Origin of the sequence: Acinetobacter sp. R933-2, from assembly GCF_030325485.1 — a bacterium.
Classification (GTDB): domain Bacteria; phylum Pseudomonadota; class Gammaproteobacteria; order Pseudomonadales; family Moraxellaceae; genus Acinetobacter; species Acinetobacter sichuanensis.
This window is the reverse complement of record NZ_JACAIJ010000003.1, coordinates 230,686-288,051: the sequence shown is the minus strand read 5'-3', so window position 1 is coordinate 288,051 and position 57,366 is coordinate 230,686. Positions and strand designations below refer to the sequence as shown.

Sequence of the window (57,366 nt, the reverse complement as noted above, 5' to 3'; positions counted from 1 at the left end):
GCGCTTATTGGTGCAATTTATACAGAGAGTCAGGATTTACCTTTATTACGTTCGATTGTTTTAAAATGGTATGAACCTTATCTGGAAAATATTGAACCAACGGATCAGCTAAAAGATCCAAAATCGCGTTTACAAGAATATCTACAAGCTCGTAAAAAGCATTTACCTGTTTATGAGGTTGTAGATATTCAGGGTGATGCACCGAATCAACATTTTAAAGTAGAATGTACTGTAGATGGCTTGCCTAAAATGATGGGTGAGGGATCAAGTCGCCGCTTTGCAGAACAGGCAGTTGCGGCGGAATTTTTAAAGTTATTGGAGCAGTAAACTGCATGAGTACACATTCCGATCACAATGATGCTGATCACGAGCCAACTGAAAACGGCAATGATTTAATTAATCAATTTTTTAGTTCGCAAGGGACAGAAATTCCTTCGGATTATCGTAGTGGCTTTGTTGCAATTGTTGGTCGCCCAAATGTAGGTAAATCAACATTGATGAACCATTTATTGGGTCAAAAACTTTCAATTACTTCACGTAAGCCACAAACAACTCGACATAAAATTGTTGGGATTGATAGTCGTGAAAAATCTCAGGCAGTATTTGTTGATACACCAGGGATGCACAAGAAAGAAGTACGTGCCATCAATAAAATGATGAATAAAGCTGCAAATTCAGCCTTACGTGATGTCAATCTTGTATTGTTTGTTTTGGATGCACAAAAGTGGACACAAAATGACGATTTAGTCTTGGAAAAACTGCAAAATGCAGAGATGCCTGTGATCTTGATCATCAATAAAATTGATACCTTAGAAAATAAGCGTATGGTTTTACCCTTGATTCAAGAACGCGCTAAGCTTATGAATTTTGCTGAAATTGTCCCTGTATCGGCATTGCGTGGTGCAAACTTAGATCATTTGCGTGATGCGATTGAAAAATATTTGCCATTCCAACCGCCGCTATATTCATTAGAACAAGTGACAGATCGTTCTGAACGTTTCCTTGCGAGTGAAATTATTCGTGAGAAAATCATGCGTCAGTTGGGTGAGGAACTTCCTTATGATTTAACGGTTCAAATTGAATCATTTAAAACTGAGGAAGCGACCATTAATGAAAAAACAGGTCGTCCTAAAGCAGCGTGTACTTATATTGATGCAACGATTTTTGTGGATCGCCCTGGTCAAAAAGCCATTGTGATTGGTGAAAAAGGTGCCAAACTGAAAAAAATCGGGATGGACGCACGTGTTGATATGGAAAAAATGTTCGAACAAAAAATCATGCTGACACTTTGGGTGAAAGTCAAAGGTGGCTGGTCTGATGATGAACGTGCATTGAAGAGTTTAGGCTATAGCGATATTTAATTGTTATTAAAGCGTTTTAATTGTTAAATAAGGAACTGTCATGATTCGAGTTTTCACTATATTGACATGTATTTTCATGTTGCAGGGGTGTATTACCAAAATTGTCACAGTTCCTGTTAAAGCTGCTTATGGCGTAACCAAAGGTGTTGTTAAAGGCACTGCGGCTGTTGTTGGTGCAGTCATTCCCGATGGGGATGATGAAGATAAGAAAAAAGATTGATCATGCTTAGGAACTTCCTCAGTGTGAGTGAAATACTGAATAATGCGTAATGAAGTTTTACATGGATATTTAATTCATCATCGTAAATATCGTGAGCGAAGTCATATTGTGCATTTGTTTACGCAAGAGCATGGGCGTGTCGATGGTATTTTAAGACAGACGCCTCCACCACAATATCAACCGATTATATTACAAGCTTCGGGTAAGTCGGAGTTAAAAAACTTTTCCAAATTAGAAATTTTGAACCAACCCATTTTTTTTTATGGTGATGCTTTTTTCTCAGGCTTTTATCTCAATGAAGTTATTCTTCGTTTATGCCCACTTGAAGAAGCAATGCCTGAAACTTTTGCACAATATCATATTACATTGCAGCATCTACAAAATTTGGCTGAGCATTCACAAGCAGATTTATTTTTAAGACAAATTTTACGTCAGTTTGAACACGCATTATTAGAAGAGCTTGGTTATCCTTTAGATTATCAGCATGATGCTCATCAGCATGAAATTAGTGCAAATCAAAGTTATCAGTTTCAGTTATCAGATGGTTTTATTCCTGTGGCACATTACTCGCCTGCAACTTTGTTGGGAAAGCAAATTTTGAGTATGGCTCATTATGAAAAGGGTATGGATTTTAGTTCAGAACAGTTACAATTATTAGCGAAGCTTTATCGGCAAATGATTAGCTCATTACTCGGTGATCGACCTTTGAAAAGTCGTCAGCTTTGGATTCAAAATTCTCAATCGAAAATGGCGAAACATTAATTTTTAAAATTTATTCTTATTAGGAAAATGGTATGGCTGCATTGCTTGGTGTAAACATTGATCATGTTGCGACTTTAAGACAAGCACGTGGAACGATTTATCCTGATCCTGTAAAAGCAGCATTAATTTGTGAACAAGCAGGGGCAGAAGGGATTACTCTACATTTACGTGAAGATCGTCGTCATATTCAAGACGATGATGTACGTCGTATGCGTCCTGTTTTAAAAACAAGAATGAACTTAGAAATCGCAGTTACAGATGAAATGGTGGCATTTGCCAAAGAAATTCAGCCACATCATGTATGTTTTGTACCTGAAAAGCGTCAAGAAATCACGACAGAAGGTGGTTTAGATGTCGTTGGACATTTTGAAGATGTTAAGGCTGCTACTCAGGCGCTCACTGCCATTGGTTGTGATGTTTCCTTGTTTATTGATCCTGATTTTGCTCAGATTGATGCAGCAATCGCTTGTGGTGCCCCAACGATTGAGCTTCATACAGGAGCGTATGCAGATGCAGAAACAGCAGAAGCTCAACAGGTAGAATTACAACGTATTATCAAAGGTGCGGAGTATGCCGCATCTAAAGGTTTGGTTGTTAATGCTGGACATGGTTTGAACCTTGAAAATGTTGCTCCAATAGCAGCAATTCCTCAAATTCATGAATTGAATATTGGACATTCAATTATTGCAGAAAGCGTATTTGTCGGTTTAACGCAAGCTGTGAAGGATATGAAAGCAGCGATTCAAGCCGCAGGCTAATTTTCTTTTACTCTCTTAATTGTTGTTGAATATTTCATGTCTAATATTAATTATGATGAACTCATGCAACCTGTCATTGCTTTTTTAGGTTGCGAAACGCCTAAAGCATGGTTAGATGAGGCATTAAATAATTTACCCTTGCTGATGCAAGATCATGCCAATTGTGAAAAAAAAGCAGCAGGAACAGCCATGAATTTGATGTTCCGTTATAGCTTTTTTACCGATTTACAAGTGAAATTAGCACAGCTTGTACGTGAAGAAATGTTGCATTATGAGCAAGTGCTTGAGTTTATGACCAAACGAGGTTATGAGTGGAAAGGTTTAAGTGCAGGACGTTATGCGGGGGGGTTACGCAAAGAAATCCGTACCTATGAGCCTGAAGCTTTGATTGATGTTTTAGTCATAGGCGCATTTGTTGAAGCACGCTCTTGCGAGCGATTTCATGCACTTGCACCAATTGTAGATGATGAATTAGGGCGCTATTATCGCTATCTGTTAAAGTCTGAATCACGCCATTATGAAGACTATTTGGCTTTAGCTTTAGATGTTGCAAAGACGTCAAAGCTGAAAGATCCAGAAGAAACGATTCAGCAACGAATTGAGTTTATTCGAGAAGTTGAAAAAAACTTAATTTTAAGCCCCGATGAGAGCTTCCGTTTTCATAGTGGTGTACCCGTTAAGGTTGCTGCATAAGTCATTAAGAAAAAGAAGCGATAAGTTCGCTTCTTTTTTATTTCGCCTAGAACATATTTTATCTATCAAATTATTAAATGATCAAAGTCTTTGCTTGAGTATTTTATTTATATGACAGGTTTAGATTTTGAGAAAAAGTAAATTTATTTTATATAAAAAAAGCCCACTTCGTAATGAGTGGGCTTTTAGAATTTGGCTCTCCAACCTGGGCTCGAACCAGGGACCTGCGGATTAACAGTCCGTCGCTCTACCGACTGAGCTATTGGAGAATCTGCATGCGATTATAAGGACATTTCCCACAGGGTCAAGCTTTAAATGTCATGTTTTCTTCATTTTTATCTTGTATGTTCTATATTTGAACAAAAAAGACAATTCTAAGAAAAAAACTTGCATGTCTAGGCGGAGCTTGTTAGTTTAATTGCATAGATCGTTTAAATGAAAATTTAAACAGTGTGGATTTAACTCACTTGCCAGCACAAAAATGGCTAAACAGGAGAAAGCGAATGAATACGCTCACTATCTCAAATATATTTTCAAATTTTTCTTTTTATAAGGAAAATTATCTTTCATTGATTCATGATCCAACCCATTATTTTACACCTGTTGAGGATGCCTATATCGAGGCTTGGCCTGCTGCAAAAAAAAGTCTAGTTTTAGGAGATTTATTGCAATTATGGTTCAGTGAAAAGTGGTTGTTGAATGATTCCATTCAAAATTTATTTGATGTACAGAGCAAAAAACGTATTTCAGTTTTGTCTCAGGATGTCTATGTTTATCAAATTACAGGTAATCTTTTGACTGGATCTAATCAATCTAAAGCTTGGTCATTAAAAAAACAGCAAGGCTCAGACGTTTTTTTAGATCGTGTTGTTAAATTTTATGCTGAATGTTGGGCTTTAAATCGACCACATTTTAATTTTTTAGTTCAAAATAAAACAGCATAGGGTTATGCGTTAAGGTTAAATGCTATTTCATTGTAAAATGAGCAATCATTTATATCAGTCTTTAAGCTTTTAAAAAGTATATTTCTGATTTGGATGATGTTATATCACAAAGAGATAAGAATTTTTGATATAAAAAAAGGCAAAGTAAAACTTTGCCTTTTTAGATCTCAATAGACCTTAGTGGTGATGACCACCTACACCATGAACATGACCATGTTCTAATTCTTCAGCTGAAGCTTCACGAATTTCAACGATTTCTACTTCAAAAGTAAGATCTTGACCTGCTAATGGGAAGTTAGCATCAACGACAACATTGTCACCTTCAACCGCTTTAACAGTAACGATTTGAACGCCATCATCAGTTTGAGCTTGGAACTGCATACCAGCTTCGATGTTCTCAACACCTTGGAACATTTGAGCAGGAACTTCTTGAACTAGATCAGGATTATATTCGCCATAACCTTCAGCAGCAGGAACGTTTACTGTAAATTTTTCACCTACAGTTTTACCTTCTAAAGCTTTTTCTAAACCAGGAATGATGTTACCTGCGCCATGCAAATATGCTAGTGGCTCACCTTGTGATTTATCGAGAGTTTCACCCTCAGCGTTAGTCAACGTATAGTGGAAAGAAACCACTTGGTTATTTGCAATAGCAGTCATGTTATTGATCCATTCGATAACGATAGTTTTAAGTGTACATCATAAAGTGAAATGCAATTTTTGTAGACTAAATTTACGAAAAAAAAGCATTTTTACCACTTTTTTGATGGTTTTTTCATTAATATGGGCGAATTTTTAAATTTCAATGCAATTTTATTCTTGGCGTAATTTTCCGTGTAACAAAATCTTTTGCTGTGAGTAAGCCTGCATGTGTATAACCATAAATTGTGGCTTGATGCATTCGATATAGAGAAACATACATAGATTTCGCAACAAAGCCTTGTACATTGACTTGACCCAATAATTCACCTACAGCTTTGTTTTTACTCAGCGAAACTAAAGAGCCTTTATCTGAAAATTGGAACATTGGCTGTTGGCTGCCATGAATTCTTGCTTTGAGTGCATCAAGCATAAAACTTGCTTGTTGACTTGCAACTTGTGCGCGAGGTCCTAAAGCGCCTTCACGTGCATCTAAAATACAGTTGGCACAATCACCAATTGCAAAAATATTTGGATCGGTTTTGGTTTGTAATGTTGCGTAGACTTCTAAACGACCCATACGATCTTTTTTAAAGTCTGGTAATTCTGCAATCACTTTTGGTGTTTTAATGCCCGCAGCCCATACTTTAAGCTCAGCTTGAATACTGCTACCGTCGTTAAAATAAACACGTTCAGCATCAACTTTTTCTACACGTTTTGCGGTTAATACATCAATTTTCATTCGTTGCAGTTGTTTGTCAGCATGCTCTGCAATTTTTTCTGAAAGGGCAGGTAAAATACGATCTGCTCCTTCAATCAGCGAAATTTTAACTTGATTTGGATTAATTTTGTTTAAGCCATATTTATAAAAATTTTGTTTTGCTTCAACAAGCTCTGCTGATAGTTCAACACCCGTTGCACCTGCACCAATCACAGCGATATTTAGATGACGTTCAGTATTTTTATTTTGTGCATCGAGATATAAATGCAGAAGATCTTGCTGGAAAATTTCAGCCTGTTGTAAGCTATCAAGATAATGACAATATTCCTTTACACCTGGGGTATTAAAGTCATTTGAAACAGAACCAACCGCGAGTACTAAAGTGTCATAAGCAAGCGTTTGTTTTTCACTGGCTGCTTCGTATTTTGTGGTTTGAGGTTTACTGAGGGTAATTTCCTGTTTTTCACGGTCTAAACTTTCAAAACGTCCTTGTACAAACTCATAATGATGCTTTGCTGCATGTGCATAATAATTGGTGCCTTCATCATTTGGGTTCATGGTACCTGCTGCAATTTCATGCAATAAAGGTTTCCAGATATGAGTGAGTTTCTGGTCTACAAGTGTAATTTTGGCTTTATTTGCTTTACCAAGTGTATCACCAAGTTGTGTAACCAACTCAAGACCGCCAGCACCGCCGCCAACGATCACAATATGATGAAGTTTAGACATAATTTACCTAATAGTTGTTATAAAAGATGACATTAATATGCCACCAGATACACAATTATTCGGCTTTTTTGTTTTACAATTTACATATTTACAATAAAACAAAGTAAAAGCGTTGGATTTTTTTCTTGTTTAAAATCCAAACAGGTTTTTTAGCCAATCAAGAAGGCGTTCAAACCAAGATGCTTGTTCAATGTATACGTCATCTTCTATATCAAAAGATTGTAATAAAGCATCATTTTGGTAAACATTGACTTTCGCTAAGTGCATCATTTTTGCTAATGGTGCGGTTAGTGACGCTTCATTGAGTTCTACATTTAAATGCGTTTCTGTATGTTGTAGCGGTTCAATGGCTGTTAACAAACCTGTTGCATCATTTTGCATGATCTTAGAGTTGAGATTATCAAAAAGCATTAAATCAATAGGTTGCGGATTGTTATATAAACTTGTGGTCACGATTTGCGGTTTTTTGGCTTCAACTTTAAAAATTTTTAAGGTTGATTTGACCACTGGAAGTTCCGCAATCAGTTGTTTATCTTCAATGACGACTTCATCACGCGTATAAGCATAAGCAAGGTTGAGTAATTTATGGGCAACTTCTGCACGTTTTGCGGCATTTTTTGTTCCCATAACCACAACAATTAGGCGTCGCTCTGGTGCAATACTGAGTCCTGAAGGACGGTGTGCGCTTAAAGCTAAATTATAACCTGCTGCTTTAGTAAAGCCTGTTTTTAAGCCATCAACACTTGGATCTGTTTTTAAAATCAAATTTGTTGCATGGTGAAAACGCTGATTATAACTAAAACTTGGCAGCACTGAGTAATGCAAGTAGTCTGGAGTTTGCACTGCGACAGCTTCACCAAGCAAAGCCATATCATGTGCAGTTGATAAATGGTCAGGCATTGTCACACCAGGCGCATTTGAAAAATGAGTATTTTTCATGCCCAAAGCCTGAGCTTCCTGATTCATTCGTGCGACAAAAGTTGGCACATCACCTGAAATACGTTCAGCTAAAGTCACAGCCGCATCATTTGCAGACATGACGATCAAACCTGCGATCAATTGATCAACCGTAATCTGTTCACCTTCTTTAAGGTACATTTGGGACTCATCCCATTGCACCATTTTAACGACTGGTGTTGCAGTAAGAATTTCATTTTTCTTTAAATGACCTGCTTTTATTTCTTTTAAAGCAATATAAGCCACCATCATTTTTGTCATTGAGGCTGGGGCACGTTGTAGATGACTATTATGCTCAGCAATCGTTTGACCTGTTTGTGTGTCTAAGATTGTCCAAGCTTCAGCTTCAACAGAAAGGGGATTAATATTTAGTAAAGCAGCATTCACTAGCGTGGAGCAAACGAGACTCATTAACGCAATGAAGAAAGTGAAAATTCTCAACGGGGTTACCTTTAAAGCCGATGAATACATGAGAAAGCAGAGCAGCATGCTATGCCTTTTTTTCTGTGCTGGCTAGTGAATATGATCAAGAAATCGCGCGAATAAAGCACGACTTTGTAAAAAATGTTAATCTTGGAAGTAATTACCTTAATATTTTTTTTGAATACGGCTTATGTTGCATTATCAAATTGAATTTGACGAATATCGTCAGCATCTTATTCATGTTACTTTGCGCTTTCTTGCTCAGCCAACGCAAATTTTGTCTTTACCTACGTGGATTCCTGGTAGTTACCTAATCCGTGAATTTGCGAAGCATATCGAATCTGTAAAAGCCTACGATGAAGCAGGTCGCCAGCTTAAAATTACCAAATTTGAAAAAAATCAGTGGCGTTTATATAACACTGATTATGAGCTTATTACCGTTGAATATGACGTCTATGCTTATGATTTGTCTGTACGAGGTGCCTATGTTGACCAAACTCGACTCTATGTAAATCCTGCTTGTGTCTGCTTAGGGTTGCAAGATCAAGAGCATTCACCTATCGAACTGGAAATATTTTTACCTGAAGAATTAAAACATTTCCAAATCGCGACAGGTTTGTCTGCAAAAAGTTTGGTCAAAGGGCGTTATACGCTCAAAGCAGACAATTATGCTCAATTGATTGATGCACCGTTTGAGTTGGCTGATCAAACACGTTTTAGCTTTGAGGCGCATGGGATTGCTCATGAATTTGTGGTTTCTGGTCAGCATGCAATGAATGCTGAACGTATGAAACAAGACATTGAAAAAATTTGTAGTACTGAAATCGCAATGTTTGGTTCAGCACCATTTGAAAACTACACATTTATGACAATGGCAACAGGCAATAGTTATGGTGGACTAGAGCATCCAAATAGTACAAGTTTAATCACACCACGTGATGATTTACCCAAAGCTGATGAACCTGTTGAACCTTCAGCAGATTATCAACGCTTTTTAGGTTTATGTAGTCATGAATATTTTCATTCATGGTTGGTTAAATTTATTCGCCCTGAAAATTTAGCGACTTATGATTTAAATAAAGAAAGTTTAACATCTTTATTATGGATTTTTGAAGGATTTACATCTTATTATGATGACTTAATTTTGTATCGTAGTGGTGTGATTTCTCAAGCATCTTATTTAAAATTGCTGAAAACACAGATTGATCGTTATTTGCAAAATCCAGGACGTTTTATTCAGACTGTTTCTGAGTCAAGTTTTGATGCGTGGATTAAATTCTATCGTCAAGATGAAAACTCAAATAATGCAGGCACAAGCTACTATAATAAAGGATGTTTGGTGGCATTATGCCTAGATTTAGGTTTAAGAATCAAAGGTTCAAGTCTAGATTTAGTCATGCGTAAATTGTATGAAAATACACAAAAAGGCATTCAGGTGAATGAGCGTACAATTTTTGACATTTGTCAGGAATTAACAGGAGATCATTGGGGCGAGCAGATTAACCATTTGATTAATACAACTGAAGAATTGCCATTAGATCAGCTATTCCCAGAGTTTGGCATTCAGTTTGAACTGAAAAATGAAAAGACTTTGGCTTTTGGTTTGAAAGTCGCTGAAAAACCTGAAGGTGTATTGATTCAGCAGGTACGTCGTGATGGTACTGGTGCAAATGCAGGTCTATCAGCCAATGATGTCATTATTGCCATTGATGGGCTGAAGGCATCAGAAAAACTGTTAAATAAATATGCAAAACAGCAAGGTACATTTACTGTTTATGCTTTCCGTCGTGACGAATTACTACAATTTGAGTTGCAAGGCGGTGAAGTTTATCTCAGCACTGTTGAATTGGTGGTTGCAGATCAAAGTAAAGCCGAAAAATGGTTAAAATCTTAATCTAAATGATTGAAATTAAGCACTTTTCGGAGTGCTTTTTTATGCATAAACTTTGTGCTTTTTCGCTTCGAGTTCATTCTTTTTAAAATGCCCATGATGATAAAATGGAGCCAGTTGTTGAATCAATGTTTGAGTTAGTTCTGTTCTGTTAAATGAACTGTAATGTTCAGAAATTTGTCCTAAATGTTGAATAGATTTTCGCTGAATATATTTTTTATCCAAATATTTTTCAATTAAATCAGTTGTTTCTAATTCATTTAAGTAAATAGATGTGACAATCGCACCTGTATGGATTGCTTCCGATAACATGGTAATACTATCTTCTGTCACGAAAATAAATTTACTCTGTATCATTTGTTCATAAATTTCGATATTTTGCTGAGCATCAATAATTTTGATGTTTTGAGCCAAAACTAGAGATCGTACTTTTTCACTCAACTCAGGTGTTCGTCGTGAACAAATAATCGTGCCTTCAAGCTGTTTTGTTTGAGTAAAATGAACAAAATGTGTGATTATTTCTGTGAATTGTTGTTTTGAGAATGGATATTCTTTAGTACTTCCACCTAAGAGTAAGACTGCCTGATGGTTTGGTTGTATGGTTGCTGAACTAAATTTTGCTGAAACAGGAGGAGTATTTAAAATAATTTGTTTACAATTCACATTTTGTGGAAGTGCAGTAATACTAAAATCAATCAATTGATCATTAAAACCTCTTAAGTTTCCAACGTATAAAAGTAAAATATTATATCGATGTGCTAAATAAGCTGCATAAATTAAATTAGGCATTCCAGAACAAATGATGACTTCAATATCTTTTATATTTTGCGGTTCAACTTTAAAAATAAGTTTTCCTAACAATTTGAATAAATAAGGAAAATGAGAAACTTTTTTAAATAAGCTAATTAATTTTTTATTTAAATGCTGCGAGAATAAATATTTTTGAAACTGACAGGAATATTTTTCTTGAATAATTTCAGCCACAGCTAACGACGGATTAAGATGACCTTTTCGATCATCATGAATCACTAATACAGATTGATGAAGAGAAGATGCAACCATGAGTAGACCTATGTTTTAGCTTTGTGCTAAATAGCCTAAAGAGCTTTTATTAAACTTTGCTGAAGTCTAGATTAAAAATTGTTTACATCATTTTAATCAATCTAGGAAATCACTTATTTATAAGAAGAAGATTTATGTGAATATTACTTTCACAATAAATAACAACAAGATTAAGATTTTGTCATATTGATCAAAAGAAAAAATTGAATAATAAATAGACAAATTAAGAAGTGTGAATCATGGAGTGAAATATGAATAAAATCGTGACACTATTATCAGTGACCACTTTATGGATATTTTCAAATACTGGTTTTGCTGCGGAGTGTACAAAAACACTCAACAATACAGCCGTCAATGATTTGAATGTACCTGTTGGCGCAGTTTGTAAGTTAAATGCCACGGCTGTTGAAGGGAATATTCATGTACAAAAAGGAGCGAGTTTAATTTTAAATAATGCCTCAGTCAGTGGAAATGTTCAGGCAAGTAGTGCTAAAGCAGTTCAATTGATAAACTCAAGCATTGAGGGTGATTTAAATGCTGCCCAAGTTTCTACTGCTTTAAGTCTTGATAAATCTATGATTTCAGGAAAACTATATTGCTCATCTGTGGTCAAACTAAAATCTAATATGAGTAGTGTGGAAGGGCAAACGATAGGAAAATGTAAGTAACTTTTATAGAACAGGTTGCAAATCACGTTAAACATCTTGGTGATATTTAATTACGTTGAAAGCAACCTGATCATTTTAACTCTAAATTATTGGATTACTCAGTTTTTGCTTTTAAACTTTGAGTTAAACCATTGATGTCACCACCTTGTATGCCTAATTCGTTCATTAAGCTATCAATCAAAGGTGCTTGAGTACGATAACGTAAAGCACTATTTACGACTTGATCTGACAAAGCAACTTGTCCTTGTTCAGTGCCACCTTCAGTCGTGTTAGATGATGAACCAATTCCACCTAAGCCATTGACTTGTAATATTTTAATATCATCAATATTTTCCATTGGTTTAACACTTTCACGAATAATTTCAGGCAAATACTTAAGTAAAGCTAAGCGAATTTGCATTTCAACTTGTTCAGTCGATAAAATATTATTGGCTTCGTTTACTGCGCGCGTACCTTCAGCATCAACTTGATACTGTTTCTCTTGTGCTTGAGCCAAAAGAACTTTTGCATCAGCTTCACCTTTTGCTTTGAGGCGAATTTTTTCAGCCTCAGCTTGTGCGGCTATACGTACTGCTTCAGCATCATCTGCTGCCGCTTTTTTTGCAGCTTCTGCTGCAACTGTAATGGCAATTGCATCTGTTTCAGCAATTTGTTTTGCAGCAACAAGTTCAACAGCCTTAACACGTTCAGCACGTTGCGTCTCACGTACAGTTAAAACTTCTTCTTCCGCTTTTACTGCTTGAGCACGTGCTTGGTCAGCGAGTGCTTTTGCTTCAGATTCAGCACGAGATTTTTCAGCAATCGCAATTGCACGGTCTTGTTCTGCTAATTCAATGGTTTTCTTTTGTTCAACTTGTGCTTTTTGAATCAATTGCGCTTTGACAATATTTTCATTTTCAACATCGCGAGCAGATGCAATACGTTTTAATTCAACCTCACGATCTGCTGCAATACGAGCTTCTTCCGCTTCACGTTTTTTTGATGCTTCTTGAGAGGCTATTTCAGCCAATTGTTCAGCTTTACGAATTGAAATTTCACGTTCTTGTTGCATTTTTGCATATTCTTCTTCACGTAAAATTTGCAATTGTGCTTGTTGGGTTTCTAAATTTTTAGCTTTAATTGCAAGGTCAGCATCTTGTTCAATGTCATTACGTTTTTTACGACGATCTTCAATCGTTTCAGTGAGTTTAGTTAAGCCTTCTGCATCAAAAGCATTTTGAGGATTAAAAAATTTAAAGCTTGTTTGGTCTAAGCCAGTTAAAGATACTGTTTCAAGTTCTAGACCATTTTTAAATAAATCTTCAGAAACAACTTGTTGAACTTTTTGAACAAAATCGACACGCTTTTCATGTAATTCTTCCATTGCCATTTCTGCGGCAACAGCACGTAAAGAGTCAACGAATTTACCTTCAACCAAATCTTTTAATTCTGGCGGTGACATGGTTTTTTTACCCAGTGTCTGTGCTGCTGTTGCAATGGACTCCGCTGTTGGTTTTACACGTACATAAAATTCAGCCATGACATCAACACGCATGCGATCACGTGTAATCAGTGCTTGATCTGCTGCACGTTTTACCTCTAAACGTAAAGTATTCATATTCACAGGAATAACTTCATGTAAAACAGGAAGAACAATTGCGCCACCATTTAAGATGACTTTTTCACCACCAAAACCTGTTCGTACAAAAGAAACTTCTTTACTTGAACGTTTATAAAGGCGGGCAATTACAACGCCTATTACAATCAGTGCGGCTAAAATAATGCCTGCAAGAATTAAAATTTGGTATAAAGATGAACTCATCATATAATTTTCTCGTCATTTGTTATAAAAATTTAAAGTTGAATCGCTTGAAAACCATTCACTGTTTTGTGCGTTAATATGACCTCTTGTCCTTGTGAAAAAGTAATGTCAAGTTCAGGTTCGACCAATATATAATGCGTTTGACCAAATTGATCGAGCACTTTGGCTTGAGCGGGATAATTCTGTTTTGCTTGTCCTAAAATAATCAGGGCTGTTCGACCAATCAATTCTTCACTATGTATTGCAGTGGTTTCATCTTGAGGTAAAATTTTTGCAATGATTGCGGTACAAAGGCGTACAAAGGGCATACATAAAAATAAACTGACAGGCGCTGCAATCCAAATTGCTAAATAACTGTGAGTGAACTTAAAGAATACAGCCTGCATTGTAAAACCAAACAAGCTATAAACGGTTAAAAAAATAATGAGCCAAACCAGAACAGGCACACGACCTAAGTAAAGCCAGTCTAAAAATTGTACAAATAAGCTTTGATCTGTATCAAAATCAAGACTATGGCTACCTCCAACTTGTTCAGGAATAAACTGGTCTAAAAAACCCTGAGTAGATGAGCCTAAAATGAGTAATAAGCATTCAAAAATACCTAAAAGCAACATCAAGCATAAGCTGACGCTAAAAAATAAATTTGAAGCATGTGTAAATAATTCCCACATAATGTTTACTCTTGTTGAGTTCACGGTTTATTTGTTTTGATATGTTTTTTATAACCAGTAAAGTACTGATTATGAGTTAATTCTATTAAGAATCTCAGTTTATATGGTTATTTCAATATTGACAAGATTTTTTTAATATTAGTAATTGTAAATCAATAAGTTATTGATTTTTAGTAAAACAATAAATTTAAAGCAAGACAGTTGTAATAAATGATAAAGTAGATTATAAATTAGACATATCTAAAACAAGCAATAAAACGAATGATAAGGAGAAAAGGGATTTTAGGAAAAAAGGGATTAAACTTCAAAATCAATGTTTTCTAAACAATCAGCCTATTGGAAATGAAGTAAAAGGGTTTTATTGATTATTTTAAGCTCAAAAAAATACGCAATGATTGGGGTGATCACTGCGTATAACAACGAATCTGCATACACAAATTCGGTTAAGGAGAAATGTTATGAACTTTGGGGATTGCTCATAACGTGAAATAACTATAATACTGCCTGATAAATACGTCATTAGTTTTCACGTTAATTCATGTTAAATTACGTTAATAAGAGACGATTTATGTTGCTTTTCTTTCCAGAATAAAAAAGCCTTTCAAATGAAAGGCTTTTTTATTGAATGACTTATTTATAACTTAAAAATGGAAAACACCTAAGCCATCTTTAATTTCATCAAGCGTATTTTGAGTGATAATACGACATTTATCCGTACCCGTTTTCAAAATATCCATAATGTAATCAGGGTCTTTTGCAAGTTCCATACGACGCTCACGAATTGGCGTGATCAATTCTTTGAGTACACCTTCAAGACGTTTTTTCACAGTACCGTCACCTAAACCACCACGACGATAATGTGCTTTTAATTCTTCAACTTCTTCTTTATTTGGATCAAAAGCATCTAAATAAGTAAATACGATATTTCCTTCGACTTGACCTGGATCTTCGATACGTAGATGGTTTGGATCGGTATACATCGCATTTACTGCTTTCTTGATATCTTTATCAGAAGCATCAAGTACGATTGTATTGCCTAAAGATTTAGACATTTTTGCCTTACCATCAAAACCAGGAAGACGACTCATGTTCGAAAGAAGTGCTTTACACTCAGGTAAAATATCTTGACCAATTTGACGATTTAAACGACGAACAATTTCATTGGTTTGTTCAATCATCGGAATTTGGTCTTCACCTACAGGTACAACTGTTGCTTTAAATGCTGTGATATCAGCAGCTTGTGCTACTGGATAGCATAAGAAACCTGCGGGAATATCACGCTCAAAGCCACGTAATTGAATTTCAGCTTTAATCGTTGGATTACGCTCTAAACGAGAAACTGTAACAAAATTAAGATATAACATTGTCAGTTCATTGAGCGCAGGCAAACATGATTGAACACAAATCGTTGTTTTACTTGGATCAATACCAACGGCTAAATAATCTGTTGCAACTTCAAGAATATTACGGCGAACTTTTTCAAAATTGTCGGCATTATCTGTTAATGCTTGCGCATCTGCTAAAAGTAAATGTTGGTGATGTGAGTCTTGTAAACCTACACGTGAACGTAGTGAACCAACAAAATGACCTAAGTGAAGTTGTCCCGTTGGACGGTCGCCTGTTAGGATGACAGGGCGATTGTCTTGATTACTCATTATTTATTCCACAGCCGTAAGCGACGACATCTGTTGTTGCTAAGAATGTTGCACATTGTACGGCATAATTTTTTTTTATGTCAGCGAAATAATGTACTTGATTGCAAAAATTCAAAATTTCAAAAATGATATATAAAAATACAAGACAATCTATAAAGCATTTAAAAACTTAATTAAACTATTTAAATCAACACAGCTTAGGATAAGAAAAAAATGGCAAGTAGCTTGTTATTACTATTAGATGATATTGCCACTGTATTAGATGATGTTGCTGTAATGAGTAAAATGGCAGCAAAAAAAACAGCAGGTGTTTTGGGGGATGATTTAGCCTTAAATGCACAACAAGTCGCAGGTGTTCGTTCTGAACGAGAAATTCCTGTGGTATGGAGTGTTGCAAAAGGGTCATTTATTAATAAGCTTATTTTAGTTCCACTCGCTTTGCTGATTAGTGTCATTGCACCATGGTTAATTACGCCTTTGTTGATGCTTGGTGGGCTTTTTCTGTGTTTTGAAGGGGTTGAAAAGGTTTTACATAGTCTTCTACATCGCAAAGCAAAAACTCAAAGTGAAGCAGAAGTAGAATTGAATGCTGTAGAAACAGATTTAGTTAAATTTGAAAAAGATAAAATTAAAGGTGCTATACGCACTGACTTTATTTTATCTGCTGAAATTGTTGTGATTTCATTAGGTACTGTTGCACTTGCACCTTTTATGAGTAAGGTCATGGTACTTTCGATTATTGCAATCGTGATGACGGTCGGGGTTTATGGATTTGTTGCAATGATTGTGAAAATTGATGATTTAGGATTATATTTAACTCAACAAGCATCTAATTTTAAGAAAACAATAGGGCGTGGTTTACTGGCATTTGCACCTTTACTGATGAAAACTTTATCAATAGTGGGCACCATTGCGATGTTTTTAGTGGGTGGAGGGATTATTTCACATGGGATTTCATCATTACATCATTTTACAGAGCAAACTGTCGACCAAGTTGAACATATTCCAACTGTAGGGGCAATTATTGGTGCGCTTACACCGACTTTGATTAATTTGGTCATTGGTATAGTCGCGGGTTTATTGGTGCTTATTTTGGTAAAAACAGTACAAAAAATACGAGGTGCTTGAAGCTCTACCCAATTGTAAAAATATCATTAAACTAAACATCACTGAATTAAAAAATAAGGATCAGGCTATGCGTTGGAAAGGACGCCGAGTAAGTAGTAATGTTGAAGACCGTCGAGGTGGGGGCGGGGCAAAAGCAGGTGGCATTAGTATTCTCGGGCTAATAGTTGCTTTTGTTGCATGGAAGTTTTTTGGCGTAGATCCGCAACAAGCTTATCAAACCACGAAACAAGTGACTTCAGGCGTACAAACTCAGGCAGTTTCTCCTGAAAATTTAACACCTGAGCAGAAAGAAGTTTCTGATTTTGTAGGAACTGTTCTTGCAGATACAGAAGATGTTTGGACCCCTATTTTTCAGGCACAAGGTGCTCAATATATACCACCTAAATTGAGGTTATTTACAGGAAGAACAGATTCGGCTTGTGGTACAGCACAATCTGCTATGGGACCATTTTATTGTCCTGCTGACCAAAAAGTGTATATCGATACTTCTTTCTTTAAAGACATGCGTCAGCAAATGGACATTTCAGGTGAACAAAATCAATCTGAGCTCAGTGCTCAGGATGAGGCAGGGGATTTTGCACAAGCTTATGTGATTGCGCATGAAGTTGGTCATCATGTACAAAATCTTTTGGGGATCTCAGGGCAAGTACAACGAGCACGTCAGCGCGCAAGTGAAGCACAAGGCAATCAACTCTCTGTTCGTTTAGAATTACAAGCAGACTGTTTGGCAGGTGTTTGGGCAAATAAGACCCATCAAAAAACCCAATTTCTTGAGCAAGGCGATGTAGAAGAAGCTATGGATGCGGCTCAGAAAATTGGGGATGACTATTTACAGAAAAAAGCGAGAGGCTATGCAGTGCCTGACAGTTTTACACATGGAACAAGTCAACAGCGCATGCAATGGTTTCAAACAGGTTTAAAAACAGGTGATATTAATCAGTGTGATACGTTTAAATAAAGTCATTAGATGACATCACATGAAGCATAAGGAGAGACATATCTCTCCTTTATTTATTTAAAAATGTTTTAAAATTACGCAAAATTCGTACACTGACATAAATTGCAAAGAGGCTGAAAAAGAATAAAGGAATCAGCTGAAATTTTAATTTTTCAGTATCTGCTGTATAAAAATCAGAAATTTGTTGCTCAGTAAAATCAAATGATTTTTTTTGCAAAGTTTGTGTATTGGTAAAATCAATATGTTGAATATATTGATTTGATTTGTAATTTATGATTTTTATAGAGTTTATTTTTCTAAATTGATGCTGATTGTCTTGGTCAGTACATAAAGAATCCATATAGTGAATACATGAAATCGTTGCGACATAGCCTTGATTGGGAATGGTAATAAATAATTTTTGATCAGGTTTTTGGTTGTTGCCAATTAAGCGAAATTCTTGAGCAGATGTACTGCTAAGCTGCGTAGATGTTGCTTTAACATGAGGCGCATTGAAAACTTCAACAGTTTTAACTGAAGTTGTCCAAATCAAAATCAGACTGACTAAGAAAATAACAAAAGCAAAAAAATATCGAAAAACAATTTTTAAAGGCATAACCTAGAAAAGCAAAAACTAAATAATAATCATACCTTTTTATGGCTAAATTTTATATCCTTAAATCAGCTCTTAATCACATTTAAGAAGTTTTATGTTAAGAAATTATATTTTTACGGGTGATTTTAATCATTTTTTTGTAAGATTATATAAATTTAAAAATCAGCTTTCATTTTTAATTTACTTAAAAAATGATGGGTGATGGTTGTCCACCGATATTAAAAACTGAAAAAGGATACGCATGGGTAATTATTTTTTTCTACAGGTCTTTACAGTTGTTTTTGCTTTATCCATTGCTACAACCATATTCAATAAGCGTATTTTAGGTTTTCCGCAAGCCATAGGAGTGCCTTTAGTTTCAGCCGTTTTTGTCTTTATTTTACAATGGGGGGCAAGTTTACTAAATGGTAATCAATTTATCTCCATTAATATTCATAATATTGAAGAAGCGGTAAGACATATTGATTTTTATGACTTTTTAGTCAATGGCGTGATTTGTTTTATTTTAACTTCCTCTGCACTTAAATTTAAAGTCTCAGATTTAAAAGTATATTGGAAACCCATCAGTATTCTTGCAACGATTGCTTTATTGTTATGTGCAGTATTTTTTGCAGGTCTTGTATTTGGATTCCAATATGTAATTGGTAATCCTGTACCGATTTTAGTGTTGTTGTTACTTGGTTCAGCATTAGGTGCAACAGACCCTATTGGTATTAAAGGCGTTTTAAGCTCTGTTCGCGCACCTCATCATTTAATGGTCAAACTTGAAGGTGAATCCTTATTTAATGATGCAATGTGTATTGCCGTATTTATGACTTTACTCAATGTGTTAGAAGGTGAGCATTTTAGTTTAGTTGCAACACTACAAACATTATTATATGAAATTGTTGTTGCTGTGATTATTGGTTGGGCATTTGGTTTAGCTATTTTGCGTTTACTGCGTGGTAAACATGAAATGGAATCTTTGATTTTAACCACAGCATTGTTGGCTTGTGGTTCTTATCTGGTTGCTTTATTTGCCCATGCCTCGGCACCGATTGCCTGCGTGATTGGCGGTTTGATTGTCGGCAATAAATGGAAAGAAATTTTACAAGATCGTGAAATTCGTGAGGTAAATCATTTTTGGCATACAGTAGAAGGGATTATTAATTCATTCCTTTTCACTTTAATTGGTCTAGAAATTTTTATTTTAGATTTAAGTACAAGTTTGATTTTAGGCGGTATTTTTGCTTTCTTTGCTTTGCATTTATCACGCTTTGCAGCGAACTATTTGGCATTCGCATTTTTCCCATCATTTCGACATAAGAGTTATAACGGCAGTTTAGCGATTTTATCTTGGGGTGGGGTACGAGGTGGTATTTCCCTAGCACTTATTTTGGCTGTGGCTAACATTCCTGAATTACGTGATTATAGTAGTATTTTGATTGGGTATACTTTTATCAGTGTATTACTTTCAGGAATTGTATGTGGCTTAGGACTGCCTGCTGTTATGAATGCATTTTATTACAACCCTTTAGAAGAAACGACAGGTTTTAAAGGTTGGTATCAACGTATGTGTCATAAAATGAATCGTAAAGGGGTGAAATATATTGTTGGTGAGGATGCAGAAGGGCATGAAACCATTACCATTTATAATCCTGAAGCAATTATCAATAAGCAAAGTGAAGATGGTGTGACTGCTGTATATCATCCTGATAAAGCACAAGAAGTAAAACGTTTGGAAAATCCAAATAACTTCTAGCACTATTTATTCTTCATAAAAAACCGAATGCATCGTCATTCGGTTTTTTGATTTTTCAGTTTAATTTACTCAGTTTGCTTAAACCATTTCTGGAAAATAGATTTGATTCGCTGCTTTAAAGGTATTGATATGCAAAGGAACTAAATCATCTAATTTTTGATAACCACCTGCTAAAACGAACATGATGGGTAGGTTGTATTTTTTAGCAAGTTTGAAAACCATTAAATCACGTTGATATAACATCTCTGTATCAAACCATTTAGAACCACAACGATCATTTTGGTGGCAGTCCATTCCCGCTTGATAAACGATCAGATCCGCTTGCCAATCTAAAGCATGTTCAAAGCCTTCGATGACAGCAGCGGCGTATTGTTCAAATGAACCTTTTTTATTGTGAATATGACGTGTGATGCTACGTTCGTACGTTGCACAACCAAAGGCTAAAGCATAAATACTAAAATTGAATAAATTTTCAAATCTACGTGTATATTCTGCTGTTCCATTACCACCATGTTGATCACAATCTAAAACAAAAACTTTCTTATGCGGATATTGTTGTGCAATTAAGGCAAGTCCATTAAATGTACAATAAGCATTACCATGTTCATAAACTGCATGATGAAATCCTTGCGCAATATTGGCTGCAATTCCTTCTTTAAATGCAATTTCTGTTGCTAAAAGCTGACCTGCTTGTATGGCAAAAATAGCCTCACGAAATTGTAAGCTCCACTGTTTAAAGCCTTGCATAACAGCAAGAGGCTTTTTACCTTTGACAAAAGCTTGTACATATTCAGGGTCATGAATGCCATACAAAATTTTAGGATCAATACTTTCTGGATCTACGAGTTCTGCAAGTTCGTAGACCTCAAGTTCTTGTGCTACCGCAGTCAGTTTTTCCATGCTATTCGTATGCGTTTTAGCAAAATACTGTGGTGAGTAGCAAGCTTTTAACATGATAACTCTCGATTAAATTTGATCTTGGGCAACTGAAATTAATTGCTTCAATTCTGTTGTTTCTGGGCTAAATAGTCCATTATCAACTTGTTGTTTGAAATGTGAGCTAAATGCTCTCGCTCTGTTTTGTGGTGAAATCGCCAGTGTTGTTAAGCGTAAAAACCAAAAACCTATTACATCATGTATTGAAATAATATGACCTTTGAACACTTTATTTGGACGCTTGGCAATATTCTCTTCATCATAATATACAGAAAATAAACTCCCAAGTGGAATACGAATTCCATTAATAATCAATGGGACAAGATTAATGCAAGAATGATCATCTCCCATTTTAATTTTTTCCATTAAAATAGGGCGCTCATTTTTGTCGACAAAGATATTAATATTGCCTTGACGCAGCATACGACCATGCGCAATTTTTAAGAAAAAATTCTCTGCCATTGGGCAAGAACCGACTTTAGGCTTTTCATTCAGATTTTTTAATTCAAGACAGGCAAGCTCTGCAGGGTCTTTTCTTAAAATAATATCTTCTAAAAATTGGCACAAAACTTTACTTTCTTCTTTTTCGACATGCTCATGGATATTGCGTAGTTTAGATTGAAATTCGACTTCTGTGCGTAAAGTATTGACAAAAGCATCGTCACTGTCTTGTTTGAGCTTTAAGAACTGTTGCACATCAGGATTAATATCTAAATTACGCCAAGTTTTAAGTTCTAAGCCAAATCCAAGTGCATTAGCCAGTAATGTTTTTAAACCTTTTGTGTCGTATTGATCAAAAATTTTGAAATCTTTAAAGTCAGTTTCATCCAATTCAGCATTAATAAACTCAGCAACAACACGCGTAGCTTGTGTATAACCACAACCACGACGTTCAGTTTGATGGCTAAAATGTTCATTTAACATTTCAGTTAAGTTTTTAGCCAGAGGATACAAACGCTCAGTAAAGCATTGTAAAACTTCATGATCTAAAGTGACATCATTCATATTATTCCCCAATAAAAATTTTTATCGTTTTTTAAATTATTTAGTCTTCCAACAATAATAAATTTAGATAATTTTCACAATATTTTCAGATCAGTTATTATTATTTTTGTTTGAATAAGCAACACATTAAAGATTTAATTTTTCTGATTTATTCTCAAATCATGACTATTTTTTTTTAAAGTAATAGGTTTTCATGGCGTGAAGTTGTAGATAAAGCAGTAGAAATCTCTACTGCTTTAAAGCATATTTTTTATTTTACGCTATTCAAGAAATTAAGATAAGGCTGAACCAATAATTGCTCTTGCTCCATGATCGGCATATGACCTACACCTTTTAAAATGAGAGGTTCTTTGGCATTTTTTAATAAAGATTTCAGTTCAGCCGCCGCCTCAACATTAATTACTTTATCTTGATCACCCCATGCAATAAGTACAGGTTGATCTATTGAGCGAGCAGCGAGTGCAAAAGTTTCAGGAGTATAAACTTTTGACATTAAAATTAATTGTTCTACTAATTTTGCGTTGTTGGCAGCTTGTGAAATCATCAGCTTTTCTTGAGCTTCTTTGAGTTCATTTGGAATAAAAGGTGGGAGTGTTGTTGCAATACCGAGAACTTTATCCAAATCTCCTTTTTTCGCGACAATCATGCTGCGTAATGTCGTCGGATCTTTGAGATAAGGCGTATTTGCGGATTTAAAGACCCCAGCACTATCAACTAAAAAGAGTGATTTAGTATCTACAGGATATTGTGCTGCATAAAGTAGTGCGATTGAGCCACCCATACTATGACCAGCAACATGTAAACCTTGTTCAATTTTTGCTGCTTCAGCAAAACGACGTAGTTTTTCAGTCATGTTTGGAATGGTGTAGTCAAAGTCAGCAGGTACTTTGCTATCACCTTGACCAGGTAAATCAGGAATAATCACATGATAATAAGGCGTTAAATAACGTGCTAAACGATTCCAGTTATCTCGGCTACCTGCAAGACTATGTACTAAAAGTAAAGTCGGTTTTCCAACTTGACCACCTTCACTATAAGCCCAGTCAATATCAGCGACTTTCAGTCGTTTAGATTGTAAACCTGCCCAAGCACGTTCTTGTTGTAATACACTTTGGATATCAATTGCAGCAAATGTTTGGGTAGGGATACTGACTGTTGCAGCAATACCCATACTTAATGCTGTAGAAAGCATGAGTTTACTTAAGATTCCTTTCATTTGTAGTGCTCTATGTTTTTGTTGTTAAAAGTGATTTAAGATTAGAACAGTATTTATAAAAATACATTTGCCTAAATATCCAATTAGAGTGTATTTCAGTCAATGAATGCAAAAAATCTACACAATCCAGCTCAAGAATTAGCTCAAATGATAATTGCTGTTGTGGTCTTGATTCCTTATGGTCAAGTGGCAAGCTATGGTCAGGTCGCAAAATTAGCAGGCTTACCACGACATGCTCGTTTAGTGGGGCGAGTCTTGGCACAACTAGAAACAGATCAAGATGTACCATGGCATCGTGTTATTAATTCACAAGGCAAAATGAGCCTAAACAAACTTGATGAACATGGCATGAATATTCAAGAAGCAATGCTTTTAGCAGAAGGGGTCGCAGTGATTCAGGCTAAAGTTGATCTAAAAAAATTTGGTTGGCAGCCTTAAATGAAGATTTTGAAATGAATATTTTAATTTAGTGTGTATTTTAAATAGAGTACTCAACGTCTATTTGGAGTTTTATTTATCAATGTTAAAACGAAAATAAACAATGATTAAAATGTGATTTAAAAAGCTGCTTATCTCCATCATGATGAATAAATTTCTACATAGTGCATTAATAACAATACAAAACTTCTTATTTTCTCTAATATTAGCACTAAAATTTGGTTTATGATAAATCATCTAACAAATTGCGATTGAGCAAATATATAAAAGGTGAACATATGAATATGCTTCGTAAAACCATGGGTGCAGTAACGATCAGTGCGGCGCTGTTTGCACCTGCAATGAGCACAACAGTTTTTGCTGCAACTGCTGCAACGGAGCAACAAGCAACGAGTAATTTAGTCAAACAGCTCAGTGGTATTCAAAGTTTATCTGCTAATTTTGAACAAACGACTAAGGTTACAAGTAATGGTAAAGTTGCTCAACAAAAAGGTTTGACTGCGCAACATATGAATCAAACTTTTAAAGGTGTGATGAAAGTTGCACGTCCAGGTAAGTTTTATTGGGAAACGACATCTCCAGCAAAACAAACGATTGCAACCACAGGGAAAATGGTTTGGATCTATGACCCAGATTTGCAGCAAGCTGTACGCCAAAGCTTAGATGAACAAGTTGCAAATACGCCTGCATTATTATTGTCTGGTAATACGCAGCAAATTCAGCAGGCATATCGTATTACGCAGCCTGACCAAGCAAAAACATATTACACTTTATATCCAAAAGACAAAGAAGGTGCATTCCAAAGTTTAACCATTAGCTTTGGTGCAAATAAAGCCCCTAGTCTGATGATTTTGCAGGATTCTTTAGGTCAAACAACCTATGTAAAATTTAATAATGTGAAGCTCAACCCATCATTACCTGCATCTACATTTAATTTTGCACCACCAAAAGGTACAGATATTATTGACCAGTAAAATAGAACTGATGAATAAATCTTTGCAACAAGAAAGCAGCTTTCGAGCTGCTTTTTTATGGTTATGATAGAGCGCTTTTATGATAAAAAAATTAAATAATGAAAAATTTTAAACATGAATTACATGAACAAAAGTTAGCACATCATTTTGATTTAAGTGCAGATTTGTTTTTTTGTTTCGCACGTATTGTTCAGGATTTGAGAAAGCATTATCCCTTTGGGGATGTCTTACGCTATTACCATGCCTCGTTTCAAATCAGTCAAAATCAGAGAATATGTAGCATTGTTTTGCATGTACAGGCACAGCGAGAGGGGATTTTGCAGTCTGAGATCCATTTGCATTATGATATTAACGAGCAAAAAATAGTTCATGAACAACAGCTCGAACCATTGCGGCATGAGCCAAAAATACAAGTAAATATTGTGCAAGTTGATGATTTACTTCAACTGAGTGTAGAAGCGAAAGTATTTAAATATATCGCACAGGCAAAGCATTTATTTGTGCAATGGAATGAATCCTATTATCCATTACAGTTTAATCAATTCCGTTTAACGATGTTTGAGCCAGCATCTTTTGAGTATGCATCAACGTTGATAGTACTGACGCAACCTGAGCCAATGCTATTGGAACCACATTTTAAGCAAGATCAGGAAGAGCCCCCTTTAAAGGCGTATGTCATGTTTGATATCAGTCAGCCTCCCTTTATTTTTCAACATTTTATTCAAAATAAAACGGAAGACATTATTCAACGCTTAAGTTTGCAACCCAAAGGACGCGTAAAAAGACAAAATGAAAAGCTACGTCAACAGCGGAAATAAAAAATAGGAAAACCCTCATGACTAGACATATGCATAATCCCTTTAGATGTGAAGATGGGGCAGAGGTTTATGACCTTTCAGCAGAGCTATTTTTTTGTTTGCTTCAGCTCTATCGTGATTTTTCTAATAAATGTGCAGGTTTTGAGTTAGTGGCTTACTATGAGTTGTATTTGCAAGTTTCTGAAAATAAACGTGTGTTAAATGCTTTATTTACCCCAAAATCCAATCTGAGTGCTTATTTAGAATCCTATCGTTTTGATTATGATATTGTCCATCAAAAACAGATTGATCATTTTCAACCGTCCTTTCAAGCCTTACCTGAGCCTTTGCATTTTTATCGTTTTACGGATCACTTTTCTGATTTAATCATCCCTGCAAGCATGTTAAAAAATTTATATTTAAGCTATCAAACATTTTTGCATCAAAATAAAACAGGTTTACCTTTGCGTTGGCATAGTTATAGTATGGCATTTTTAGGCAATGAGCCTTTAATGGCTGTGGCAATTTATCCTGCAAGTGATCCTGATCATTGGATGAATGGTACTTTAGGTGGTTTGGAAGGAAATGTAATTTATGATTTAAAACGAGACACGATTGTTAAATCTAATGTACGTATTTGGGGCGTGTTAAAAACCCGAAATGAAGATGAAGCAGCCGCACGAAAACGTGAAAATAAACGCTTAAACAAGAAATTAAGAAAGCAAAGTAGGCAATAATTACAATAATCAATTTCAATTTGGATGTTGTGGTTTTATGATACTTGTATCGCAATACATGTTTGAAAGACCGTATCATGCAAGTACATTTAAAGAAAACTTTGGTCGCTTCTGCACTTCTGTCCATTTTATTGGTGGTTTCAGGCTGTCAAGAAAAACCTGCTTCACAGGTAGAAGCAGCATCTACAGATCAAGCAAAAAAAATTGAAATTCCTTTGATTCAAGCAAAAATGGAGCGTGTAGCACTGCCTGAAAAACAATTTTGCGATGAAGATGGTTGTACTCAATATGATTTTCAAACGGTTAAAACGCAAGTTGCTTGGATTGATGATTATTTTTTAAATCGTATCAAAAAAGATGTCCCAAGTGCTTTTGAAAAAACTCAGAAAGAGGCAACAGCAACAAGTAATGAGGCAGCAAACAAAAAAGGACTAAGCCAAAGTTCAATTTATGTTCGTTTTATTTCTCAGCAATATAATTTAGCGACTTTTATGATCCAGTCTTATACCTACGCAGCAGGTGCAGCGCATGGCATGTATCATAATGAATATGTCACTTTTGATTTATCTAACCAAAAACGTTTGGCATTAACAGATATTTTAAAACCGAATGTTGAGGCTAAGGTGGCTGAACAATTGTATGATGCCAATGCCAATTGGTTGACGCAACACGACATTACTCGTGAAAAATTACAGCTCAGTGATAACTATTATTACGGACCCAAAGGGATTGTTTTTGTTTATCCTTTATATGAATTAGCATCTTATGCAGAAGGGATGACAGAGCTTACTTTACCTTATTTAAGTGCAAGAGATTTGGTCAAAGCTGAGTATTTACCAAGTTTACCTGTGATTGAAGCTGTCGCTGAAAAGCCTGTTGAAGCAGAATAAGCTCATTTTTCAACACAATATTTAAAATCTCTCCTGTGAATTTGCTCTGTCACTGTATTTTTTATGGTGAAGAGCTTACACTATAATCAGTTTTTTTCTCTTATTTAGATTGACTATGATCGACCCGAAATTAATCAGAAATAATATTGAGGCTGTAAATTTAGCCTTGGCAAAACGTGGTGTGCAACTCAATGTAGAGGAGTGGGCATCACTTGAAACTCGCCGTAAAGAAATTCAGTCCAAAACTGAAAATCTGCAAGCTGAGCGTAATTCGGGTGCAAAACAAGTTGGTCAAATCAAAAAAGCGGGCGGCGATGCTTCTGAAATTATGGCACGTATGTCTGCAATTGGTGATGAAATCAAAGCTGCGGAAGTTGAGTTGAATGAGCTTCAAGCTGAACTTGATGCAAAACTCATGTCTATTCCAAATATGCCACATGAATCTGTGCCTGAAGGTAAAGATGAAAGTGACAATGTGGAAATTTTAAAATGGGGCACACCACGTCAGTTTGATTTCGAAGTGAAAGACCATACCGACCTAGGCGAAATGATGGGTGGTTTGGAATTTGAAACTGCAACCAAACTTACAGGTACACGTTTTAGCGTATTAAAAGGTCCTTTAGCGCGTTTACAACGTGCATTGACGCAATTTATGCTCGATACTCATACGCTGAAAAATGGTTATACCGAAGCTTATGTGCCTTATTTGGTGAATGCTGATTCTTTACGTGGTACAGGTCAATTGCCTAAATTTGAAGAAGATTTATTCAAATTACAAGGTGAAAAGGAATATTACCTGATTCCGACAGCAGAAGTGCCTGTGACCAACTTCGTGCGTGACGAAATCATTGATCCTGAACGTTTACCTTTAAAATATTCAGCACATACGCCATGTTTCCGCAGTGAAGCAGGCTCTTATGGTCGTGATACCCGTGGTTTGATTCGTCAGCACCAATTCGACAAAGTTGAAATGGTTCAGATCGTTAAACCTGAAGATTCTATGCAAGCTTTGGAAGATTTGACAGGGCATGCAGAAGGCATTTTGCAAGCTTTAGGTTTACCGTATCGTAAAATCGTATTGTGTGGCGGTGACATGGGCTTTGGTGCATGTAAAACCTATGACTTGGAAGTTTGGGTTCCAAGTCAAAATACCTATCGTGAAATTTCTTCATGTTCAAATATGTGGGATTTCCAAGCACGTCGTATGAAAGCCCGTTACCGTGCAGACCAAAAGAAAACTGAATTTGTGCATACTTTAAATGGCTCTGGCTTGGCTGTAGGGCGTACTTTACTTGCAGTGATGGAAAATTATCAACGTGCAGATGGTTCAATTGAAATTCCTGAAGTTTTACGTCCATATATGGGCGGAGTCAGCTTTATTGATTAATCATCAGTTCAGCATTTAGATTTAAAATAGAATAAGCCAAATTTGATATTTGGCTTATTTTTTATCCTTAACATAAATCGTGTAATCAGTTGAGTTTGGATTTGAGATGGATGTCTTAATTTATAATGAATTAGCAAATCAAAAAATTGTGGGTTTAGATAAGCTCATCGCCTACCTGCAAGCGGATAATTTTAAATCCGCAGAAGTCAAAAAAATTCAGTCAAATTTATATCGTGCCAAACTGAACCGCAGTGATCGTATTTTATTTTCAATTTATCAATATCAACAAAAAAATTATATTTTAATCTTAGAATATTTAAAAAATCATGATTATCAAGGCTCGCGTTTTTTAAATGAAGACATCCACATCAATGAAGCTGAAATTCCTGATGTTGAGTCTATCGATGAAATGGAAGCGCAGGAACAATTGGTGTATATCAATGCCAATAACCCCAATTTTGTCTATTTAAATAAATTTATTTCATTTGATGATGTGCAGCAGCATATTTATAAACAATATCCGCCTTTGGTGATTATTGGTTCAGCAGGCAGCGGTAAGACTGCGATTTTATTGGAAAAAATGAAGCAATTGGAAGGGCAGATTTTATATGTCACTTTATCTTCATTTTTAGTGAAAAACTCACGTGAGTTGTATTATTCTGATCAATATTATAATGATCGACAATTGGTTGATTTTTATTCTTATCAGGACTTTATTGAAAGTATTGCAATTCCTGAACATGCTTTTGCAGATATTGAATTTTTTAGAACATGGTATAAGGCACATTATAAAAATAGCTTCAATGCACACAGTATTTATGAAGAATTTAAAGGTGTATTGACGGGTGCAATGACAGATCAGGCTTATTTGTCTGAACAGGATTATTTAAATCTTGGGATTAAACAATCGATATTCAGTGTTGAGGAGAGGACTGAAGTTTATCGAATTTTTCAGCATTATTTGACTGAACTTGAGAAAAATAATTTATCGGATATTAATATTTTAAGCTTCGAATATCTGCAAAAAGTCAAAGCTGCTTATGATTATGTGGTGATTGATGAAGTGCAGGATATTACGGCAATTCAACTCTATTTGATTTTAAATAGCCTAAGTGATAAGGGGCTATTTTTAATGTGTGGAGATGCCAATCAAATTGTGCATCCAAATTTTTTCTCTTGGGCAAAGGTAAAAAGTCTGTTTCATCGTCATGAAGAGCTGCATCATGGCATGGAAATTACCCATATATTGCAACACAATTATCGTAATGCGCAGCGAATTACCGAAATTTCCAATCGGGTTTTATTGTTAAAAAATGCTCGATTTGGCTCGATTGATAAAGAAAGTCATTATTTAGTACAAAGTAATGCAGATATACAGGGCGGTGTTTATTTTCTAAAAAACCGACCTGACATTTTGCATGAGCTGGATCAAAAAACTGCGGTATCCACACAGTTTGCGGTCATCGTGATGCATGAAGAACAAAAGAAAACCGCACAGCGTGTTTTTAAAACGCCATTGGTCTTTGCAATTCAGGAAGCCAAAGGCTTAGAGTACCAAAACATTATTTTATATAATTTTGTCAGTCAGTCTGCAGTACATTTTACTGAAATATGCAGTGAGATTTCATTGCAGGATCTGCAAAGTGATTTTGTCTATGCACGTAATAAAGACAAAGCGGATAAATCACTTGAAATTTATAAATTTTATATCAATGCCCTATATGTTGGATTAACACGGGCAATGTCTAATATTTATTGGGTGGAACAGCAAGATCAGCATCAGATTTTTCATTTGCTGGGTATGGATCAGGCTGCGGAAGTGCTTGACCTACAAGACCAACAATCAAGTTTAAAAGAGTGGCAAAAAGAAGCGCAGAAGCTCGAACTGCAAGGTAAAAAAGAACAGGCAGAGCGGATTCGTCGTGAGATTTTAAAAGAAGAATCACCGAATTGGGTGGTATTAAAAGACAGTGAACTGCGACATTTAGAACATCGGGCATTGCAAGACAAAGATAAAAAATCTCAATTGGCTTTATTTGAATATGCCGTGGTTTATCAGCATCAGGCGTATTTAATTCAATTGGCAAAAATCGGATTTAAGCCTGCAATCAGTGTTTTTAATATGCGTCATGAAGTGGTAGCACATAAAGCTGAGCAGGGTATTTTGTCTAAATACTATATGAATTATCAGGTGAAACATCCGACCGCATTGCTGAAAAAGATTGAAAAATTTGGGATTAATCATCGCAATGAGTTTAACCAAACACCATTAATGGCAGCCGTTTGGGTGGGAAATACCGCATTTTATCAGCAACTTATACAGGATGGTGCAGATGTAGATTTGCTTGATGGGCAAGGTTTAAATGTTTTACAAATTGCACTGCAACGTGTCACCACACAGCCTAAGTATGCAGCCAACTTGACTGACATTGCAGCACATTTACCGCAAGACAGCATTGTTTTACAAATCAGCCAACGCTTATTTAAACTGGAAGCACATCATGCTGAATATATGATTTTTCAGTTTATGTACGTGATGAGTATGATTCAGGGTTATCAGCGCTATGCGCGTTATGAAAAGGGTTTTGACAGTGCTTTATTGCTGGAAATGCTGGAAAAAATATCTGGTACGTTATTTGCTAAAAAGAAATTAAAGCGAAGTTATATCAGTTCACTTTTGTCTAAAAACGAAACAACAGGCAGTGACAAATATAACAAGCACTTATTTATACGAACAGGGCATGGGCAATATTTGCTGAATCCCGAATTGGTCATCAAAGTCAATGGGGAATGGCAGCCGATTTATCAAAGTATGAATGTGCAACGGGTTGATTTTTATATGGATGAACCTGAAGTGCCTGAACTGGCAAATAATCAGCATTGGCAAGATAGATTAAAACAGATCAATCAGTTTAATCGAAATCGTACATTGGCTTTTTTTGATGTTATTGGTCGTAAAGATGGTGCTAAAATTGAAACCGAATTGTAAAGGTGCGTAGTGTGGATATTTTCCCAATTTCATTAAAATTACAGCAACAGCCCTGTTTGTTGGTGGGTGGTGGTCATATTGCCTATCGAAAAGCAGTGCTTTTGGCAAAATCTGGGGCAATCATTCATGTGCTTGCACCTGAAATTGAGCAGGATTTATTGCAAATCGTGCATTCAACTCAGGGGCAATATCATGCTGAAAAGTTTAATGCACAAATTAGCCTAAGCAATTTTAGGTTGGTGATTGCAGCAACCAATGACAAAGCAGTCAATCAAGCCGTGTTTGAAGCGTGTGAAGTGTTAAATGTATTGGTGAATAGTGTGGATGATCCACCGCATTGCCGTTTTATGGTGCCTGCGATGATTGATCGTTCACCCTTGGTGGTGTCGATTGCGACCAATGGCGCTTCACCTGTATTATCTCGTCAGATTCGTACACAATTGGAAGCATCCATTCCACATGGCATGGGAAAACTCGCTGATTTTTCAGGAAAATGGCGCAAGATTGTAAAGGAAAAAATCAGTAATCCTGATGAGCGCCGTATTTTTTGGGAAGATTTATACGCAAGTCCTCTGAAAGAACAAGTATTCAATGACAATCTGAATGAGGCGGATCGCTTAATTGAGCAAGCATTAAACGAATGGCAAAAGCCAAAAGGTGAAGTTTATTTAGTAGGGGCAGGACCGGGTGATCCTGAATTACTGACTTTAAAAGCACTGCGTTTAATGCAACAAGCGGATGTAGTGATTTATGATCGCTTGGTTTCACCTGCCATTATGGAACTGTGTCGCCGTGATGCAGAAAAAATCTATGTGGGTAAAGCACGTTCAAATCATTCCGTTCCTCAAGATGGGATTAATGCTTTATTGGTGAAGTATGCAGCCGAAGGCAAACGTGTTTGTCGTTTAAAGGGTGGTGATCCTTTCATCTTTGGGCGTGGTGGTGAAGAAATTCAGGAATTGTTCGAAGCGGGCATTACCTTTCAGGTTGTGCCGGGAATCACCGCAGCATCAGGCTGTTCGGCTTATGCAGGCATTCCACTCACCCATCGTGATTATGCCCAAAGTGTACGTTTTCTGACAGGACATCTGAAAGAAGGCTCACCTGAGTTGCCTTGGAGTGAGTTGGTTTATGAGCATCAAACCTTAGTTTTGTATATGGGTTTGGTGGGCTTGGAGCAAATTTGTGAAAAATTAATCATGCATGGTCAGCGTCCTGACATGCCTGTGGCTTTAATTTCCAAAGGGACTACCCCTGAGCAAAAAGTCGTGATCGGGACTTTGGCTGATATTGCTTCTAAAGTGGAAGAACATCAGATTCAAGCACCGACTTTAACCATTATTGGTGAAGTGGTGAGTTTACGTGAACAGTTAAAATGGCAATAGAATCTCCCCCAACCCCTCTTTAAAAAGAGGGGAGTTCCTTCCTTTGACAAAGGGAGGTCAGGAGGGATTATGAGAAGTTGAGAAAATTTGTGATACATGTTGTTTTATTTGAGCCCGAAATTCCTGCAAATACAGGAAATATCATTCGTTTATGTGCTAATACAGGCGCGCAATTACATTTGGTCAAACCTTTGGGTTTTGAGCTGGATGATAAAAAATTACGCCGTGCGGGATTGGATTATCACGAATGGGCACACATGAAAGTCTGGGAAAATTTTGAACAATGTCTGGCACATCTGGCTGAGCAAGGCATTGAACGTGATGCGATTTATCCATTAACCACCAAAGGTTTTGAAACACCGCATACCTCAGATTTAAACCGTCCTGTGGCGTTGTTGATGGGTCCTGAAACCCGTGGTTTACCTGAACATGTCCGTTTGATGTTTCCTGAACAGCATTGGATCCGTTTACCAATGGCGCCAAATTCGCGTAGTTTGAACTTATCCAATGCCACGGCGGTGATTTTGTACGAAGCTTGGCGTCAGCAAGGTTTTCAGGAATTGAAATAGTCTAAAAAGTCTTCAGTTTTTAGATTTAAACCCATCCTCAAGATGGGTTTTTTTATTTGGGTTGTGATAATTCGGTTGCTGGCAAGATTGTTTAGTCAGCCATCAATTGCTCTTGAGTATTTTCCATCAATTGTTGTTGATCAAAATGCTGTTGGGCTGAAAGGACATGCTGCATATTGGCTTCTGCCCAATGTTTAAATGATAACGCTGTTTTGGAAAATTCAAAACCCAATGCACTCAAGCTATATTGAACCCGAATAGGGCGAGTGTCCAAAATTTCACGAAGAATAAAACCATCACGTTCTAATATTTTTAATTTATGTGATAAGACTTTTGGGGAAATGCCTAAGATTTTCTTTTTTAAACCATTGAAATGTTCAGGTTGATGATGCAGGGTGTCTAAAATAAACAAGATCCATTTATCCGCCATATTTTCAAAAAATAAGCGTGAAGGGCAGTTAGGATGATAAATATTGAAGTTAGGGCGATTGTTCATATTTAGTAACCAAAATGCTTTTTTGCAGCATATCATAATAGTTACTTTTAGGTAACTAATTGACAGCTAGTATCAAAAATATATTATACAAGGTATGTTCAATGATGATGGAAATAAAAATGTCTAAAGTTGCTGTGGTGTATTATTCTGGCTATGGTCATACCAAAGTGATTGCTGAAACTTTTGCCAATGAAATTAATGCTCAACTGGTTGCAATTGATCAGGAAGGTAATATTCAGGAGCAAGATTGGGATACTTTAAATGCCGCTGATGCGATTGTCTTTGGTGCTCCAACCTATATGGGCGGTGTGCCTTGGCAGTTCAAAAAATTTGCAGATGCAACATCGAAAATCTGGTTTACTCGTGGCTGGACAAACAAAGTATTTGCAGGGTTTACCAACAGCGCAAGCTTTAATGGTGATAAGCAAGTGACGTTGATTTATTTACAAACTTTGGCATCTCAACATGGTGGAATCTGGGTGAGCTTAGGTCTGGCACCTGCAAATACCAAAGCAGCAACTCGTCAGGATATTAACAATCTGGGTGGTTCTGTAGGTTTATTGGTACAGTCGCCTGCGGACGCAAGTGTCGATGAAATTCCATCGGGTGATTTGGATACAGCAAAAAGTTTTGCCAAACGTGTTCAGGAAATTACCGATAAATTTGTTGCTTAATCAGCTGATCAACAGATAAAACAAAAGGCGCATAAAGCGCCTTTTGTCATGAATGAACAATCAATGTAAATTATTCATGTTCATTATGTTGTGGTGCAGGATAGCGGAAACCACGTGTTTTATACGCCAGATAACCGACACCAATCGCAGCCCAAATCAGACCAATTTTAAGTGCAGTTTGATCAATCTCAAGCCACATCATAAACACACTGGCAAAACCGAGCAGTGGAATCACGATATAACTTAAAATATCTTTGATATTTTTGGTACGACCATCACGCAATGCATAACGTGAAATCACAGAGAAGTTCACAAAACTGAATGCAGTCAAAGCACCGAAACTGATTAAGTTAGCAATGTGTTCAAAATCAAGGAAACCGGCAGTCAAGGCAACCACACCTACAATTAAAATATTGTAAGTCGGGGTAAACAGTTTTGGACTGATATGACCAAAGATTTTCTTGTTGATCACGCCATCACGACCCATCACATACATCAAGCGTGAGACACCTGCATGTGCAGAAATACCAGAAGCCATAACAGTCACGATTGCAAAATACAAGATCACGGTCTGGAAGGTAATTCCCCCGATTGCCAATAATATTTCAGGTTGAGTTTCATCAATCTTTTTGAAATATTGAGCCGGATCACTCGGGAAGTAAATCTGCATGAAATAGGTGCTGATAATGAAAATGACACCTGCGATTAAAGCGGTTAAGAAAATCGCTTTAGGCAAGGTTTTTTCAGTATCTTTGGTTTCTTCAGCAAGTGATGATAAAGCATCAAAGCCTGTGAACGAGAAACATAAAATCGTTGCACCTGTGATCAGCGCACCAACAGACGTCATTTCATTCCAGAACGGGGCCATGCTCCATAATTGATATTTTGCACCATCCAGACTGCCATCGGCGTTCATACCTTGAGTCAATAATACATAGACTTTATAGGTAAAGAATAAGATCACACCAACCTGAATAAACACAATAGTACTGTTCAGTCGTGCAACAAAACGTGCGCCAAATAAGTTGACCACCGTCATCAGAATGGTCAAACCGACAATCCAGATCCAGTTGTTGACTTCTGGGAACAGCGCTCTGAGGTAAATATCAGCAAGAATAATATTGACCAAAGGCGATAATATATAGTCTAACCATGACGACCAACCGACCATAAAGCCGACATTGGGATGAATGGATTTTTGTGCATAGGTATATGCAGATCCTGCGGAAGGATAGCGTTTAATCATATGACCATAACTTACAGACGTAAATAAGATCGCAATTAACGCAAATATATAGGAGGTCGGAACGTGACCTTGACTATCTTGAGATACCAGACCAAAAGTATCAAATACAGTCATAGGTTGAATGTAGGCCAAACCAATAATGATAATGTGCCAAAGCACAAGGTTTTTTTGCAGTTTAGCTGCCGGTTGAGTCCCAGAGATATTTGTCAACGGCGTTATCCTCTTAATCTTTGATCAAGGATCAGTCATCTATCTAAGGATCGTTTGAGACGAACGATCCCCCCTACGAATAAAACAAAAGTGCGCCAATCTACTCTATATCAGCAGCACTTGTCAGTAACTTTGTTAGTTTTTTTAGCAAAAAATAAGCCATCTTGATCAAAAAATAAGTGACTTGGATTTATGCATGATAAAAGCCCGACACTTGCAAAAAGTATCAGGCTATTCATGAAACCATATTGGCTTATTTTTAAACAATTACCAAGCTTTTTCTAAGATGGATTTTAAGTCTTTGAAAGTGGCTTCTTTTGGGTTAAAAATGATAGAACCATCATTGAGTGCTTTGTCTGCAATCTCATCAAACTGTGCTTGAGTAACTTTACCTGTTTCACTCAAGGTGCGTGGTAATTTAGTCAAGCTATAAATACGATCACGCATGGTATTGAGGAAAGCAATTGCTTTTTCAGCGCGTTGATTTGCAGGCGTCTGTGCATAAATGTCTGCACCTGCAAGTGGCAATAATAAGTCCGCGATTTTATCGCCATTGACATCTTTGTTGTAATTTAGAACGTATGGTAAGAATAAGTTCATGCATAAACCATGTGGCAGATGCGCTACAGCACCTAAAGCATGCCCAAGTGAATGAACTATACCCACCATCGAGTTGGAAAATGCAATTCCTGCCATGGTTGAAGCTTGTGCAAGTTCTAAACGAGCATCAGCATTATTTGGATCATCTAAAACTTGGAATAAGTTTGTGCTGATTTTTTTAATCGCTGCGGTAGCATAAGCATCGGAAATAGGATTTGCTGCAATACAGGTATAAGCTTCAATCGCATGGGTCATTGCATCCATGGCGGTCATCGCGGTTAAATGCGGTGGCAAAGTCAATGTCATACGTGGGTCAAGAATAGCCGCATTTGGCATCAAATAATTTGAGGCGAAAGCAAGTTTTACATTTTTTTGCGTGTCTGAAATCACCGCAGCCAAAGTCACTTCAGAACCTGTACCTGATGTTGTTGGAATCACGAAAAATGGTTTAAGTGGACGCGGTAAATTATGTGCACCTGAATATTGCGTGAGATCATCACCACCTTCAGTCACCAAAATATTAGATGCTTTAGCTGTGTCAATAACTGAGCCACCACCAACGGCAATGATCGCATCGCAGTGATTTGCACGATAAGCCTGTGCAACAGCACGTACAGTTTCCAGACTTGAATCTGGTGGTACATCATCAAAAATTAATCCGATTTCAATCTCAGTTGACTCAAAAGCAGCTTCAATCGGTGCCAGTAGATTGTTGGCACGCACGCCTTTATCGGTGATGATCATTGGGCGTTTAGCACCTAATGATATGAGTTCAAAAGGAATATGTTCCAGTGCAGCATGACCAGCGATCACTTTTACAGGACAGAAAAATTCGTAATATGCTTTAGCCATGTGTTATGCACTCCCTTTTAAATATGATTGGGCAACTTTAAGGTAAATATTTGCTGCGCCTGTTAATTTTTCTTTTAAGCTTAATTCGGTTGGATATTGTTTGACTGCCAATTCAGCAACCAATTTTGGTAAAATCAATGCTTCCATTTTATTTAAGCAACGTACTAAGCGAATAGCATAAGAAACATCACCATCTGCAATCATACGGTCATTGGCAAAAGCTTGTGCTGTACTTTCTTGGAAAGAAAACACCAAAAAGGCATGATATTGATGCTTAAAAATAATCGCAAGATCAGGTTTATGATCTAGAGATTTGAGTAACTCGAGTTGATGCTGTTCATTGACTTTAGCAATAAATGAAGCGCCATTTGGAAATACTTTCATTGATAAAGTGAAACCAACAGGAAGTGCAGAAACCTCATGTTTAATTTCATCATCAACTTGGCTCGCCATGACCAAGCCTCTGCCAATCACATCCATCATGAGTTTGACATAAGCTTGTTCTAAAGCGGGTTTTACAGATTTACTAGAAATCACTCGCTTATTCCTTCATTGAGTTCATATTTATAATTTAGAGTAATTACTCTAATTTGTTTTTATTGAAAAAGAAAGCCCCTTTAGTGCGAAATGACTTTAACGTCATTAAAAAAGCCACTTTCCCTGAGGTAAAGTGTAACATCTTGTGCTAGTTGATTGAAATTTGGATAATTTTCAACAAGATCACAAATGCGAACCATCTCTAAGCCTGCATAGCCACACGGGTTAATGGTATGAAAACCATCAAGGTTACAGTCAATATTAAGCGCCAAACCGTGATAGCTACGTCCTTTACGGATTTTGAAACCTAAAGAGCCAATTTTACGTTCATCGACATAGACACCTGGTGCATCGGGTTTTGCATAAGCCTGTACACCATATTTTTTGAGTAGATCAATCATCAGGTTTTCTGCGTAGCTGACTAAGGTGCGTACATTCCACTTTAAGCGATTTAAGTCAAACATAAAATAAATCACCATTTGTCCAGGTCCATGCCAAGTGACTTGCCCACCACGATCTGATTGTACTACAGGTATATGGCTTGGAATCAAAATATGTTCAGGCTTTCCAGCTTGTCCTTGAGTGAGTACATCAGGATGTTGCAGTATCCACAATTGATCAAGAGAGTTTTCATCACGTTGTTCTGTATATGTTTTCATTTCCTGAAAACGATCTGAATAGGGCGTTAAATCAGTGTACTGGCGGATGATGAGTTGTGGTTTTGAAGCAACATCAGTCACGGTAGACATGTCCTTTTTAGTTGGCTATGACAAGAGTATAACGTGATTTTGTTAGATAGAAATGTTCTGATGAAATATTAATGAGCGTAAAAATGATTTTGATTTTGTGATATTGAAAAATAAAATTTGATCTATAAAAAAACACGCCAAGAGACGTGTTTTTTTAATTAAAGTGCGGTACGAATATGTTCACAAGCGGCAAGATCTGCATATAAAGCATGCACTTGCTCAAGCTCATTAAAACGTAACTGCGCAGTAATAGAGTGGTATTTGCCAGTACGAGAAGGTTGAACTTTTAGTGTTGCTTCATCAAACTCTGGAAAATGTTTTACCAAAATTTCGACTACAGCACCACGTAATTCTTCTCCAGCATTACCAATCAGTTTAATTGGATAATCCATCGGAAATACCCAAAGATCTTCGCGTAATTCACGAGATGGTGTGCGGTCTAACATGTTTCACCTCTAATTTATCAACAACGCCTGCAAAAGTGCAGGCGTTGTGTTGCTCTTAGTTACTTAATGGAGATGAACGATAAATTTTCAAGTCTCCATCGAAGCAACAAAAAACTTAGTCATTTTCTAAGAATGAACGCAAGTGTTCTGAACGAGAAGGATGACGTAATTTACGTAATGCTTTTGCTTCAATCTGACGAATACGTTCACGTGTTACATCAAATTGTTTACCAACTTCTTCTAAAGTATGGTCGGTTGGCATATCAATACCAAAGCGCATTTTCAATACTTTAGCTTCACGTTCAGTCAAGTTTTCAAGTACTTCACGCGTTGCTTCTTTTAAGCCTTCTGAAGTTGCAGCATCAACAGGAGAGGTGATATTGCCATCTTCAATGAAGTCACCTAAATGCGAATCTTCATCATCACCAATCGGTGTTTCCATTGAAATCGGTTCTTTAGCAATTTTGAGCACTTTACGAACTTTAACTTCGTCCATTTCTAGACGCTCACCTAATTCCTCAGGTGTTGGTTCACGTCCCATTTCTTGTAACAATTGACGAGATACACGATTGATCTTGTTAATCGTTTCAATCATATGAACAGGAATACGAATAGTACGTGCTTGGTCAGCAATCGAACGTGTAATCGCCTGACGAATCCACCAAGTTGCATAAGTTGAGAACTTATAACCACGACGATATTCAAATTTATCTACAGCTTTCATCAAGCCGATGTTACCTTCCTGAATTAAATCAAGGAACTGTAAGCCACGGTTGGTGTATTTTTTCGCAATTGAAATTACAAGACGTAAGTTTGCTTCAACCATTTCTTTTTTAGCACGGCGTGCTTTGGCTTCGCCAATTGCCATACGTTTAGAAATATCTTTGATGCCTTTTACATCTAAATCTAATTCTTTTTCAATATCAGCAATCTTTTGTTGGAATGCCAATACATCTGGGCGAACTTTTTCAAGATAAACTTTTTGGTCTGGAGATGCTTTTGCAATTTGTTCATCTAACCAAGCAGGGTTTGATTCTTGTCCTGGGAAAGAAGTACGGAATTGTGTGCGATCCATACGACCACGGCGTACAGCATAACGCATGACTTCACGTTCAGAGGTACGGATTTGTTCATGTGTGCCACGAATCATTTCTGAAATAATGTCAAATAAACGTGGTGTAAATTTAAACATCATGAATACAGTAGCAAGCGCTTCCATCGCAGCTTTACTGTCAGCACTGTTACGACCTGATTTTGCTAGTGTTGCTTTTGCTTCATTCCACGCATTTTCAAGCTCTGTAAAACGAATTTTAGCAATTTCAGGGTCAGGACCAGATTCGCCTTCAGAGTCATCTTCGCCTTCAGCTTCTTCCTCTTCATCATCATCATCCAACTTTACATCTTTTGTTGGTTTACTTGATGACTCTTCTTCTTCTTCATCTAAATCGGCTTCATCTTCTAAAACTTCAGGAATTTCTTCATCAGTTTCAGGGTCAAGATAGCCTGATAAGATGTCAGCAAGACGGCGTTCGCCATTTTCATAATCTTTATATTCTTGTAAAACAACTTCTACCGCATTTGGCCAGTAAGCAATTGAATGTAAAACGTCACGAATCCCTTCTTCGATACGTTTAGCAATACTAATTTCGCCTTCACGTGTCAAAAGTTCAACAGTTCCCATTTCACGCATATACATACGGACAGGGTCTGTGGTACGACCAGGTTCATTTTCTACAGAGGCAAGTACCGCAGCAGCTTCTTCTTCTGCAACTTCATCAGCAGCTTCACTATTCCCCTCAAACATGGTGTCATCAGTTTCTGGTGCACGCTCATGTACAGGAATACCCACGTCTTGAAGCATTTGAATAATGTCTTCAATCTGTTCGCTTTCGGTGATTGATTCTGGGAGATGATCGTTAACCTCAGCATAGGTTAAGTAACCTTGTTCTTTGCCTCGGCTAATCAGAGCCGCTACTTGCGAAGTAGGGGAATGCATATCGCTCATCTTTACTCTCTTCTCGTTGAATCTGTGGCAGTCAAAAACCGTGCATCATCACATCACTATGCGCTTTATCTGTGCATAGCGTGTGTATTTCATCAGAAAAAATTGCGCTGATAAAATCTTAAAAATCGGATTTTGGTGAAATAATTAAATGGGGATGAATTTGTTGTTTTCAAGCTCAACCCTTCGTACATTTCTATTTAAATTTGAATGTTAAATAGAAGGACGTAGGGTGGATTATACCATGCCACAAAATTTGGTACAAAAAAAGCCCCCAAATTCAAATTAAAATTAAAAATAAACAAATAAAACTTGACAAGGTTAAAGAAGAGCGATAAATAGCGGCTAGACCCATTCACATTTTTTCATTATGAGGTAGTTTTAGTGTCTTCGACAGATTTTGAACTAGATGATAACTACGGTGATGATGATGTTAGTTTTGATGAGTCATCAAACAAAATTAGCGCCAAAGAATCATTAGAAAAACGTCGTTTAATCGATGACTTACTTGCTCAACGTCGTTTAGATCGCGAATTAAAAGATTTTGATTATGATTTCGATGATGATGACGATTTTGAAGATGATGAAGCATAAAAACAGCTTGGGCATAGTCATCTAAAATGCTATGCTTTTACCGTAATTAAAATTAATTGGAAACAAGATGAGTGCTTTAGATTTAGACCTGTTAAGTGACTATCTAGATGGCGACCAAAACGAGTATGGTCTAGATTTCGCAGCGACTCATGGTTTTTTATGTGCCATTGCTGTTGGTCCTCAATTTGATCGTTGGTTAGACGAGCTTTTTGAAGGAAATCAAGCTAAAGCACCGAAAGAAATCATTGCGCAAATTAAATTATGGTTAGGTGATATTCGTCAAAAGTTAGCCAATGAAGAAGGTGTGGAATTTCCTTTTGAAATTGAAGAGGCGGATGTTGAGTCTAGTCTAGGCGATTGGTCTGTGGGCTTTGTTGATGCAATGTTCCTGAATGAGGAAGCTTGGTTTAGCCCAGAGTATGAAGAGCAAGTCGTTGACTTAACTTTACCAATGATGGTCTTTAGCGGTGTCGATGATGAAGATCCGCAAATGGAATCTTTCCGCCGTAATGGTCAGTTGATGGATGAAATTGCAGAAGAAATTCCTGATAATTTAAATGAAATTTATTTGATGTTCCATTCAGATCAATAAGTTTAAACTTCGGAAGAAAGCACCTTTTTAGGTGCTTTTTTTAATAAAATAATTTTATTATTGATGATTTTTTTTGTTTTTTCTTCGATATAAAAAATAAATCAGCAGAATAATAACAATCGCGATAATAATATAACTTACACGACTAAAAATTTGCTGCATTAAAGCCTGATTTTCACCAAAATAAAAACCAATACACGCTAAAAAAGTCGTCCAAATCATTGTACCTAAGCTGCTATATAGGATAAATTTCCAAAAAGGCATGCCACTCATACCCGCAGGAATACTAATTAAAGAACGTACAGCAGGAATCATACGACCGAAAAATACAATCCGATGCCCATATTTTTCAAACCAGTTTAATGATTTTTTGACATCTTTTACTTGAATAAAAAGATATTTTCCATATTGTTCAACCCAGTGAAGTAAAGTCTGTTGTGGTATTTTTCGACCGATCCAATAGAGTAATGCCGCTGCTAAAATTGAGCCTGTACTTCCTGCAATAATCACACCTGTTAAAATAAGCTGCCCTTGAGATGCAGCCAATCCTGCAGAAGGCATAATGACTTCTGAAGGAATAGGCGGAAATACATTATCTAGAAACATTAATAGAGCAATGCCAAAGTAGCCCAATTGTTCCAATATGGAAATGATCCATTCTGTCATTGTTTATCTATCAATTAGCGAATAAAGATTTATATTATAAATTGCTGAAGTTAAGGTAAAGTGATACTACGTAACGTCAGTCTTCGTTTCATTTGAAAAATTATTCTTGATAATGAATCAGTGTATGGATATACACTTTTCGCAACCAGTATGTCAGGGCGATAGGTAAAGCCATCAGCAAAAATATATTGATAAAGGTTGTATTGAGATGATAGCCAATAAACAGTGAGAATATTGTACCAATTAACATACCAAAACAGACAATAAATAAATGTGATTCTTGGTTGAGTTTTGCCTTAACACGCTCAATTTCAGTCAGTGTGTTGGTGTTGGTATATTTGTAATTTACTGTGTTGGGTTTTAAATAAGCAGTCCTTTCCATTTGATTGATCTCCTTAATAAATAATGATTATTCCTTAAAGTGAAGGTGTTAAAAAACACTCTATTTCTTATTTTGGAGATTAGCAAGAGAAACTGTAAACTGTTACGTATAAATTTTTAAAACCTGTATGAAAAGGTGACAGATTTCATAACTAGTGTCATTTTTGTGTAAAAAAACCGCATAAAATATGCGGTTATTTACAATTTAAAAATGATTAAAGACGTTTACGTTTTGCGGCAACAATTTGTGATTGGCGCATGCGGAAACCTTCTTTTTGCTTTTCAGAAGTTTTGTCTATGCAATATACACAAGATACGCCATGTTCGTAGCTTGGTAGTGCAACTTCTTCAGGGCTTAAAGGCCAGCCGCAAGCATGACACTTAATGTTAACACCTTCTTCAACGCCATGAGTGACCGCAGTACGTCCATCAAAAACGAAGCATTCACCTTCCCACATGCTTTCTTCAGCAGGTGTTTCTTCAAGATATTTTAAAATACCGCCTTTAAGGTGATAAACCTCGTTGAAACCTTCCTGTAAAAGTAATGATGTTGATTTTTCACAACGAATACCACCTGTACAGAACATGGCAATTTTTTTATCTTTGTGTTGTTCTAACTCTTTTTTAACATAGTCAGGAAATTCACGGAAAGTTTCAGTTTTTGGATCAATTGCGCCTTTGAATGTACCTGCTTTATATTCATAGTCATTGCGAGTATCAATTAAGATCACATCATCACGTGCAATGAGTTCATTCCATTCTTTAGGATCAAGATAGTGACCCACCAAATCACGTGGTTTAACTTCAACGCCTAAAGTGACAATTTCTTTTTTTAGCTTGATTTTCATTTTACGGAATGGTTTATCATCACTTTGTGATTCTTTATATTCCATCGTGTTGAAACCTTCATCTAAAAGAAATTGATGAATGGCATCAATTGCTTGACGGTCACCTGCAACAGTGCCGTTGATTCCTTCATCTGCAACAATTAGAGTACCGCATAAGTTGATGGTTTTTACCAAATCTAAAAGACGTTGCTGAAGATCAGCAGGATCTTGAACTTCTTTGAATTGATAAAGTGCTGCAACAACCCAACCAGTGGTCGCTTGCTGTTCTACAGGTGCAAGCTGTTCTACAGTAGCGTTCATGGAATACTCCAAATGTATTAAGATATGAAAAAATTTAGGTGCGTATTCTAGCCTGAATTTTAAAAATTTGCGAGAAAGCCATAGCAAAAATATGGTTTTAAATAAGGAGAATGTTTTGAGTAATAAAGGTCGAATTCCATCATTAACTCCATGTGTTGGGCGTTGTTCAACGGTTTTTGGTGATTCGGTTTGTCGTGGCTGCCGTCGTTTTAATCATGAAGTGATCCAATGGAATACTTATACCGCAGAACAGCATTTGGCAGTATGGAAGCGTTTAGATGCACAATTAGATCAAATTTTAGTGCCTATGTTGCCATTTGCTCAACTTAAACATGTTGAAGGTTTCATTTTAGGCAAACGAGTACGTCTCTTAGAAAATGCGTCTAAAGGGCGTAAATTATATTATGCGTTAAAAATTTGTGAGAAAAATCGTGCGTTGGCAGGTGAGAGTGGCTTAGGAATACATGCAAAGCAAGTTAAACCTTTGTGGGATGAGTTTGAACGCCGCGTTTTAGCATTAGCAACAGCAAGTTATGATTTGGCTTGGCTACGTGCCGATGGAATTCATCATAATTTACTTAAAATTGTGGAAGAAAAAGAAAATCTTCATATCCCAATTTCATTGTAAAATACTGCCTGATTAAGTATCGACTGGGTTTGTTTTGGATTTTTCAGCCTATTTTTTATATTGTGTTGCGGTGATTGTCATGATTGCAACACCCGGACCTGTGATGTTATTGGTGGCAAGTGCAGGTTTGCAAGGGGGCTATAAAAAGGCATTACAAACTATTTTCGGTACAAATTTAGCTTCCTTGGTTTTAATTGCTATTTCAGTCCTGATTTTAAAAGGTTTTGTTAATATCGCAAATCATTGGTTTGATATTATTAAAATTTTAGGATGTCTTTATATTGCGTATTTAGGGATTCAAATTATTAGAGAGGCGGTTTTAAAACCAAGCACAAATGATGAAGTTTCATCTTCTATACAAGGTGGTTTTAAACAAGGTTTTTTAGTGGGAATTTCAAATCCTAAAGATATTATTTTCTTTGCATCTTTTTTCCCACAATTTACGCATGTTCGTGATGATTTAGATCACAGTTTGATTTTACTCACACTCACTTGGATTGTGCTAGATTTTGTAACATTGTCAGTTGTTTATCTTGGTTTTAATGTTTTAGCAAAGTCGAAAATATATACAAAAATTTTAGCATTGTGTGGTGCAATTTTAGTTTTAGTGGCAATTTATGGCATTTACTCTGTTGTAAGCTGAAGTGTTTTAACCCAAAAATATAAAGAGCTTTGGGTGTCTAAAAAAACTTTTTCATCATACATTTCCACTAAAAAACGACTGATTAAGCCTTCAAGTAAGTTAAAACTCATTTCTGTGATTTGATGTGAAAATTTTAAATCTTGAATATTTTCAAAAATAAAATGTCTTAACCAAAGTTTATGTTGTTTAGCTATTTCAATAAGTTCCAAATCTTGCTGAGAAGATTCGCCAACAGCACGTACAAATAAACAACCTTTAAAATGGTCTGTTTGAAACCAGTTTTGATGCCAAACAAAAATTTTTTCTAGTGCTTCTAAACCACGATGTTCAGCGACAAAAGTCGTTAAGCTCTCTCGAAAACGTAAATCACGCTGTTGTAGAACAGAACACACCAATTGTTGCTTATTTTTAAAATACGTGTAGAGCGTGGTTTTTGAGCAACCTGATTCATCTCGAATGAGATCCACACCCACGGCAACAAAACTATGCTCATTAAAAAGTTGTTCTGCGACATTTAAAATTTTTTGTGCTGATTTGGACATTGTTCATTCTCATCAATAACACTTGATATAAGTACAGATCTGTACTATTTTTTTATTTTAGTATGATTGATGCTAAAAAACAAGGCAGGGTGAGCACAATGAACTTATTCGGTGGCAAAGAATTATTGGCAGCTATACCAAATGGTTTGGAACTATTTAGAGGATTTATTGGTGGGGCTTTGAGTATTCTAATTTTATTATTGCTTGGGCAGTGGTCACATCATATGTGGATTATGGCACCTTTTGGAGCGAGCTGTGTTTTATTGTATACCGTTGCCCAATCGCCATTAGCGCAACCAAGAAATATTATTTTTGGGCATTTTATTTCTGCTTTGGTTGGGTTAGTTTGCTTAAAATTTTTTCCAATCAATATTTGGACTATTGCTTGTAGTGTAGGTGTTGCAATCGCTTTAATGCAATATTGTCGCTGTGTCCATCCTCCAGCAGGGGCAAATCCATTGGTGATTTTATTGACTGCGCATACTGTATATTATGATTGGGATTTTCTGATTTTCCCTGTCTTGTGTGGAGCGGTTGCCTTGGTACTTGTTGCGTTGTTGGTGAATAATATCAAGGTCACAAAAAAATGGCCGATTTATGGCTTGGCATTGTGGGAAACAAAAAAGTAATCAAAAAAAATGCCTAATTTAAGTAAATATTAGGCATTTTTTAGCAATGAAAATATCAGAGATAAGTCATCAAAAATGAAGTTCCATTAGACACCATGTGCTAAACGATATTGCACAATTTCTTCAATGGTGATTAAAGTTAAATGGTGGGTTTGCGCATATGCTAAAACTTGAATACCTGAAGCCATCGTACCATCAGGGTTGGTCACTTCACATAAGACACCCGCAGGTTTTAGTCCTGCCATACGTGCTAAATCAATAGAACCTTCGGTATGACCACGGCGTGTGAGTACGCCACCATCACGACCACGTAAAGGAAATACATGCCCTGGACGATTTAAGTCACTTGCTACAGCACCATCTTTGATTGCTGCATGAATGGTGGTTACACGGTCTTTCGCTGAAACACCTGTTGTGACACCTTCGGCAGCTTCAATGGTAATCGTAAATGCTGTTTTAAATTGACTTGAATTATCTTGAACCATGGGTGGTAATGCTAAATGGTCAGCAAGTTCTGAGGTTAAGGTTAAGCAAACAATGCCTGAACCATCACGAATCATACGTGCCATAGTTTCAATATTTAATGTTTCTGCAGCAACAATTAAATCAGCTTCATTTTCACGATCAAAATCGTCCATGACCAAGACAGGTTTGCCTTGACGCATATCTTCTAAAGCTTGTTGGATGCGTTGTTCAGCAGGAGGAAGGGCTGAAAAGAAAATTTCGGGTTGTATTAAGCTAGACATTGAAACGCTCTCGTAAGTAGAAATACGGTTGAACATTTCAGGACATGTGAAATAGTGGCGTTACAAAGCAATTTCCAATGTATAGATTGAAAATTATTGAGCTGTGACGTCGTCTTCTTTCATCCGGACTATACCGTCGGCTTTGGCTTTTACCAAATCTGCTTATAAAATCAAAGAAATTATAGGCTCGTGGGCTGAATAAATCACAAAGAAATGTGTATTTAATTACCACCGGTGGGGAATTACACCCCGCCCTGAAGCGATGTTTTTTGATTATAAGCTATTTTTCGTCAAAGTTCAGAGTTTTTCTATAGAACGCTGCGTTTGTCTTATGTGTAAGCACCAGAGAAAATTATTTTGATTTTATTTATAAACTCAGCATGCTATGAATAGAGCATTGAAATAAAAATCTTGAATGTATTTTGAGTCATAAGATTTTACTAGCAGCAAAGGTAATGATGAACATGCAAAATAAAAAGCCATCATGTGTTGTGATTACAGGAGGCTCGCGTGGGATTGGTTTGGGATTAAGTCAAGCATTTTTGACATTGGGCTGGTCGGTCGTGATTTCTGCACGTGATCTACAAAATTTACAGCAAGTTCAAAAGCAGCTACAACAGCAATTTGGTGAAGCTAAAGTTCATATTGTATGTTGTGAAGTGACGAAAATTGAAGATTTAGAAAAGCTTTGGCAAGAAGCACTTTCTCACTTTGGTCGTGTTGATGTTTGGATTAATAATGCGGGTACCAGTAATAGCGCAAAATCTTTTGCCGCATTAAACCCTCAAGAGATCACAAATGTGATTGAAACGAATGTATTGGGATGTATGTTAGGCGCACAAGTGGCACTAAAAGGAATGTTAGTGCAAGGGTTTGGGCAAATTTTTAATATGGAAGGTTGGGGAAGTCGAGGTGAGTGGAGTGCAGGTATGACACCCTATGCCACCAGTAAACGTGCAGTCGCTTATTTTAGTCAAGCATTATATAAAGAAACCAAAAAGACCACGATTCGAGTAGGTACTTTAAGCCCCGGAATGGTCGCTACAGATTTATTAGTTTCATCTTGGCAGGATGGTGATGTGGAAAACTGGCGTAAAATGAAATGGTTATTTATGTTTATCATTGATCCACCACATCAAGTATGTGGTTATTTAGCAGAGAAAATAATTCAAAATAAAAGAACCAATGTACGTATTGTTTGGATGACACCGTGGCGTTTATTACTCAGATTTTTTCAGCCTTATTATTGGAAGCGTAACCCGATTCAAGGTACAGCATTGAATGATTTAAAATAAGTTCAATTTTTTTTGTATGGATGAATCACTAAACATCTGAGCTTCAAATGTTTAGTGAAAGTTTTTATCAACTATACGTCATCTTGTTTCACGATTAAAACAGGTGCTTTGAGCGTTGTAATTAAGCTTTGTGCCACACTACCAATTAAAAGTTTTTTAAAGCCACTACGACCGTGTGAGCATAAAATAACCAGATCGGTATTGAGTTCATCGCTAGCTTTAGCAATGGCTTTGGCAATATTTTCACCTTCTAAAAGCTTGACTTGAACGTCTAAATCTTGCGCTTTAAATTTAGCTTTAGCTGTTTCTAAATTATCTAAAATATAATTTTTTGCCCGTTCAATAAGTTGATTGCTTTGACCATGAGCAATGTATTCAGAGGCAATATAAGGATCTATAGTCATGACTTGAACTACGGTTACATTGGCATCAAATTTTTTTGCCATTTCAACCACAGTAGGAATGACAGCCAAAGACGTATCTGAACCGTCAACAGGAACTAAAATATTTTTAAAAGACATAAAATTCTCCTTATAGTTATTGCAAAAATATATACATTATTACTGTCTATAATTTCATCATAGCGCAAAATATTTACTTTGAAAATGTCGACTTTAGCATGAGATCAAAATATTAATTTTGGTGTTTTTTATTGGTATTAAGCTTATGTATTTAAATATAATTTATACTATTTTACTCGGAATTAAAATTGTAATATTGAAGCTGTGATTGTGATATCAAATTTGCTGCAATACTACAATTTAGTCTCACTTATTCTTTATTAAATCATGTGAAATAGGTCTTAAATCTGGCTTAAAATCACTCATCTTTTTGGGTGAGTTCTAAAGCACGTTGATAAGCCACTTTTTTCTTAACACCAGTTAAATCGGCAACCAACTGAGAGGCTGCTTTCACAGATAAGTCTTCAAGCAAACGGATCAATAACTGATCTAATTTCTCTTGCTTAACATCATGTTCTTGTGGCGCTCCACCAATCACTAAAACAATTTCACCTTTTTGTTGATGATGATCACTTTCAATAAAATGCAGTAATTCTGCTAAAGTCATTTTTTTAATTGTTTCAAAAGTTTTAGTAATTTCACGTGCAAAACCAACTGGACGTCCAGCACCAAATACGTCGACCATATCCTTAACACAATCTAAAATTCGATGTGGCGCTTCATAGATAATTAAAGTTTGTGTTTCATGTTTAAGTTTTTCTAACTGTAATAAGCGTTGTGATTGTTTAGATGGTAAAAAGCCTTCAAAACTAAAGCGATCACTGGGTAAGCCAACAGCACTTAAAGCTGCAATCGCTGCACAAGCACCCGGTACAGGAATCACACGAATATTATTTTCTTGAGCTGCACGTACTAATTTAAAACCAGGATCGCTAATCAATGGTGTTCCTGCATCACTCACTAAAGCAATATCTTCTCCATTTTTTAAGCGTTCGATCAGTATATTAATTTTGTTACTTTCATTATGATCATGACATGCAGTCAAAGGAGTTGAGATATTATAATGTTTAAGTAATTGTGCAGATTGTCGTGTATCTTCTGCGGCAACTACAGCAACGGACTTTAAAACTTCAATTGCACGATAGGTCATGTCATCTAAGTGCCCAATTGGAGTGGCTACAACAAATAACTGAGCACTCATAAGGTTCTCCATGATTAAAAATAAAAAATTGAATTATAGACAGACGCTATGTGGTCTTGGGCTTTTGAGCATAATGATCACTGCTCAAGCGGAAGTATTGGTTATTTTACCTGAAACAGGACCTCTGGCGCGAGCAAGTAACAGCATTAAACTTGGAATATCGACTGCATATCAAGCAACGGGGTCGAAAACTGTTCTAAAATTTGTAAATACAGACCAAAAATCAATCAGCGCTGTGCTGAAGCAAAATATCAATAAACAAACCCAAATGATTATCGGACCTTTAGGGCGCACTGATGTTGAAGAGGTTATTAAATTTTCGCCAAAAATACCTGTATTGGCATTAAATGAAGTGACTTTAAAACATCCGAATGTTGTGCAATTTAGTTTATCTAAAAATGATGATGCAGCAGCATTAATTGATACCATAGAAAGTGATGGAGTGAATAAATTATATATTTTACAACAACCTGAAAATATTCAAGACAGTAAAGCATTTTTCAATGCATTGTTTGAACAATTCCAAGGGCAAATCCAAATTGTGAATAGCGTACCCGTAAAGATGGTCAAAAGTGAAGGTTTACTGTTATTAGGGAATTATGCATGGATCAGTCAATTAAAAAAATTACCTGTAAAAAACTTATATATGCAAGCTGTAGCCGTTGAGGACAGTCAGCCTTTGCCTAAAGGAATGAAGTTCTGCGATGTGCCTTCATTGTATATTTCTGAATGGAGTGACGTTTTAAAAGCGTATCAACAAAGTCCAACCACTATGGCATATCAACGTTTATATGCTTTTGGTGGAGATGCATGGCAAATTACTCAGAGTTATATTACACAGCCACAAATGAAAAATTTAGACTTTAAAGGGCGTACAGGTAAAATTCATCTTGAAAATAATCGCATTGATCGCGAGCCAATGTGTTTTGTGAGTACAGGCAAAGGCTTAGCAATCGCCTAACCATCACGTAAACAATTGGAATAGATCGAATGAAAGCGAAGTCTGTGCGGCAACAATTAGGTGAGTGGGCAGAACATACTGCTTTACAGCTTATGCAAGAGCATGCTTATCGTTTGGTGTGCCAAAATTATCATGCAAGTTGTGGTGAAATTGATTTGATTGTGGTCAAGGATAATGAGTTACTTTTTATTGAAGTCAAAGCACGTGCTAAAACTGAGTATGGTCTTGCTGTAGAGGTAATTACCCTCAGTAAGCAACGTAAAATTATTAAGACAGCTTTGAAGTTTTTGCAAGATCATGAACATTTTCAGGACTTTTATTATCGTTTTGATGCAATTTGTTTTGATTTTCATCAAGAAATTGCAAAAAATGTACAGCATGACTTTTCTAAAATCCCGTATGATTTACAGTGGATTGAAAATGCATTTACTTTAGATGCAGACTTGATTAATCTGTGAGTAAAATTTAAGCGTAAACTCGAGTAGTCGTTTAAAATATATAGAAATAATGATTTCAATGAGGAGTCTTGCTGAGTGTTAAACCGTATTGTCATTACAATGTTGTGTGTAGCAAGTTTATCTGGGTGCGCGAGCTTTATTTCTGGTGGCACAGGAAGTACACCTGTTGGAACTGAAAGTGGTGTCAGATCATTAGGGCAAGTATTCATTGATTCTTCAATTGAACGTACTGCAAAAATTAACTTATATAAATTAGATGCCAGATTTAAACAATCTCGTGTCAATATCAATAGTTTTCACAGCAATGTTTTATTGACAGGTCAAGTGCCAGATGTTCATTTAAAACAATTGGCTGAAGATAATGTCCGTGCCATGAGTGATGTCAAGGCTGTACATAATTATATTACAGTGGGTAATCAAATTAGCTACAGCACCATTATGCAAGATGCATCAGTAACAGCAAATACACGTGGCTTAATTATGAAAGCACCTGTTGTTTCAGATAATAAAGTTTTAGTACATACAGAAGATGGTGTGCTTTATGTCATGGGACGTCTGAATAATGCTGAAAGTGATGACTTAAATGATGTTTTGCAAAAAGTAGGTAATGTCACCAAAATTGTGACTTTATTAGATAATGTTGAGCAAGCGAGTCGTCAAGTACAAAGTTCATCCTTTACTGCACCTGTCGTTTCAAATGTTCAACCCGATGTTGTGACTCCTGTGGCAATAGACCCAGATGCAGTAGAGCCAAGTACAGATGTTCAACCGTAATTTTCAAGTTAAACCTAAAGTTGTATTGAAAAAAATCCAATCAATTAAGGCATTTTATACTGATTTTCGTTTATATGATTTAGCCAGTATCACGATTAATAAATTGACTCCTAAAAAGGGTTATCAATTTCATGCCAATATTGCATATGGTTTAAAAGCAAGACAACGTTTAGATTTATATATTTCTAATCGTACACAAGAAAAACCATTAATTGTTTTTGTGCATGGTGGTGCTTGGAGTCATGGCGATAAAAGTGCTTATAAGTTTGTTGGCGAAGCATTTAGTCGTTATGGTTATGATGTTGCGGTATTGAATTATCATTTAGCACCACAGCATAAGTTCCCTATTTATGTAGATGATTTGGCTGTTGCTTTAAACTTTTTAGAGCAACAACAAAACAAGCTTGGTATTTCTACGCATAATATTGCTTTAATGGGGCATTCAGCAGGCGCATTTAATATTACCTCTTTATTGTATAATCCTAAGCGTTTTCAGTCTGAGGTCAAAAAAAATATTAAGGCAATCGTGGGGATTGCTGGACCTTATCACTTTGATTATAAAGGTGATCCTTTAGCAAGTGATGCATTTGATCAAGATATCCCTTATCAGCAAGTGATGCCTTATTACTTTATTGAAAAAAATGAGATTCGCCACTTTTTATTTACTGCGGCTCATGATCAAATTGTTGAGGAAAGCAATAGTCTAGATTTGAAGGCACAACTTGAAGCTTTAGGAAATCATTGTCAAATGACAGTGATTCCAAAAACAGGTCATGTGTCTATTATGGGAAGTGTCTCAAGTTTATTTAGTCGTTTTTATCAAACACGATCAGAAATTGTTAAAGCATTAGATCAAACTTTTAAAAACAACTAAAATTGTCATTTAAATCAAAAAAATGCCTGTTAATCAGGCATTTTTTTATTAAAAATCACGTGTTCAATCATGGCATGTGCAATACTGCCTGAAAAAGGAATTTCGGGTAAAGCATCAAATTTAAAGAATTGAGCATCACTGATTTCTTCTTCTTGTAAGACAATTTCACCTGAAGCATATTCAGCTTTAAAGGCAAGCATTAAGTTGCTTGGAAAAGGCCATGGTTGGCTCGCTAGATATTGAATATTTTTAACTTCAATGCCAATTTCTTCAAGGGTTTCACGTTGTACAGCTTCTTCGAGTGTTTCTCCAACTTCAACAAAGCCTGCGATTAAACCATACATATTACTGGTGTTTTTAGCATTTTTTGCGAGTAAAATTTCATCTTTTCCTCGTGTAATGACCGTAATAACACAAGGTTGCACACGTGGATATTGATGGTAGCGACAAGCAGGGCAAACCATCGCATATTCTGTAGGATGAACTTCTGTTTCATGCCCGCAATGGCTGCAAAACTTATGGTTACGGCGCCATTCTAAAAGTTGTAAAGCACGGCTTGCTTGTTCAAATTGAACCTTTGTCCATTGTGAAATAAGCTGGCGAATGGGAACGAGTTGATAACCTTCAGGAATGTTTTCCTCAATAAATAGATCTCGGGCGATAATCTGATCACCCGAGTTAAAAATAAGATCACTTGCTAATTGTTCAACTTGTGGTAATTGAAAATTGTCATCAACAAGAAGTTGGTGATGGTGAAAAATATAGGCAAGTGATAATTCTGACATTAGGCGATCGCTTTTAAGTTTTGGCTACTTTTCAATGCTATATCAAACATAGATTGTAGGACAGGTTGTTTATTCTGTAAATTTTCAATCATCATATCAGCACTTGCTAGCACTTCTAATACAGATTGAATTTGCTGTGGATTTAATGTGGTACTTTGAGATAAAGCATGGTCAATAAATTGAGCACATGTCAGTAATGTTTCTTGGCTCGCTTTAGAACCAAGGAATAATATTGCACCGCTAATTTCAGTCAGTTGTAATGCAACATTAGCAATAGTTTCCTGATTTTGTTCAGAAATATATTGAACCAATGCTTGGCTAGTGGCATCAATTTGAATCTTCGTTTCTGCTAACAAAGTGGTATGTGCTTCATCTAAACGATCGAGTGAAATTTGCAGATTATTGACACGAAGTTGTAAGCGATTTGATGTGTAATTACGTTCTAAAATTCCAATTGAATTCATAGCAGATAAAATACTATTCATCAATTGTTGCGCATAGTTTTCATCTTCTAAAATGGTTGGATTGTCAAGTAAGGCTGCTTGTTGTACAAGTTCTGTTGCTGCTTCATTGAGATTTAAAACTTTAAAAATGTTCGCTAAACCTAATAACTTGCTTTTAAGTTCAACTGTTTTTTCATCTGACATGTTTTGATAGTTGTACTCAATCGCATTACGAATTTCTGTCATTTCTTCAGTGATCAGTTTACTTACGCTATGAATCGTTTCAAAATCTGGACCATATAAATGACGACTAAAAACATGGAGTTGATTATCTGTTAGAACATCATCACCAGCTTGAATTTTATGGCGTAAATTTTGTGCAATATCATTATCTTGGCTAATACACAAACTGAGAACATTCGCAACTTGTAAGTTATCTACATTAAATTGTTGAGTTTGGCTTAGGAAGTTACCAATATTGGTTTCAATTTGAATTAACGTGCGTAAGCGAGCATCACTCAAAATAGTATCTTGTAGATGCTGTAAGGCGTTTGCGACCAATTTCCAATATTGAGCACTTGGCGTTGTATCTGCTAAATGAGAAAGATAGGCTCCCACCAGTTGTAAGCCTTGATAATCTAATTGAGTTTCGTTTTGTTTCAAAAGGTGATTTAAGCAGAGCTTATATAACCGATGTACATAATTCGATTTTTCGAGTTCTTGTGCTTGGGCTAATTCTAAATGAGGAATCTCAGCCAACAATGGTGTTAGATTTTCTCCCTCTTGTGTAAGCGGTTTGCCAAGCGCTAGCTCTAAACGGTTTAAGGTATCAAGCAAAAACTGGTGAACTTTGACTTCACGTAAACAGGTAAACTCGACAAAGCGTTTGAGCATTGTTGTGCCTTCGCTCAGCGCAAGTACATCTGATGTTTTAATATTACGCGGATCTTGCATGATTTTATGCATTAATTCCGCTGCATATTCAGTAAGTTGTGCGAGTTGCGGTATGTTGATCAAACGAATCACATGTGCACATTGTTCAAACTGATTCAGTGCATCATCTATACCAAAAGGTAAGGTTTGATCTTCAACCAAACTACTAACAGCCGACTCAACTTGTTGAATCGAATTATCCACTTCATTTTTTATTATTAATAATGCTGTTGGATCAAAATATATTGATGTTTGATAAGACATCAAAGCCCCCTGATGAAAATAAATGTTCTAATTTTTTAGCCTTTAGTATAAAGACTAATTTTTAGATTTTAATATCGCTTAAATGCAGACAATTTACAATAGACTTATTTGCTTAGTCTTAGGACTTTACAAACTGTACGAAGTGGAATGCTGTCTATTTACCCAGTTCTTTTCAGTTGATTGCTGAATCGATCGGATTCTTGAGTGATTCCACTTTTGACTGTCCTGTTATTTACCAAAAATACATGCTTCTCCATTTTTTTCTTGGTATTTTTTTACCCAAGCATCGTGCGCTGCTAACTCTTCTTCTGATGCTAAAATGACAGGCGCTTGTACATCGATTTTTGCACGTGTTTGTTGCTCAGAAGATAAGTTTGATGTGTCTGATAAAGCATCCATGTCAAAGGAAACTTGTCCACCTGTCATGGCTAGATAGACATCAGATAAAATCTCAGCATCCAGTAAAGCACCGTGGAAAGTACGGTCACGTTGTGGAATTTCATAACGACGAACTAAAGCATCTAATGAGTTTTTTTGCCCCGGATGCTTACTTTTTGCCATTGCCAAAGTGTCAGTGACACTACAGACTTCAGATAAAGCGACAAAGCCACTGCGTTTAAACTCCATATCTAAGAAGTTCATATCGAAGCTTGCATTATGTGCAATAATTTCTGCACCTTCTAAATAGTCAAAAAGTACTTGTGCAACTTCATGATACTTAGGTTTATCTTTTAAAAACTCATCCGTAATACCGTGAATTGCTTCAGAGTCACCTACAGGCTTTTCAGGGTTAATATAAATGTGAATAGAGCTACCTGTGAGTTTACGATTGATCA

General features: G+C 36.3%; 59 protein-coding genes, 1 tRNA gene, 1 pseudogene and 1 riboswitch (2 of these 62 cut by a window edge). Of the genes and pseudogenes, 32 read left to right on the top strand and 29 right to left on the bottom strand.

Going from position 1 to position 57,366, the window contains the following annotated elements:
• The 6 genes in view from rnc to HX005_RS05475 are tightly spaced (at most 40 nt apart) and all read left to right on the top strand, a layout consistent with a single transcriptional unit that may run on beyond the window.
• Window positions 1-327, top strand: partial view of a ribonuclease III gene (gene rnc, locus HX005_RS05500; RefSeq protein WP_107007097.1) — the end only. It extends 366 nt beyond the left edge of the window; the window shows 327 of its 693 coding nt (coding positions 367-693); its start codon lies off the left edge, out of view; its stop codon occupies window positions 325-327.
• Window positions 328-332: 5 nt separating this feature from the next.
• Entirely contained in the window at window positions 333-1,361 is a 1,029-nt protein-coding gene (gene era, locus HX005_RS05495) for a GTPase Era (RefSeq protein WP_286376575.1), read from the top strand.
• 40 nt (window positions 1,362-1,401) lie between these two features.
• A complete protein-coding gene (locus tag HX005_RS05490) occupies window positions 1,402-1,581 on the top strand; it encodes an NF038104 family lipoprotein (protein WP_107007099.1) in 180 nt (59 codons plus the stop codon).
• A 39-nt stretch (window positions 1,582-1,620) separates the two neighbouring features.
• Window positions 1,621-2,343: a DNA repair protein RecO gene (gene recO, locus HX005_RS05485; protein ID WP_286376590.1), complete on the top strand. Its 723-nt coding sequence runs from the start codon at window positions 1,621-1,623 to the stop codon at window positions 2,341-2,343.
• A 32-nt stretch (window positions 2,344-2,375) separates the two neighbouring features.
• A complete protein-coding gene (pdxJ, locus tag HX005_RS05480; RefSeq protein WP_286376574.1) occupies window positions 2,376-3,101 on the top strand; it encodes a pyridoxine 5'-phosphate synthase in 726 nt (241 codons plus the stop codon).
• 36 nt (window positions 3,102-3,137) lie between these two features.
• A complete protein-coding gene (locus HX005_RS05475) occupies window positions 3,138-3,794 on the top strand; it encodes a MiaE family protein (protein ID WP_286376573.1) in 657 nt (218 codons plus the stop codon).
• A gap of 193 nt (window positions 3,795-3,987) precedes the next feature.
• Here the strand turns inward: HX005_RS05475 and HX005_RS05470 are convergent.
• Window positions 3,988-4,063: transfer RNA gene (locus HX005_RS05470), tRNA-Asn, on the bottom strand.
• A gap of 234 nt (window positions 4,064-4,297) precedes the next feature.
• Here HX005_RS05470 and HX005_RS05465 point away from each other — a divergent pair.
• Window positions 4,298-4,738 (top strand): hypothetical protein, encoded by a 441-nt coding sequence (locus tag HX005_RS05465; RefSeq protein ID WP_286376572.1) that lies wholly within the window; start codon window positions 4,298-4,300, stop codon window positions 4,736-4,738.
• Window positions 4,739-4,915: 177 nt separating this feature from the next.
• Here HX005_RS05465 and HX005_RS05460 read toward each other — a convergent pair whose 3' ends face one another.
• From HX005_RS05460 to HX005_RS05450, 3 genes are all read right to left on the bottom strand, one after another.
• Window positions 4,916-5,398 (bottom strand): FKBP-type peptidyl-prolyl cis-trans isomerase, encoded by a 483-nt coding sequence (locus tag HX005_RS05460; protein WP_107007104.1) that lies wholly within the window; start codon window positions 5,396-5,398, stop codon window positions 4,916-4,918.
• A gap of 142 nt (window positions 5,399-5,540) precedes the next feature.
• Window positions 5,541-6,827, bottom strand: a complete 1,287-nt coding sequence (locus HX005_RS05455) for an NAD(P)/FAD-dependent oxidoreductase (RefSeq protein WP_286376571.1) — start codon at window positions 6,825-6,827, stop codon at window positions 5,541-5,543.
• Between the two features lie 129 nt (window positions 6,828-6,956).
• Window positions 6,957-8,225 carry a D-alanyl-D-alanine carboxypeptidase PBP6B gene (locus tag HX005_RS05450; RefSeq protein ID WP_107007121.1) on the bottom strand — a complete coding sequence of 423 codons (1,269 nt, stop codon included), beginning with the start codon at window positions 8,223-8,225 and terminating at the stop codon, window positions 6,957-6,959.
• Window positions 8,226-8,397: 172 nt separating this feature from the next.
• On the opposite strand from HX005_RS05450, the gene HX005_RS05445 reads away from it, so the two are divergent.
• The gene (locus HX005_RS05445; protein WP_286376570.1) at window positions 8,398-10,101 is read left to right on the top strand and encodes a M61 family metallopeptidase; all 1,704 of its coding nucleotides are present in this window, start codon (window positions 8,398-8,400) and stop codon (window positions 10,099-10,101) included.
• Between the two features lie 39 nt (window positions 10,102-10,140).
• Here HX005_RS05445 and HX005_RS05440 read toward each other — a convergent pair whose 3' ends face one another.
• Window positions 10,141-11,160, bottom strand: a complete 1,020-nt coding sequence (locus HX005_RS05440) for an ELM1/GtrOC1 family putative glycosyltransferase (protein ID WP_286376569.1) — start codon at window positions 11,158-11,160, stop codon at window positions 10,141-10,143.
• Between the two features lie 251 nt (window positions 11,161-11,411).
• Between HX005_RS05440 and HX005_RS05435 the strand changes: the two genes are divergently transcribed.
• On the top strand, window positions 11,412-11,828 hold the full coding sequence (locus HX005_RS05435) for a hypothetical protein (protein WP_286376568.1): 417 nt from the start codon (window positions 11,412-11,414) through the stop codon (window positions 11,826-11,828).
• A gap of 94 nt (window positions 11,829-11,922) precedes the next feature.
• Here the strand turns inward: HX005_RS05435 and HX005_RS05430 are convergent, their stop codons facing one another.
• From HX005_RS05430 to trpS, 3 genes are all read right to left on the bottom strand, one after another.
• On the bottom strand, window positions 11,923-13,632 hold the full coding sequence (locus tag HX005_RS05430) for a flotillin family protein (protein ID WP_286376567.1): 1,710 nt from the start codon (window positions 13,630-13,632) through the stop codon (window positions 11,923-11,925).
• A gap of 29 nt (window positions 13,633-13,661) precedes the next feature.
• A complete protein-coding gene (locus HX005_RS05425; RefSeq protein WP_286376566.1) occupies window positions 13,662-14,300 on the bottom strand; it encodes a YqiJ family protein in 639 nt (212 codons plus the stop codon).
• A 641-nt stretch (window positions 14,301-14,941) separates the two neighbouring features.
• Window positions 14,942-15,955, bottom strand: coding sequence for a tryptophan--tRNA ligase (trpS, locus tag HX005_RS05420; RefSeq protein WP_286376565.1), 1,014 nt, complete (start codon window positions 15,953-15,955; stop codon window positions 14,942-14,944).
• Between the two features lie 213 nt (window positions 15,956-16,168).
• Between trpS and HX005_RS05415 the strand changes: the two genes are divergently transcribed.
• On the top strand, window positions 16,169-17,083 hold the full coding sequence (locus tag HX005_RS05415; protein ID WP_286376564.1) for a DUF808 domain-containing protein: 915 nt from the start codon (window positions 16,169-16,171) through the stop codon (window positions 17,081-17,083).
• 67 nt (window positions 17,084-17,150) lie between these two features.
• Entirely contained in the window at window positions 17,151-18,041 is an 891-nt protein-coding gene (gene ypfJ / locus HX005_RS05410; RefSeq protein ID WP_286376563.1) for a KPN_02809 family neutral zinc metallopeptidase, read from the top strand.
• Window positions 18,042-18,090: 49 nt separating this feature from the next.
• On the opposite strand, the gene HX005_RS05405 is transcribed toward ypfJ, so the two are convergent.
• The gene (locus HX005_RS05405; protein WP_286376562.1) at window positions 18,091-18,636 is read right to left on the bottom strand and encodes a hypothetical protein; all 546 of its coding nucleotides are present in this window, start codon (window positions 18,634-18,636) and stop codon (window positions 18,091-18,093) included.
• Window positions 18,637-18,877: 241 nt separating this feature from the next.
• On the opposite strand from HX005_RS05405, the gene HX005_RS05400 reads away from it, so the two are divergent.
• A complete protein-coding gene (locus tag HX005_RS05400) occupies window positions 18,878-20,377 on the top strand; it encodes a cation:proton antiporter (protein WP_107006420.1) in 1,500 nt (499 codons plus the stop codon).
• A gap of 78 nt (window positions 20,378-20,455) precedes the next feature.
• Here the strand turns inward: HX005_RS05400 and HX005_RS05395 are convergent, their stop codons facing one another.
• From HX005_RS05395 to HX005_RS05385, 3 genes are all read right to left on the bottom strand, one after another.
• Window positions 20,456-21,331, bottom strand: coding sequence for an arginase family protein (locus tag HX005_RS05395; protein ID WP_107006421.1), 876 nt, complete (start codon window positions 21,329-21,331; stop codon window positions 20,456-20,458).
• Between the two features lie 12 nt (window positions 21,332-21,343).
• On the bottom strand, window positions 21,344-22,318 hold the full coding sequence (locus HX005_RS05390) for a hypothetical protein (RefSeq protein WP_286376561.1): 975 nt from the start codon (window positions 22,316-22,318) through the stop codon (window positions 21,344-21,346).
• A gap of 250 nt (window positions 22,319-22,568) precedes the next feature.
• Window positions 22,569-23,534, bottom strand: a complete 966-nt coding sequence (locus tag HX005_RS05385; protein ID WP_286376560.1) for an alpha/beta fold hydrolase — start codon at window positions 23,532-23,534, stop codon at window positions 22,569-22,571.
• A gap of 102 nt (window positions 23,535-23,636) precedes the next feature.
• Here HX005_RS05385 and HX005_RS05380 point away from each other — a divergent pair, with 102 nt between their 5' ends.
• The 9 genes from HX005_RS05380 (at window position 23,637) to HX005_RS05340 (ending at window position 33,700) form a co-directional block, all read left to right on the top strand.
• On the top strand, window positions 23,637-23,972 hold the full coding sequence (locus HX005_RS05380) for an MGMT family protein (protein WP_107006424.1): 336 nt from the start codon (window positions 23,637-23,639) through the stop codon (window positions 23,970-23,972).
• 278 nt (window positions 23,973-24,250) lie between these two features.
• Complete coding sequence (lolA, locus tag HX005_RS05375; protein ID WP_107006425.1) at window positions 24,251-24,946, top strand: outer membrane lipoprotein periplasmic chaperone LolA; 696 nt, start codon at window positions 24,251-24,253, stop codon at window positions 24,944-24,946.
• Window positions 24,947-25,044: 98 nt separating this feature from the next.
• Window positions 25,045-25,764, top strand: a complete 720-nt coding sequence (locus HX005_RS05370; protein ID WP_286376559.1) for a hypothetical protein — start codon at window positions 25,045-25,047, stop codon at window positions 25,762-25,764.
• Between the two features lie 17 nt (window positions 25,765-25,781).
• Window positions 25,782-26,480, top strand: a complete 699-nt coding sequence (locus tag HX005_RS05365; protein ID WP_286376558.1) for a hypothetical protein — start codon at window positions 25,782-25,784, stop codon at window positions 26,478-26,480.
• A 77-nt stretch (window positions 26,481-26,557) separates the two neighbouring features.
• Window positions 26,558-27,370, top strand: a complete 813-nt coding sequence (locus HX005_RS05360) for an RsiV family protein (RefSeq protein ID WP_286376557.1) — start codon at window positions 26,558-26,560, stop codon at window positions 27,368-27,370.
• A gap of 115 nt (window positions 27,371-27,485) precedes the next feature.
• Window positions 27,486-28,757, top strand: coding sequence for a serine--tRNA ligase (gene serS / locus HX005_RS05355; protein ID WP_286376556.1), 1,272 nt, complete (start codon window positions 27,486-27,488; stop codon window positions 28,755-28,757).
• Window positions 28,758-28,863: 106 nt separating this feature from the next.
• Window positions 28,864-31,746 (top strand): UvrD-helicase domain-containing protein, encoded by a 2,883-nt coding sequence (locus tag HX005_RS05350; protein WP_286376555.1) that lies wholly within the window; start codon window positions 28,864-28,866, stop codon window positions 31,744-31,746.
• Between the two features lie 11 nt (window positions 31,747-31,757).
• Window positions 31,758-33,131 carry a siroheme synthase CysG gene (cysG, locus tag HX005_RS05345; protein WP_286376554.1) on the top strand — a complete coding sequence of 458 codons (1,374 nt, stop codon included), beginning with the start codon at window positions 31,758-31,760 and terminating at the stop codon, window positions 33,129-33,131.
• A gap of 89 nt (window positions 33,132-33,220) precedes the next feature.
• Entirely contained in the window at window positions 33,221-33,700 is a 480-nt protein-coding gene (locus HX005_RS05340; RefSeq protein WP_286376553.1) for a tRNA (cytidine(34)-2'-O)-methyltransferase, read from the top strand.
• Window positions 33,701-33,791: 91 nt separating this feature from the next.
• Here the strand turns inward: HX005_RS05340 and HX005_RS05335 are convergent, their stop codons facing one another.
• Entirely contained in the window at window positions 33,792-34,196 is a 405-nt protein-coding gene (locus HX005_RS05335; RefSeq protein WP_286376552.1) for a winged helix-turn-helix transcriptional regulator, read from the bottom strand.
• Between the two features lie 119 nt (window positions 34,197-34,315).
• Between HX005_RS05335 and HX005_RS05330 the strand changes: the two genes are divergently transcribed.
• Window positions 34,316-34,870, top strand: coding sequence for a flavodoxin family protein (locus HX005_RS05330; protein WP_502872720.1), 555 nt, complete (start codon window positions 34,316-34,318; stop codon window positions 34,868-34,870).
• Window positions 34,871-34,940: 70 nt separating this feature from the next.
• Here the strand turns inward: HX005_RS05330 and HX005_RS05325 are convergent, their stop codons facing one another.
• The 6 genes and pseudogenes from HX005_RS05325 to rpoD all read right to left on the bottom strand — a co-directional run.
• Window positions 34,941-36,326 (bottom strand): APC family permease, encoded by a 1,386-nt coding sequence (locus HX005_RS05325; RefSeq protein WP_286376551.1) that lies wholly within the window; start codon window positions 36,324-36,326, stop codon window positions 34,941-34,943.
• A gap of 267 nt (window positions 36,327-36,593) precedes the next feature.
• Window positions 36,594-37,778 (bottom strand): iron-containing alcohol dehydrogenase, encoded by a 1,185-nt coding sequence (locus HX005_RS05320; RefSeq protein WP_107006436.1) that lies wholly within the window; start codon window positions 37,776-37,778, stop codon window positions 36,594-36,596.
• Window positions 37,779-37,781: 3 nt separating this feature from the next.
• Complete coding sequence (locus HX005_RS05315; protein ID WP_107006437.1) at window positions 37,782-38,315, bottom strand: hypothetical protein; 534 nt, start codon at window positions 38,313-38,315, stop codon at window positions 37,782-37,784.
• A gap of 80 nt (window positions 38,316-38,395) precedes the next feature.
• Window positions 38,396-39,064: a lipoyl(octanoyl) transferase LipB gene (gene lipB, locus HX005_RS05310; RefSeq protein ID WP_286376550.1), complete on the bottom strand. Its 669-nt coding sequence runs from the start codon at window positions 39,062-39,064 to the stop codon at window positions 38,396-38,398.
• Window positions 39,065-39,222: 158 nt separating this feature from the next.
• The gene (locus HX005_RS05305) at window positions 39,223-39,510 is read right to left on the bottom strand and encodes a YbeD family protein (protein WP_107006439.1); all 288 of its coding nucleotides are present in this window, start codon (window positions 39,508-39,510) and stop codon (window positions 39,223-39,225) included.
• A gap of 115 nt (window positions 39,511-39,625) precedes the next feature.
• Window positions 39,626-41,518: pseudogene (rpoD, locus tag HX005_RS05300) on the bottom strand (RNA polymerase sigma factor RpoD); the annotation flags it as partial.
• 378 nt (window positions 41,519-41,896) lie between these two features.
• On the opposite strand from rpoD, the gene HX005_RS05295 reads away from it, so the two are divergent.
• Both HX005_RS05295 and HX005_RS05290 read left to right on the top strand, forming a co-directional pair.
• Window positions 41,897-42,106 carry a PA3496 family putative envelope integrity protein gene (locus HX005_RS05295; protein ID WP_065994931.1) on the top strand — a complete coding sequence of 70 codons (210 nt, stop codon included), beginning with the start codon at window positions 41,897-41,899 and terminating at the stop codon, window positions 42,104-42,106.
• Window positions 42,107-42,173: 67 nt separating this feature from the next.
• Complete coding sequence (locus HX005_RS05290) at window positions 42,174-42,698, top strand: YecA/YgfB family protein (protein ID WP_286376549.1); 525 nt, start codon at window positions 42,174-42,176, stop codon at window positions 42,696-42,698.
• 57 nt (window positions 42,699-42,755) lie between these two features.
• On the opposite strand, the gene HX005_RS05285 is transcribed toward HX005_RS05290, so the two are convergent.
• From HX005_RS05285 to trhO, 3 genes are all read right to left on the bottom strand, one after another.
• Entirely contained in the window at window positions 42,756-43,364 is a 609-nt protein-coding gene (locus tag HX005_RS05285; protein WP_286376548.1) for a DedA family protein, read from the bottom strand.
• 100 nt (window positions 43,365-43,464) lie between these two features.
• Window positions 43,465-43,746, bottom strand: a complete 282-nt coding sequence (locus HX005_RS05280) for an FUSC family protein (protein ID WP_286376547.1) — start codon at window positions 43,744-43,746, stop codon at window positions 43,465-43,467.
• 214 nt (window positions 43,747-43,960) lie between these two features.
• Entirely contained in the window at window positions 43,961-44,893 is a 933-nt protein-coding gene (gene trhO / locus HX005_RS05275; protein ID WP_286376546.1) for an oxygen-dependent tRNA uridine(34) hydroxylase TrhO, read from the bottom strand.
• Window positions 44,894-45,008: 115 nt separating this feature from the next.
• Between trhO and HX005_RS05270 the strand changes: the two genes are divergently transcribed.
• Window positions 45,009-45,521: a DUF1289 domain-containing protein gene (locus HX005_RS05270; protein WP_107006649.1), complete on the top strand. Its 513-nt coding sequence runs from the start codon at window positions 45,009-45,011 to the stop codon at window positions 45,519-45,521.
• A 34-nt stretch (window positions 45,522-45,555) separates the two neighbouring features.
• The gene (locus HX005_RS05265; protein ID WP_286376545.1) at window positions 45,556-46,164 is read left to right on the top strand and encodes a LysE family translocator; all 609 of its coding nucleotides are present in this window, start codon (window positions 45,556-45,558) and stop codon (window positions 46,162-46,164) included.
• On the opposite strand, the gene HX005_RS05260 is transcribed toward HX005_RS05265, so the two are convergent.
• Entirely contained in the window at window positions 46,146-46,706 is a 561-nt protein-coding gene (locus HX005_RS05260) for a TetR/AcrR family transcriptional regulator (protein WP_286376544.1), read from the bottom strand. The genes HX005_RS05265 and HX005_RS05260 overlap by 19 nt on opposite strands.
• Window positions 46,707-46,804: 98 nt before the next feature.
• Here HX005_RS05260 and HX005_RS05255 point away from each other — a divergent pair, with 98 nt between their 5' ends.
• Window positions 46,805-47,335 carry an HPP family protein gene (locus HX005_RS05255; RefSeq protein ID WP_286376543.1) on the top strand — a complete coding sequence of 177 codons (531 nt, stop codon included), beginning with the start codon at window positions 46,805-46,807 and terminating at the stop codon, window positions 47,333-47,335.
• An 86-nt stretch (window positions 47,336-47,421) separates the two neighbouring features.
• Here HX005_RS05255 and ribB read toward each other — a convergent pair whose 3' ends face one another.
• Window positions 47,422-48,081 (bottom strand): 3,4-dihydroxy-2-butanone-4-phosphate synthase, encoded by a 660-nt coding sequence (gene ribB / locus HX005_RS05250; protein ID WP_286376542.1) that lies wholly within the window; start codon window positions 48,079-48,081, stop codon window positions 47,422-47,424.
• Window positions 48,082-48,188: 107 nt separating this feature from the next.
• Window positions 48,189-48,346, bottom strand: a riboswitch (FMN riboswitch).
• Window positions 48,347-48,539: 193 nt separating this feature from the next.
• On the opposite strand from ribB, the gene HX005_RS05245 reads away from it, so the two are divergent.
• Window positions 48,540-49,376 carry an SDR family NAD(P)-dependent oxidoreductase gene (locus HX005_RS05245; protein WP_107006651.1) on the top strand — a complete coding sequence of 279 codons (837 nt, stop codon included), beginning with the start codon at window positions 48,540-48,542 and terminating at the stop codon, window positions 49,374-49,376.
• A 71-nt stretch (window positions 49,377-49,447) separates the two neighbouring features.
• Here HX005_RS05245 and HX005_RS05240 read toward each other — a convergent pair whose 3' ends face one another.
• Window positions 49,448-49,897: a universal stress protein gene (locus tag HX005_RS05240; RefSeq protein ID WP_107006448.1), complete on the bottom strand. Its 450-nt coding sequence runs from the start codon at window positions 49,895-49,897 to the stop codon at window positions 49,448-49,450.
• A 298-nt stretch (window positions 49,898-50,195) separates the two neighbouring features.
• Window positions 50,196-51,038, bottom strand: a complete 843-nt coding sequence (gene rsmI, locus HX005_RS05235) for a 16S rRNA (cytidine(1402)-2'-O)-methyltransferase (RefSeq protein ID WP_286376541.1) — start codon at window positions 51,036-51,038, stop codon at window positions 50,196-50,198.
• A gap of 73 nt (window positions 51,039-51,111) precedes the next feature.
• Between rsmI and HX005_RS05230 the strand changes: the two genes are divergently transcribed.
• From HX005_RS05230 to HX005_RS05215, 4 genes are all read left to right on the top strand, one after another.
• Window positions 51,112-51,999, top strand: coding sequence for a penicillin-binding protein activator (locus tag HX005_RS05230; protein WP_286376540.1), 888 nt, complete (start codon window positions 51,112-51,114; stop codon window positions 51,997-51,999).
• A gap of 29 nt (window positions 52,000-52,028) precedes the next feature.
• Window positions 52,029-52,457: a YraN family protein gene (locus HX005_RS05225; RefSeq protein WP_107006450.1), complete on the top strand. Its 429-nt coding sequence runs from the start codon at window positions 52,029-52,031 to the stop codon at window positions 52,455-52,457.
• Window positions 52,458-52,532: 75 nt separating this feature from the next.
• Window positions 52,533-53,231, top strand: a complete 699-nt coding sequence (locus tag HX005_RS05220) for a BON domain-containing protein (protein WP_107006451.1) — start codon at window positions 52,533-52,535, stop codon at window positions 53,229-53,231.
• Entirely contained in the window at window positions 53,218-54,105 is an 888-nt protein-coding gene (locus tag HX005_RS05215; RefSeq protein ID WP_286376539.1) for an alpha/beta hydrolase, read from the top strand. The genes HX005_RS05220 and HX005_RS05215 overlap by 14 nt, the downstream gene beginning before the upstream one ends.
• Before the next feature lie 29 nt (window positions 54,106-54,134).
• Here the strand turns inward: HX005_RS05215 and nudC are convergent, their stop codons facing one another.
• The 3 genes from nudC to dnaQ all read right to left on the bottom strand — a co-directional run.
• Window positions 54,135-54,890, bottom strand: coding sequence for an NAD(+) diphosphatase (gene nudC, locus HX005_RS05210; protein ID WP_107006453.1), 756 nt, complete (start codon window positions 54,888-54,890; stop codon window positions 54,135-54,137).
• Window positions 54,890-56,530, bottom strand: coding sequence for a chemotaxis protein (locus HX005_RS05205; RefSeq protein WP_286376538.1), 1,641 nt, complete (start codon window positions 56,528-56,530; stop codon window positions 54,890-54,892). The genes nudC and HX005_RS05205 overlap by 1 nt, the downstream gene beginning before the upstream one ends.
• 228 nt (window positions 56,531-56,758) lie before the next feature.
• On the bottom strand, window positions 56,759-57,366 hold the final stretch of the coding sequence (gene dnaQ / locus HX005_RS05200) for a DNA polymerase III subunit epsilon (protein WP_286376537.1). 832 nt of this gene lie beyond the right edge of the window; 608 of the gene's 1,440 nt are visible here — the last part of the coding sequence; its start codon lies beyond the right edge, outside the window; the stop codon is at window positions 56,759-56,761.

What these genes read in the sequence shown, in the direction of transcription:
- era (WP_286376575.1), top strand. Translation starts at nt 333, where the DNA reads ATGAGTACACATTCCGATCACAATGATGCTGATCACGAGCCAACTGAA.
- HX005_RS05490 (WP_107007099.1), top strand. Translation starts at nt 1,402, where the DNA reads ATGATTCGAGTTTTCACTATATTGACATGTATTTTCATGTTGCAGGGG.
- pdxJ (WP_286376574.1), top strand. Translation starts at nt 2,376, where the DNA reads ATGGCTGCATTGCTTGGTGTAAACATTGATCATGTTGCGACTTTAAGA.
- HX005_RS05475 (WP_286376573.1), top strand. Translation starts at nt 3,138, where the DNA reads ATGTCTAATATTAATTATGATGAACTCATGCAACCTGTCATTGCTTTT.
- HX005_RS05465 (WP_286376572.1), top strand. Translation starts at nt 4,298, where the DNA reads ATGAATACGCTCACTATCTCAAATATATTTTCAAATTTTTCTTTTTAT.
- HX005_RS05460 (WP_107007104.1), bottom strand. Translation starts at nt 5,398, where the DNA reads ATGACTGCTATTGCAAATAACCAAGTGGTTTCTTTCCACTATACGTTG.
- HX005_RS05455 (WP_286376571.1), bottom strand. Translation starts at nt 6,827, where the DNA reads ATGTCTAAACTTCATCATATTGTGATCGTTGGCGGCGGTGCTGGCGGT.
- HX005_RS05445 (WP_286376570.1), top strand. Translation starts at nt 8,398, where the DNA reads ATGTTGCATTATCAAATTGAATTTGACGAATATCGTCAGCATCTTATT.
- HX005_RS05440 (WP_286376569.1), bottom strand. Translation starts at nt 11,160, where the DNA reads ATGGTTGCATCTTCTCTTCATCAATCTGTATTAGTGATTCATGATGAT.
- HX005_RS05435 (WP_286376568.1), top strand. Translation starts at nt 11,412, where the DNA reads ATGAATAAAATCGTGACACTATTATCAGTGACCACTTTATGGATATTT.
- HX005_RS05430 (WP_286376567.1), bottom strand. Translation starts at nt 13,632, where the DNA reads ATGATGAGTTCATCTTTATACCAAATTTTAATTCTTGCAGGCATTATT.
- HX005_RS05425 (WP_286376566.1), bottom strand. Translation starts at nt 14,300, where the DNA reads ATGTGGGAATTATTTACACATGCTTCAAATTTATTTTTTAGCGTCAGC.
- trpS (WP_286376565.1), bottom strand. Translation starts at nt 15,955, where the DNA reads ATGAGTAATCAAGACAATCGCCCTGTCATCCTAACAGGCGACCGTCCA.
- HX005_RS05415 (WP_286376564.1), top strand. Translation starts at nt 16,169, where the DNA reads ATGGCAAGTAGCTTGTTATTACTATTAGATGATATTGCCACTGTATTA.
- ypfJ (WP_286376563.1), top strand. Translation starts at nt 17,151, where the DNA reads ATGCGTTGGAAAGGACGCCGAGTAAGTAGTAATGTTGAAGACCGTCGA.
- HX005_RS05405 (WP_286376562.1), bottom strand. Translation starts at nt 18,636, where the DNA reads ATGCCTTTAAAAATTGTTTTTCGATATTTTTTTGCTTTTGTTATTTTC.
- HX005_RS05400 (WP_107006420.1), top strand. Translation starts at nt 18,878, where the DNA reads ATGGGTAATTATTTTTTTCTACAGGTCTTTACAGTTGTTTTTGCTTTA.
- HX005_RS05395 (WP_107006421.1), bottom strand. Translation starts at nt 21,331, where the DNA reads ATGTTAAAAGCTTGCTACTCACCACAGTATTTTGCTAAAACGCATACG.
- HX005_RS05390 (WP_286376561.1), bottom strand. Translation starts at nt 22,318, where the DNA reads ATGAATGATGTCACTTTAGATCATGAAGTTTTACAATGCTTTACTGAG.
- HX005_RS05385 (WP_286376560.1), bottom strand. Translation starts at nt 23,534, where the DNA reads ATGAAAGGAATCTTAAGTAAACTCATGCTTTCTACAGCATTAAGTATG.
- HX005_RS05380 (WP_107006424.1), top strand. Translation starts at nt 23,637, where the DNA reads ATGAATGCAAAAAATCTACACAATCCAGCTCAAGAATTAGCTCAAATG.
- lolA (WP_107006425.1), top strand. Translation starts at nt 24,251, where the DNA reads ATGAATATGCTTCGTAAAACCATGGGTGCAGTAACGATCAGTGCGGCG.
- HX005_RS05370 (WP_286376559.1), top strand. Translation starts at nt 25,045, where the DNA reads ATGAAAAATTTTAAACATGAATTACATGAACAAAAGTTAGCACATCAT.
- HX005_RS05365 (WP_286376558.1), top strand. Translation starts at nt 25,782, where the DNA reads ATGACTAGACATATGCATAATCCCTTTAGATGTGAAGATGGGGCAGAG.
- HX005_RS05360 (WP_286376557.1), top strand. Translation starts at nt 26,558, where the DNA reads ATGCAAGTACATTTAAAGAAAACTTTGGTCGCTTCTGCACTTCTGTCC.
- serS (WP_286376556.1), top strand. Translation starts at nt 27,486, where the DNA reads ATGATCGACCCGAAATTAATCAGAAATAATATTGAGGCTGTAAATTTA.
- HX005_RS05350 (WP_286376555.1), top strand. Translation starts at nt 28,864, where the DNA reads ATGGATGTCTTAATTTATAATGAATTAGCAAATCAAAAAATTGTGGGT.
- HX005_RS05335 (WP_286376552.1), bottom strand. Translation starts at nt 34,196, where the DNA reads ATGAACAATCGCCCTAACTTCAATATTTATCATCCTAACTGCCCTTCA.
- HX005_RS05330 (WP_502872720.1), top strand. Translation starts at nt 34,316, where the DNA reads ATGTCTAAAGTTGCTGTGGTGTATTATTCTGGCTATGGTCATACCAAA.
- HX005_RS05320 (WP_107006436.1), bottom strand. Translation starts at nt 37,778, where the DNA reads ATGGCTAAAGCATATTACGAATTTTTCTGTCCTGTAAAAGTGATCGCT.
- lipB (WP_286376550.1), bottom strand. Translation starts at nt 39,064, where the DNA reads ATGTCTACCGTGACTGATGTTGCTTCAAAACCACAACTCATCATCCGC.
- HX005_RS05305 (WP_107006439.1), bottom strand. Translation starts at nt 39,510, where the DNA reads ATGTTAGACCGCACACCATCTCGTGAATTACGCGAAGATCTTTGGGTA.
- HX005_RS05290 (WP_286376549.1), top strand. Translation starts at nt 42,174, where the DNA reads ATGAGTGCTTTAGATTTAGACCTGTTAAGTGACTATCTAGATGGCGAC.
- HX005_RS05285 (WP_286376548.1), bottom strand. Translation starts at nt 43,364, where the DNA reads ATGACAGAATGGATCATTTCCATATTGGAACAATTGGGCTACTTTGGC.
- HX005_RS05280 (WP_286376547.1), bottom strand. Translation starts at nt 43,746, where the DNA reads ATGGAAAGGACTGCTTATTTAAAACCCAACACAGTAAATTACAAATAT.
- trhO (WP_286376546.1), bottom strand. Translation starts at nt 44,893, where the DNA reads ATGAACGCTACTGTAGAACAGCTTGCACCTGTAGAACAGCAAGCGACC.
- HX005_RS05260 (WP_286376544.1), bottom strand. Translation starts at nt 46,706, where the DNA reads ATGTCCAAATCAGCACAAAAAATTTTAAATGTCGCAGAACAACTTTTT.
- HX005_RS05255 (WP_286376543.1), top strand. Translation starts at nt 46,805, where the DNA reads ATGAACTTATTCGGTGGCAAAGAATTATTGGCAGCTATACCAAATGGT.
- ribB (WP_286376542.1), bottom strand. Translation starts at nt 48,081, where the DNA reads ATGTCTAGCTTAATACAACCCGAAATTTTCTTTTCAGCCCTTCCTCCT.
- HX005_RS05245 (WP_107006651.1), top strand. Translation starts at nt 48,540, where the DNA reads ATGAACATGCAAAATAAAAAGCCATCATGTGTTGTGATTACAGGAGGC.
- HX005_RS05240 (WP_107006448.1), bottom strand. Translation starts at nt 49,897, where the DNA reads ATGTCTTTTAAAAATATTTTAGTTCCTGTTGACGGTTCAGATACGTCT.
- rsmI (WP_286376541.1), bottom strand. Translation starts at nt 51,038, where the DNA reads ATGAGTGCTCAGTTATTTGTTGTAGCCACTCCAATTGGGCACTTAGAT.
- HX005_RS05230 (WP_286376540.1), top strand. Translation starts at nt 51,112, where the DNA reads ATGATCACTGCTCAAGCGGAAGTATTGGTTATTTTACCTGAAACAGGA.
- HX005_RS05225 (WP_107006450.1), top strand. Translation starts at nt 52,029, where the DNA reads ATGAAAGCGAAGTCTGTGCGGCAACAATTAGGTGAGTGGGCAGAACAT.
- HX005_RS05215 (WP_286376539.1), top strand. Translation starts at nt 53,218, where the DNA reads ATGTTCAACCGTAATTTTCAAGTTAAACCTAAAGTTGTATTGAAAAAA.
- nudC (WP_107006453.1), bottom strand. Translation starts at nt 54,890, where the DNA reads ATGTCAGAATTATCACTTGCCTATATTTTTCACCATCACCAACTTCTT.
- HX005_RS05205 (WP_286376538.1), bottom strand. Translation starts at nt 56,530, where the DNA reads ATGTCTTATCAAACATCAATATATTTTGATCCAACAGCATTATTAATA.